Source organism: Paenibacillus sp. 102 (assembly GCF_039549175.1).
In the GTDB taxonomy this organism is placed as follows: domain Bacteria; phylum Bacillota; class Bacilli; order Bacillales; family Bacillaceae_G; genus Bacillus_A.
Genome location: NZ_JBCGHT010000011.1, coordinates 57,672 through 114,699, shown reverse-complemented (window position 1 = coordinate 114,699; position 57,028 = coordinate 57,672). Strand labels below are relative to the sequence as shown.

At 32.9% G+C, this 57,028-nt stretch carries 61 protein-coding genes and 12 pseudogenes (2 of these 73 only partly in view); 48 read left to right on the top strand and 25 right to left on the bottom strand.

Annotation, left to right across the window (positions count from 1 at the left end; translation table 11 throughout):
• Together AAIE21_RS20580 and AAIE21_RS20575 are read left to right on the top strand one after the other, a co-directional pair.
• A protein-coding gene (locus AAIE21_RS20580) for an LrgB family protein (protein WP_343268490.1) crosses the window boundary here: on the top strand, positions 1–487 show its 3' portion. Its footprint begins 185 nt before the window's first position; the window shows 487 of its 672 coding nt (coding positions 186–672); the start codon falls outside the window, past its left edge; its stop codon occupies positions 485–487.
• Between the two features lie 160 nt (positions 488–647).
• Positions 648–740 (top strand): putative holin-like toxin, encoded by a 93-nt coding sequence (locus AAIE21_RS20575; protein WP_001289320.1) that lies wholly within the window; start codon positions 648–650, stop codon positions 738–740.
• A gap of 238 nt (positions 741–978) precedes the next feature.
• Here the strand turns inward: AAIE21_RS20575 and AAIE21_RS20570 are convergent, their stop codons facing one another.
• Both AAIE21_RS20570 and AAIE21_RS20565 read right to left on the bottom strand, forming a co-directional pair.
• A complete protein-coding gene (locus tag AAIE21_RS20570) occupies positions 979–1,335 on the bottom strand; it encodes a glyoxalase superfamily protein (RefSeq protein ID WP_343268489.1) in 357 nt (118 codons plus the stop codon).
• 22 nt (positions 1,336–1,357) lie between these two features.
• Positions 1,358–2,188 carry an HNH endonuclease gene (locus tag AAIE21_RS20565; protein ID WP_343268488.1) on the bottom strand — a complete coding sequence of 277 codons (831 nt, stop codon included), beginning with the start codon at positions 2,186–2,188 and terminating at the stop codon, positions 1,358–1,360.
• A 151-nt stretch (positions 2,189–2,339) separates the two neighbouring features.
• Here AAIE21_RS20565 and AAIE21_RS20560 point away from each other — a divergent pair, with 151 nt between their 5' ends.
• Positions 2,340–3,425 carry an AI-2E family transporter gene (locus AAIE21_RS20560; RefSeq protein WP_343268487.1) on the top strand — a complete coding sequence of 362 codons (1,086 nt, stop codon included), beginning with the start codon at positions 2,340–2,342 and terminating at the stop codon, positions 3,423–3,425.
• 270 nt (positions 3,426–3,695) lie between these two features.
• Here the strand turns inward: AAIE21_RS20560 and AAIE21_RS20555 are convergent, their stop codons facing one another.
• Genes AAIE21_RS20555 through AAIE21_RS20530 form a run of 6 tightly spaced genes read right to left on the bottom strand, consistent with a single transcriptional unit; the run spans position 3,696 to position 4,693 of the window.
• Positions 3,696–3,836 carry a YrzI family small protein gene (locus AAIE21_RS20555; protein ID WP_343268486.1) on the bottom strand — a complete coding sequence of 47 codons (141 nt, stop codon included), beginning with the start codon at positions 3,834–3,836 and terminating at the stop codon, positions 3,696–3,698.
• Positions 3,837–3,863: 27 nt separating this feature from the next.
• Complete coding sequence (locus tag AAIE21_RS20550; RefSeq protein ID WP_343268485.1) at positions 3,864–4,004, bottom strand: YrzI family small protein; 141 nt, start codon at positions 4,002–4,004, stop codon at positions 3,864–3,866.
• Positions 4,005–4,033: 29 nt separating this feature from the next.
• Positions 4,034–4,177 carry a YrzI family small protein gene (locus AAIE21_RS20545; RefSeq protein ID WP_343268484.1) on the bottom strand — a complete coding sequence of 48 codons (144 nt, stop codon included), beginning with the start codon at positions 4,175–4,177 and terminating at the stop codon, positions 4,034–4,036.
• A gap of 30 nt (positions 4,178–4,207) precedes the next feature.
• The gene (locus AAIE21_RS20540) at positions 4,208–4,351 is read right to left on the bottom strand and encodes a YrzI family small protein (protein ID WP_343268483.1); all 144 of its coding nucleotides are present in this window, start codon (positions 4,349–4,351) and stop codon (positions 4,208–4,210) included.
• Positions 4,352–4,381: 30 nt separating this feature from the next.
• Entirely contained in the window at positions 4,382–4,525 is a 144-nt protein-coding gene (locus tag AAIE21_RS20535; RefSeq protein ID WP_343268482.1) for a YrzI family small protein, read from the bottom strand.
• A 27-nt stretch (positions 4,526–4,552) separates the two neighbouring features.
• Entirely contained in the window at positions 4,553–4,693 is a 141-nt protein-coding gene (locus AAIE21_RS20530) for a YrzI family small protein (RefSeq protein WP_343268481.1), read from the bottom strand.
• Positions 4,694–5,201: 508 nt separating this feature from the next.
• On the opposite strand from AAIE21_RS20530, the gene AAIE21_RS29640 reads away from it, so the two are divergent.
• The 5 genes and pseudogenes from AAIE21_RS29640 to AAIE21_RS20505 all read left to right on the top strand — a co-directional run bounded on the left by AAIE21_RS29640 (position 5,202) and on the right by AAIE21_RS20505 (position 9,491).
• Complete coding sequence (locus AAIE21_RS29640; protein WP_481858701.1) at positions 5,202–5,399, top strand: hypothetical protein; 198 nt, start codon at positions 5,202–5,204, stop codon at positions 5,397–5,399.
• A 90-nt stretch (positions 5,400–5,489) separates the two neighbouring features.
• Positions 5,490–5,885: pseudogene (locus AAIE21_RS20520) on the top strand (RtcB family protein); the annotation flags it as partial.
• A gap of 168 nt (positions 5,886–6,053) precedes the next feature.
• A pseudogene (locus AAIE21_RS20515) lies at positions 6,054–6,559 on the top strand (2'-5' RNA ligase family protein).
• Positions 6,560–6,771: 212 nt separating this feature from the next.
• A complete protein-coding gene (helD, locus tag AAIE21_RS20510) occupies positions 6,772–9,123 on the top strand; it encodes an RNA polymerase recycling motor HelD (RefSeq protein ID WP_343268480.1) in 2,352 nt (783 codons plus the stop codon).
• Between the two features lie 62 nt (positions 9,124–9,185).
• Entirely contained in the window at positions 9,186–9,491 is a 306-nt protein-coding gene (locus AAIE21_RS20505; protein WP_343268537.1) for a hypothetical protein, read from the top strand.
• A gap of 189 nt (positions 9,492–9,680) precedes the next feature.
• Here AAIE21_RS20505 and AAIE21_RS20500 read toward each other — a convergent pair.
• The 5 genes and pseudogenes from AAIE21_RS20500 to AAIE21_RS20480 all read right to left on the bottom strand — a co-directional run.
• A pseudogene (locus AAIE21_RS20500) lies at positions 9,681–9,827 on the bottom strand (class I SAM-dependent methyltransferase); the annotation flags it as partial.
• 247 nt (positions 9,828–10,074) lie between these two features.
• Entirely contained in the window at positions 10,075–10,560 is a 486-nt protein-coding gene (locus tag AAIE21_RS20495; protein ID WP_343268479.1) for a DUF6584 family protein, read from the bottom strand.
• 25 nt (positions 10,561–10,585) lie between these two features.
• Positions 10,586–11,407, bottom strand: coding sequence for a type II pantothenate kinase (gene coaW / locus AAIE21_RS20490; protein WP_343268478.1), 822 nt, complete (start codon positions 11,405–11,407; stop codon positions 10,586–10,588).
• Positions 11,408–11,652: 245 nt separating this feature from the next.
• Positions 11,653–12,060, bottom strand: a complete 408-nt coding sequence (locus tag AAIE21_RS20485) for a 3-hydroxyacyl-ACP dehydratase FabZ family protein (RefSeq protein ID WP_343268477.1) — start codon at positions 12,058–12,060, stop codon at positions 11,653–11,655.
• A gap of 76 nt (positions 12,061–12,136) precedes the next feature.
• Positions 12,137–13,336, bottom strand: a complete 1,200-nt coding sequence (locus tag AAIE21_RS20480; protein ID WP_343268476.1) for an LL-diaminopimelate aminotransferase — start codon at positions 13,334–13,336, stop codon at positions 12,137–12,139.
• A gap of 182 nt (positions 13,337–13,518) precedes the next feature.
• On the opposite strand from AAIE21_RS20480, the gene pduL reads away from it, so the two are divergent.
• Entirely contained in the window at positions 13,519–14,088 is a 570-nt protein-coding gene (gene pduL, locus AAIE21_RS20475; protein ID WP_343268475.1) for a phosphate propanoyltransferase, read from the top strand.
• 32 nt (positions 14,089–14,120) lie between these two features.
• Here pduL and AAIE21_RS20470 read toward each other — a convergent pair whose 3' ends face one another.
• The gene (locus AAIE21_RS20470; RefSeq protein WP_343268474.1) at positions 14,121–15,323 is read right to left on the bottom strand and encodes an MFS transporter; all 1,203 of its coding nucleotides are present in this window, start codon (positions 15,321–15,323) and stop codon (positions 14,121–14,123) included.
• Between the two features lie 279 nt (positions 15,324–15,602).
• On the opposite strand from AAIE21_RS20470, the gene AAIE21_RS20465 reads away from it, so the two are divergent.
• From AAIE21_RS20465 to AAIE21_RS20435, 7 genes and pseudogenes are all read left to right on the top strand, one after another.
• The gene (locus tag AAIE21_RS20465) at positions 15,603–16,514 is read left to right on the top strand and encodes a tetratricopeptide repeat protein (RefSeq protein ID WP_343268536.1); all 912 of its coding nucleotides are present in this window, start codon (positions 15,603–15,605) and stop codon (positions 16,512–16,514) included.
• A gap of 1 nt (position 16,515) precedes the next feature.
• A complete protein-coding gene (locus AAIE21_RS20460) occupies positions 16,516–17,301 on the top strand; it encodes a class I SAM-dependent methyltransferase (RefSeq protein ID WP_343268473.1) in 786 nt (261 codons plus the stop codon).
• A gap of 69 nt (positions 17,302–17,370) precedes the next feature.
• The gene (locus AAIE21_RS20455) at positions 17,371–17,559 is read left to right on the top strand and encodes a YvzF family protein (RefSeq protein ID WP_343268472.1); all 189 of its coding nucleotides are present in this window, start codon (positions 17,371–17,373) and stop codon (positions 17,557–17,559) included.
• A gap of 421 nt (positions 17,560–17,980) precedes the next feature.
• A complete protein-coding gene (locus AAIE21_RS20450; RefSeq protein WP_343268471.1) occupies positions 17,981–18,151 on the top strand; it encodes a hypothetical protein in 171 nt (56 codons plus the stop codon).
• A gap of 119 nt (positions 18,152–18,270) precedes the next feature.
• A pseudogene (locus tag AAIE21_RS20445) lies at positions 18,271–18,564 on the top strand (nucleoside hydrolase); the annotation flags it as partial.
• A 205-nt stretch (positions 18,565–18,769) separates the two neighbouring features.
• Positions 18,770–19,018 carry a GlsB/YeaQ/YmgE family stress response membrane protein gene (locus tag AAIE21_RS20440; RefSeq protein ID WP_017151968.1) on the top strand — a complete coding sequence of 83 codons (249 nt, stop codon included), beginning with the start codon at positions 18,770–18,772 and terminating at the stop codon, positions 19,016–19,018.
• Between the two features lie 95 nt (positions 19,019–19,113).
• Positions 19,114–19,509, top strand: coding sequence for a cytosolic protein (locus tag AAIE21_RS20435; protein ID WP_343268470.1), 396 nt, complete (start codon positions 19,114–19,116; stop codon positions 19,507–19,509).
• Between the two features lie 111 nt (positions 19,510–19,620).
• On the opposite strand, the pseudogene AAIE21_RS20430 reads toward AAIE21_RS20435, so the two are convergent.
• A pseudogene (locus tag AAIE21_RS20430) lies at positions 19,621–20,409 on the bottom strand (helix-turn-helix domain-containing protein); the annotation flags it as partial.
• A 72-nt stretch (positions 20,410–20,481) separates the two neighbouring features.
• Between AAIE21_RS20430 and AAIE21_RS20425 the strand changes: the two are divergent.
• A pseudogene (locus AAIE21_RS20425) lies at positions 20,482–20,751 on the top strand (YjgB family protein); the annotation flags it as partial.
• Between the two features lie 25 nt (positions 20,752–20,776).
• On the opposite strand, the gene AAIE21_RS20420 reads toward AAIE21_RS20425, so the two are convergent.
• A complete protein-coding gene (locus AAIE21_RS20420) occupies positions 20,777–21,982 on the bottom strand; it encodes an MDR family MFS transporter (RefSeq protein WP_343268469.1) in 1,206 nt (401 codons plus the stop codon).
• A 63-nt stretch (positions 21,983–22,045) separates the two neighbouring features.
• On the opposite strand from AAIE21_RS20420, the gene AAIE21_RS20415 reads away from it, so the two are divergent.
• The 7 genes and pseudogenes from AAIE21_RS20415 to AAIE21_RS20385 form a co-directional block, all read left to right on the top strand.
• On the top strand, positions 22,046–23,821 hold the full coding sequence (locus AAIE21_RS20415; RefSeq protein ID WP_481858700.1) for an ABC transporter substrate-binding protein: 1,776 nt from the start codon (positions 22,046–22,048) through the stop codon (positions 23,819–23,821).
• 158 nt (positions 23,822–23,979) lie between these two features.
• Positions 23,980–24,603, top strand: a complete 624-nt coding sequence (locus AAIE21_RS20410) for a YhbD family protein (RefSeq protein ID WP_343268467.1) — start codon at positions 23,980–23,982, stop codon at positions 24,601–24,603.
• Between the two features lie 12 nt (positions 24,604–24,615).
• The gene (locus tag AAIE21_RS20405; RefSeq protein ID WP_343268466.1) at positions 24,616–25,326 is read left to right on the top strand and encodes a polymer-forming cytoskeletal protein; all 711 of its coding nucleotides are present in this window, start codon (positions 24,616–24,618) and stop codon (positions 25,324–25,326) included.
• Positions 25,327–25,350: 24 nt separating this feature from the next.
• Positions 25,351–26,058, top strand: coding sequence for a cytoplasmic protein (locus AAIE21_RS20400; RefSeq protein ID WP_343268465.1), 708 nt, complete (start codon positions 25,351–25,353; stop codon positions 26,056–26,058).
• 23 nt (positions 26,059–26,081) lie between these two features.
• A pseudogene (locus tag AAIE21_RS20395) lies at positions 26,082–26,567 on the top strand (MFS transporter); the annotation flags it as partial.
• Positions 26,560–27,228: pseudogene (locus tag AAIE21_RS20390) on the top strand (IS200/IS605 family accessory protein TnpB-related protein); the annotation flags it as partial. The pseudogenes AAIE21_RS20395 and AAIE21_RS20390, both read left to right, overlap by 8 nt.
• A gap of 290 nt (positions 27,229–27,518) precedes the next feature.
• Positions 27,519–28,193, top strand: a pseudogene (locus tag AAIE21_RS20385) (MFS transporter); the annotation flags it as partial.
• A 57-nt stretch (positions 28,194–28,250) separates the two neighbouring features.
• Here AAIE21_RS20385 and AAIE21_RS20380 read toward each other — a convergent pair.
• On the bottom strand, positions 28,251–28,571 hold the full coding sequence (locus AAIE21_RS20380; RefSeq protein ID WP_343268464.1) for a hypothetical protein: 321 nt from the start codon (positions 28,569–28,571) through the stop codon (positions 28,251–28,253).
• A gap of 174 nt (positions 28,572–28,745) precedes the next feature.
• On the opposite strand from AAIE21_RS20380, the gene AAIE21_RS20375 reads away from it, so the two are divergent.
• A complete protein-coding gene (locus AAIE21_RS20375) occupies positions 28,746–29,579 on the top strand; it encodes an alpha/beta fold hydrolase (RefSeq protein ID WP_343268463.1) in 834 nt (277 codons plus the stop codon).
• 116 nt (positions 29,580–29,695) lie between these two features.
• Here the strand turns inward: AAIE21_RS20375 and AAIE21_RS20370 are convergent, their stop codons facing one another.
• Positions 29,696–30,127, bottom strand: coding sequence for a GNAT family N-acetyltransferase (locus AAIE21_RS20370; RefSeq protein ID WP_343268462.1), 432 nt, complete (start codon positions 30,125–30,127; stop codon positions 29,696–29,698).
• A 261-nt stretch (positions 30,128–30,388) separates the two neighbouring features.
• On the opposite strand from AAIE21_RS20370, the gene AAIE21_RS20365 reads away from it, so the two are divergent.
• Positions 30,389–31,249, top strand: a complete 861-nt coding sequence (locus AAIE21_RS20365) for a DegV family protein (protein ID WP_343268461.1) — start codon at positions 30,389–30,391, stop codon at positions 31,247–31,249.
• Between the two features lie 167 nt (positions 31,250–31,416).
• Complete coding sequence (locus AAIE21_RS20360) at positions 31,417–32,334, top strand: aminoglycoside phosphotransferase family protein (RefSeq protein WP_343268460.1); 918 nt, start codon at positions 31,417–31,419, stop codon at positions 32,332–32,334.
• Positions 32,335–32,509: 175 nt separating this feature from the next.
• Here AAIE21_RS20360 and AAIE21_RS20355 read toward each other — a convergent pair whose 3' ends face one another.
• Positions 32,510–32,713: a hypothetical protein gene (locus AAIE21_RS20355; protein ID WP_343268459.1), complete on the bottom strand. Its 204-nt coding sequence runs from the start codon at positions 32,711–32,713 to the stop codon at positions 32,510–32,512.
• 484 nt (positions 32,714–33,197) lie between these two features.
• Here AAIE21_RS20355 and AAIE21_RS20350 point away from each other — a divergent pair, with 484 nt between their 5' ends.
• From AAIE21_RS20350 to AAIE21_RS20335, 4 genes are all read left to right on the top strand, one after another.
• Entirely contained in the window at positions 33,198–34,466 is a 1,269-nt protein-coding gene (locus AAIE21_RS20350; RefSeq protein ID WP_343268458.1) for a helix-turn-helix domain-containing protein, read from the top strand.
• A gap of 39 nt (positions 34,467–34,505) precedes the next feature.
• Positions 34,506–34,634, top strand: a complete 129-nt coding sequence (locus AAIE21_RS20345) for a hypothetical protein (RefSeq protein ID WP_343268457.1) — start codon at positions 34,506–34,508, stop codon at positions 34,632–34,634.
• Positions 34,635–34,860: 226 nt separating this feature from the next.
• On the top strand, positions 34,861–36,282 hold the full coding sequence (locus AAIE21_RS20340; RefSeq protein WP_343268456.1) for a zinc dependent phospholipase C family protein: 1,422 nt from the start codon (positions 34,861–34,863) through the stop codon (positions 36,280–36,282).
• Between the two features lie 113 nt (positions 36,283–36,395).
• Entirely contained in the window at positions 36,396–37,232 is an 837-nt protein-coding gene (locus AAIE21_RS20335; protein WP_343268455.1) for an endonuclease I family protein, read from the top strand.
• A gap of 73 nt (positions 37,233–37,305) precedes the next feature.
• Here AAIE21_RS20335 and AAIE21_RS20330 read toward each other — a convergent pair whose 3' ends face one another.
• Positions 37,306–37,740: an Lrp/AsnC family transcriptional regulator gene (locus tag AAIE21_RS20330; protein WP_343268454.1), complete on the bottom strand. Its 435-nt coding sequence runs from the start codon at positions 37,738–37,740 to the stop codon at positions 37,306–37,308.
• 142 nt (positions 37,741–37,882) lie between these two features.
• Between AAIE21_RS20330 and AAIE21_RS20325 the strand changes: the two genes are divergently transcribed.
• From AAIE21_RS20325 to AAIE21_RS20300, 6 genes and pseudogenes are all read left to right on the top strand, one after another.
• Positions 37,883–39,163 carry an APC family permease gene (locus tag AAIE21_RS20325; protein ID WP_343268453.1) on the top strand — a complete coding sequence of 427 codons (1,281 nt, stop codon included), beginning with the start codon at positions 37,883–37,885 and terminating at the stop codon, positions 39,161–39,163.
• Between the two features lie 132 nt (positions 39,164–39,295).
• Positions 39,296–40,936, top strand: coding sequence for a M3 family metallopeptidase (locus tag AAIE21_RS20320; RefSeq protein ID WP_343268452.1), 1,641 nt, complete (start codon positions 39,296–39,298; stop codon positions 40,934–40,936).
• Between the two features lie 44 nt (positions 40,937–40,980).
• On the top strand, positions 40,981–41,733 hold the full coding sequence (locus AAIE21_RS20315) for a WecB/TagA/CpsF family glycosyltransferase (protein ID WP_343268451.1): 753 nt from the start codon (positions 40,981–40,983) through the stop codon (positions 41,731–41,733).
• Between the two features lie 39 nt (positions 41,734–41,772).
• A complete protein-coding gene (locus tag AAIE21_RS20310) occupies positions 41,773–42,474 on the top strand; it encodes a 5'-methylthioadenosine/adenosylhomocysteine nucleosidase (protein ID WP_343268450.1) in 702 nt (233 codons plus the stop codon).
• A 3-nt stretch (positions 42,475–42,477) separates the two neighbouring features.
• Positions 42,478–42,978, top strand: a complete 501-nt coding sequence (locus AAIE21_RS20305; protein ID WP_343268449.1) for a GNAT family N-acetyltransferase — start codon at positions 42,478–42,480, stop codon at positions 42,976–42,978.
• Between the two features lie 303 nt (positions 42,979–43,281).
• A pseudogene (locus AAIE21_RS20300) lies at positions 43,282–43,608 on the top strand (GNAT family N-acetyltransferase); the annotation flags it as partial.
• Between the two features lie 423 nt (positions 43,609–44,031).
• Here the strand turns inward: AAIE21_RS20300 and AAIE21_RS20295 are convergent.
• Complete coding sequence (locus AAIE21_RS20295; RefSeq protein WP_343268447.1) at positions 44,032–45,339, bottom strand: cation:proton antiporter; 1,308 nt, start codon at positions 45,337–45,339, stop codon at positions 44,032–44,034.
• A gap of 352 nt (positions 45,340–45,691) precedes the next feature.
• Between AAIE21_RS20295 and AAIE21_RS20290 the strand changes: the two genes are divergently transcribed.
• The gene (locus tag AAIE21_RS20290; RefSeq protein ID WP_481858699.1) at positions 45,692–46,138 is read left to right on the top strand and encodes a GNAT family N-acetyltransferase; all 447 of its coding nucleotides are present in this window, start codon (positions 45,692–45,694) and stop codon (positions 46,136–46,138) included.
• Between the two features lie 49 nt (positions 46,139–46,187).
• On the opposite strand, the gene AAIE21_RS20285 is transcribed toward AAIE21_RS20290, so the two are convergent.
• Positions 46,188–46,604 carry a hypothetical protein gene (locus AAIE21_RS20285; RefSeq protein ID WP_343268445.1) on the bottom strand — a complete coding sequence of 139 codons (417 nt, stop codon included), beginning with the start codon at positions 46,602–46,604 and terminating at the stop codon, positions 46,188–46,190.
• 170 nt (positions 46,605–46,774) lie between these two features.
• Between AAIE21_RS20285 and AAIE21_RS20280 the strand changes: the two genes are divergently transcribed.
• The 5 genes and pseudogenes from AAIE21_RS20280 to AAIE21_RS20260 all read left to right on the top strand — a co-directional run bounded on the left by AAIE21_RS20280 (position 46,775) and on the right by AAIE21_RS20260 (position 50,513).
• Positions 46,775–47,422, top strand: coding sequence for a response regulator transcription factor (locus AAIE21_RS20280; RefSeq protein WP_343268444.1), 648 nt, complete (start codon positions 46,775–46,777; stop codon positions 47,420–47,422).
• Positions 47,415–48,797 (top strand): sensor histidine kinase, encoded by a 1,383-nt coding sequence (locus tag AAIE21_RS20275; RefSeq protein WP_343268443.1) that lies wholly within the window; start codon positions 47,415–47,417, stop codon positions 48,795–48,797. The genes AAIE21_RS20280 and AAIE21_RS20275 overlap by 8 nt, the downstream gene beginning before the upstream one ends.
• 338 nt (positions 48,798–49,135) lie before the next feature.
• The gene (locus AAIE21_RS20270; protein WP_343268442.1) at positions 49,136–49,549 is read left to right on the top strand and encodes an Rrf2 family transcriptional regulator; all 414 of its coding nucleotides are present in this window, start codon (positions 49,136–49,138) and stop codon (positions 49,547–49,549) included.
• Positions 49,550–49,554: 5 nt separating this feature from the next.
• Positions 49,555–49,880: pseudogene (locus AAIE21_RS20265) on the top strand (IS1595 family transposase); the annotation flags it as partial.
• A gap of 3 nt (positions 49,881–49,883) precedes the next feature.
• Positions 49,884–50,513: a class I SAM-dependent methyltransferase gene (locus AAIE21_RS20260; protein ID WP_343268441.1), complete on the top strand. Its 630-nt coding sequence runs from the start codon at positions 49,884–49,886 to the stop codon at positions 50,511–50,513.
• Between the two features lie 197 nt (positions 50,514–50,710).
• Here AAIE21_RS20260 and AAIE21_RS20255 read toward each other — a convergent pair whose 3' ends face one another.
• Positions 50,711–51,085 (bottom strand): hypothetical protein, encoded by a 375-nt coding sequence (locus tag AAIE21_RS20255; RefSeq protein WP_343268440.1) that lies wholly within the window; start codon positions 51,083–51,085, stop codon positions 50,711–50,713.
• A gap of 274 nt (positions 51,086–51,359) precedes the next feature.
• Positions 51,360–51,635, bottom strand: coding sequence for a DUF1292 domain-containing protein (locus tag AAIE21_RS20250; protein WP_343268439.1), 276 nt, complete (start codon positions 51,633–51,635; stop codon positions 51,360–51,362).
• A gap of 477 nt (positions 51,636–52,112) precedes the next feature.
• Between AAIE21_RS20250 and AAIE21_RS20245 the strand changes: the two genes are divergently transcribed.
• From AAIE21_RS20245 to AAIE21_RS20225, 5 genes and pseudogenes are all read left to right on the top strand, one after another.
• On the top strand, positions 52,113–52,607 hold the full coding sequence (locus tag AAIE21_RS20245; protein ID WP_343268438.1) for a transglycosylase SLT domain-containing protein: 495 nt from the start codon (positions 52,113–52,115) through the stop codon (positions 52,605–52,607).
• A gap of 104 nt (positions 52,608–52,711) precedes the next feature.
• Positions 52,712–54,511: a Xaa-Pro dipeptidyl-peptidase gene (locus AAIE21_RS20240; RefSeq protein WP_343268437.1), complete on the top strand. Its 1,800-nt coding sequence runs from the start codon at positions 52,712–52,714 to the stop codon at positions 54,509–54,511.
• A gap of 253 nt (positions 54,512–54,764) precedes the next feature.
• The gene (locus tag AAIE21_RS20235; protein WP_343268436.1) at positions 54,765–54,995 is read left to right on the top strand and encodes a hypothetical protein; all 231 of its coding nucleotides are present in this window, start codon (positions 54,765–54,767) and stop codon (positions 54,993–54,995) included.
• Positions 54,996–55,313: 318 nt separating this feature from the next.
• Positions 55,314–55,490 (top strand): annotated as a pseudogene (locus AAIE21_RS20230) (CPCC family cysteine-rich protein); the annotation flags it as partial.
• Between the two features lie 315 nt (positions 55,491–55,805).
• Positions 55,806–56,279, top strand: a complete 474-nt coding sequence (locus AAIE21_RS20225; RefSeq protein ID WP_343268435.1) for an ankyrin repeat domain-containing protein — start codon at positions 55,806–55,808, stop codon at positions 56,277–56,279.
• An 89-nt stretch (positions 56,280–56,368) separates the two neighbouring features.
• Here the strand turns inward: AAIE21_RS20225 and AAIE21_RS20220 are convergent, their stop codons facing one another.
• On the bottom strand, positions 56,369–57,028 hold the 3' portion of the coding sequence (locus AAIE21_RS20220) for an aldo/keto reductase (RefSeq protein ID WP_343268434.1). Its footprint extends 267 nt past the window's final position; only the last 660 of its 927 coding nucleotides appear in the window; its start codon lies beyond the right edge, outside the window — the gene reads right to left on this strand; its stop codon occupies positions 56,369–56,371.

The window sequence follows — 57,028 nt, the reverse complement described above, 5'->3', positions numbered from 1 at the left end:
TAATCCAGCAATCGTCGCTTTAGCTATCCCGTTGTTTAAAGAGCGGAGTATACTAGCTAAAAATTTTTTCTCAATACTTATAGGGGTAGTAGTCGGCATAATTGTTTTGATAAATTTAAATGTGTTTTTCGGAAAGGTATTCCAAATGGATAAGGAGCTTATATTAACTGCTATACCACAATTGACTACGATGCCAATCGCGATTTCATTATCTCACCAAATAGGCGGTATTCCCACTATGACAGCTAGTTTTGTAGTAGTTGCTGGCATAACTGGAGCTGTATTGGGCCCGACTGTGCTGAAGTTTTTCCGCATAACCAGTACGATTGGAAAGGGAGTTGGGATGGGGTGTGCATCCCATATTGTTGGTGTAAGCCGTATGTTGAAAGAAAGCGAGGAAGCGGCGACTATAAGTTCAGTCACAATGATTGTAACAGGGTTACTTGTAAGTATATTAGTACCATACGGAATAGAGTTATTTATGTAGTTTAGAAAAAATAGTGAGGAAACAAAATAAACCAGTAGGCTACTAGCTTGCTGGTTTTCATCGTAAACTATTAAGAATTATGGTAAAATTAAGAGGTAACTTATGGTATGGTTGGTTGTTCAATTATCACTTCTCCAGGGTAGAAGGGAGGTGATAATGAATGAGTGAAATTGCGTTATTATTGCAAGGCGGATTATTTCTCGTTGCATTGTTAACGTTTGTTGTCGTTTTAATCGATAAGCTCAAAAAATAACAACCCACCTACGCCAATAGAATGTGGGTTGTCTCGTTTGTAAGAAACAAATAGGATAATGAACAATCCAATCTGCTAAGTTACATGGACTGGTGTGTAGCCGCACACTAGTCTTTTTTATTTATATACAATTTATAATTGTTTTATGTGATTGTATTGTTCTTTTCATACTCATTATAACATAGTGTCTTTTCATCAAGAAAGGAGACCGTATGTTCTTATTTTGAATTATTGTGATTTAACTATGATTCAATTCGTAAAAAATAACTTTGTTACCAAAGGGGTCTAATAGTTCCATTTCTTTCGTGTCCCAAGGGGTAATTTCAAGACCAGGACAGGAATTGTTATATTTTTTGGATAATAATTTTCCGTGAAACTGTTCGATCTGTGAGATTTCAATTCTAATTGCAGCACCTGGACAACAGTCTCCATGGTGTTCAGACAGGTGAAGTATGTTATCTAGATAGGAAACTTGCATATATAAAGGAGCATTTTCACTAAAACGATGCTCCCAGTCTAAGTTGAATTCCAAGAAATATATATAAAATTCTTTCGCCTTTTCTTCATTAAAACTTCGTAAAATAGGAATAATCATTGTTCTTTTCCTTTACTTATTTTTAAACACGAGTAGTTTGTTTACTCTTTTGTTTAAATAACTCATCCATGTATTGTTTTAAATTCTCTATATAGAATTCTTGCTTTTCTACATCATTCACTCCAACAATTGGAGATGGAAGTTGATATTTTTTTCTAGAAAGATGGACAACAACATCGAAAATATCGAATAGACGAATGAAACAGAATAAGCCGTCTTTATCACTTAATAAAATAAAGTAGTGATTATCGCTAGTTGTATTGAGAGTATTCCACAATGAACTTTTACTTAAATCACGAACGATGCTTCGCTCTTTTAATTCGATAAAGTCAACAGTAGATATAATAGTAGAAATATCAATCGCATCTGGATCATTAAAATAACCTTCAATTGTATGTACTGCGAATGTATAAGCCATTTTTAAGATACTCATTTTATATTTACGGTTATCTAAAAGTAATTCACGTTGAATTGAGCTTGCTACTTTCGTTACGCGTTCTTCTTTCCAAATTTCATTATGTAATGAAATATCATGTTTTTTACATAGTTTCATAATTAACTCATTAGAATAGTATATTTCGTCATTCGTTTCCATTTCTTCAGTTTCCGCTGCAGCTAATTCTTGACCATATTCATTCGTATAAAGAGGAGAATCAATTTGTTTCTTCATTTGTTCGATTTTGTATTGAATCAGCTTATGCCGAATTAGTGGTCGATCAACGTTTGTTGTGAGATGTTCATAACAAGTATCACAAATGGAATTTGTAAAATAATATCCACATAAAATCTCTGGGATAACATGTTGTTCACTAAGTTCTTTCGTTTCTTTTCTGCAAATGATACATTGCGTCATATTTATCACCTTTTACCCTGCAAATTTGTATGTAATCTCATTGTAGTGTATTTATTCGTATTTTGGAACATTGAAGATGAAAATAGCGTGTAAAATTCATAGATGTTTTGATACAATATAGGGAAGTGCTAGTTTAAAGGAGGCCGTTTTTTTGAAATCGAAAGTGCACTTTTGGACATTGGAAGTGCTAATGGTTGTAGGGATTATATTTATTTGCACAAAAATATCATTTTTATTTCAACCGATTGGCATATTCATTTCAACTTTATTTTTCCCAATTTTAATCGCCTTGTTTTTATACTTCATCTTTAATCCAGTGTTAGTGTTTTTAGAGGCGAAAAAAGTTCCTAGAAGTTTAGCGATATTGTTGTTATATGTTTTTATCATTACATTGACAGCAATTGCAATTGGTGTAGTCGTTCCGACGATTTCACAGCAGTTGATGGATTTAGTGAAAAATATGCCAACATATATTAAAGAGGGGAAAGTATACATACAAGAATTATCTCATCATAGACTATTTGAATGGTTAGCTACACAAAATTATGTATCGATTGAAACGATTGAAAAAAATGTAATGGAATATTTGAAAGGTATACCAAACACGATAACGTCGAGTGCAACGGCTTTATTTGGTATTATTACGAACGTTGCATTAGTTGTATTTACAGTACCATTCATCTTGTTTTACATGTTTAAAGATGGGCATGCATTTCCAGGGAAGGCTGTTAGTTTCTTACCAGAATCGTATCGTGAAGAAGGACTTCATATTATAAAAGAAACAGGAGAAACGTTGTCTGCCTATATTCAGGGACAAGCGCTCGTTTGTATATTCGTCGGTGCATTTACATTTATCGGATATGTTATTATTGATTTGCCCTATGCTTTTGTTTTAGGTATTATAGCGGCATTTACAAATATTATCCCGAATTTAGGACCTTTTATTGGGGCAGCACCAGCTGTTATTGTTGCTTTGTTTGTTTCCCCAGTGCAAGCAGCTTGGGTAATCGTTATCGTAACCGTTGTGCAACAATTTGAAAGTAACATTATTTCACCGCGTATTATGAGTTCAAAATTAAATATCCACCCTTTAACAATTATTGTGTTAATCCTTGGTGTAGGTAATTTCGCTGGTATTATCGGAATGATTTTAGCAGTACCGGCTTACGCTGTGACAAAAACAGTTGTTTCAAACTTGGTGAGACTATTCAAAATGAAAAGAAATAATCGGAAATAAAAAGTATTCATAGGAATCATAAAAGATACATCGCTTTTAAGTGATGTATCTTTTATGATGATTTTAAAAGTACGGTTATAAAAATGCCTAGTTTAAAATGGGAATTAGGCATTTTTATTGTGTAATTTTTACTCGTTTTTTTGAAAGAATTATCCAGTTAAAACATTGCATATTAGACTATGTGGAATCCCTCTCAATAATCCAAATCATTTCCCTGCAGCGTACCATTAACATCTTAATCTTCTCCTTTCATTATTTTAAGTTAGATCATTATAGATGCGTATAGTATTTGCTTCTACGATCTCGTATGTCATCCATACTCTTTTTATATTGCTGTTCTTGCGCAATTTCAGCTTCAGATAATCGCTTCTTTTGAATCGTAATCGTTAAAAAGAAAACATGAAATTTCATAAATAAATTCCTCCTTTCGTAAAGGAATTATAGGTGACTACAATAAGGAAGTTGACGTTCTTTTACTTCATCCATAGCATTTTGAATTTGTTGTTCGTGTAACATTTCAAACTCGGAAAATTTGTTTTTTTGAATCGTAATGGTTAAAAAGAATACTTGTAATTTCATTAGGTGAATCCTCCTTTTAATGTGAGTTTTTAGTACATATGGTTGTAATAAGAAACTTGACGCTCTTTTGTTTCAGTCATAATTTTTTGGACTTGCTGTTCATGTAAAATCTCAGTCTCAGAAAAATTACTTTTGTGAATTGTAATCGTTAAAAAGAATACTCGGAATTTCATTAGATGATTGCTCCTTTTGAAAATTATTTTTTAATACATTTGATTATAATAAGAACTTTGACGCTCTTTTGTTTCAGTCATAATTTTTTGGATTTGCTGTTCATGTAAAATCTCAGTCTCAGAAAAATTACTTTTGTGAATCGTAATGGTTAAAAAGAATACTCGAAATTTCATTAGATGATTGCTCCTTTTGAAAATTATTTTTTAATACATTTGATTATAATAAGAACTTTTACGATCTCTTACTTCGTCTATAATCTCTTTTAATTGTTGTTTACGTAAAATTTCAGTTTCAGATAAAGATTCTTTCTGGAGAGTAATCGTAAAAAAGAAAATATGAAAAGTCATAAATGAATTCCTCCTTTCGTAAAGGAATTACAGGTGACTACTGTAGGGACTTTGACGCTCCTTTATATCACTCATAGTGTTTTGAATGTGTTGATCGTGCACAATTTCGATTTCAGATAATTGCTTTCGTTGAATTGTAATGCTGAAAAACAGTACGTGAAAAGTCATTGCATATTTGCTCCTTTCGAAAAGAAATAGTGTTAGAGATTAAAAAATCGCACAAAAAAGCCACAGAAGGATACAGTTCTCCTGTGACAGCGCATGAAAAAGCCACAGGGAAGTATACGACCTCCTGTGGCGAATTTGTTAATTAAAGAAAATACCGAACGACTTTCAATTCTCCATTAGGGTGGTCGAATTCATATTTAATTGTAAAACAGGTGCAACATGTAATTTTAATTTCATCATTTCATTCGACCTCCTTTTAGAATTTTTTGCTTACGTTAGTAAGTATATACAATTAATGGATAATTGTAAACATAAAAAATGAAAATTTTTAATTTTGATTAAAATGTGTATATTTTGAAAGGGGGTTTTGATAAAGTGACGTATTAATTATGGAGAGAGTGGAGCGTGATTTTGTAAGTAGTTAGAGAAATTGAGTTTTTACTTAACTTCATTTGGGAAGGAAGCTAAGTGAGGAGATGGAGGATGAAAGTGGAGTTATTTTACAAGATTGCCTATCATACGGATGTATGATTATTATTTACCTAAACTAATGCAAACAATTGAGCACTTAAACGCAGAAGAGTTGTGGAAACAGGGAGAGTCAGCGAATTCTATCGGTGGTATTGTACTTCATATTTGTGAGCATGTAAAAAGGAATGCCATCCGTTATTCGAATCCGAATATATATTTTGAAAAAGGGATTTAGGAGTATTTTCTAATTGTGTATTTTAGTCCAGAAATGTTATCTAAAGCTGTACAAGAGACATTTGATGAATGGAAAAAAGAGTACGTTAAAACTTGTAATTTCACTACAATTCATAACTATATAGATATGGACAATATGATTCTAAGAAAAGGTGCCATCTCAGCTCAAAAAGGAGAGCGTGTAATTATTCCAATCAATATGAGAGATGGATCGATCATTGCCTATGGGAAAGGAAACCCCGACTGGAATTTCTCTGGACCACATGGAGCGGGACGTATCATGAGTCGTAAGAAAACCAAAGAAGTGCTAAATTTAGAAGATTTTCAGAATACAAAGACCGGCGTTTGGACGACATCTGTTGTTCAAAGCACTTTAGATGAAGCTGCAATGGTATATAAATCTATGAATGAAATTGTTAGAAATACTAGAGATGCAATTGATATTAAACATATTATTAAGCCAATTTATAATTATAAAGCTAATTAGTTATTTTTATATAGGAAATATAAAGTCAGCATCTAGATTGTTTCAAAAGGGCATGTAAATGTGGATGAGAAATAAAAATTAAAATAGAGAGCTAAACAATTTAGAAAAATATTTCGTGAATTTCCATAGAATTGAAGGTTCTTGTCTTAACTGGAGGGAGAAGAGGAAATGCGCACTGTATTACTTTTTCTAGAGGGGATACAAATAGGGGGAATTGAAGCGATTAGAAAAAACATGATCCTTTATTTGGATTGATTAATCCCCACATTACACTTGTATTTCCCTTTGAAAGTACGATTTCCAATGAGGAATTAAAAACACATATAGTTGAAAAGGTAGAAGTAATTTATCCGATAGCGATTGAGCTTATCAATCACATTCATAATGAAGGGGAGTATTTATTTTTAAATGTGGAAAAAGGAAAAGAACAGGTAAGGGAATTACATGATAAGCTATACAAAGGTCCTTTAACAAAATTTTTGCGAAGTGATATCCCATATATACCACATGTTACAGTCGGGAGAAAAGAAAATGAAACAGTAGCAAAAGAAATAGCGAAGGGGATGTCTAATTTAAGTATAAATTTAAAATGTATAATTGAAAAAGTAAGTGTTGAACATATTGGAGAAGGCGGAGAATCAATAATAGAATTTGAAGTGGAAATTCCAAAATAAAAAGGAGATACAAATTTGTATCTCCTTTTTATTGATTTTTCATATATATGTGTTAAAATGGAAAAACGCTCATTGTTTATTTTTTATAAAAACTCAATATTTATCCAATTTAATTATAACAAATCAGATGCTTGTTTGTCAAACTTTTAATTGATATTTTAATTGCATCAAACAATGGGCATCAGAACGATCAGTTGATAAGGAGTGGCGATATGGAAAAAACAAGTCAAGAATGGAAACAGGAACAACATCGTGTGAAAGAAGTAGTTGGAAAGATTGAAAAACAGATTGATACATTAGAACATTATACAAGTGCAACAACAAAAGATGTTGTCCAGATTCGCAAACATTTTTGGGACGATGTAACTGTGAATGTTGATAATACAGAAGAGGCTATAGAAACGGCAGCGAGTATTAAACAACAAGCAGAGTTATTATCCGAACGAGAACAAAGTCACCGCCATGCTTACAATCAACTAAAAGGATTACAAAGATTACAGCAATCACCATACTTCGGAAGGGTAGACTTTTTAGAAGATGATGAAAAAAGTGAGGATGCTATTTATCTTGGTATTCACTCATTTTATGATGAACAGACAGAACAATTTCTTGTATATGACTGGCGAGCCCCTATATCAAGTTTATATTATGACTATTCTGTAGGAAGAGCAAAGTACGTGGCACCTAATGATACGATTTCGGGTGAAATGACATTAAAAAGGCAATATGTGATTCGGAATGGTCAAATTATAAGTATGTTTGATACAGGTGTTACGATTGGTGATAAATTATTGCAAGAAGTACTAGGAAATAACGCGAATACACAAATGAAAAGTATTGTTTCAACAATTCAAAAGGAACAAAACCAAATTATTAGGAATGAAAAAAGTCGTTTGCTCGTTGTGCAAGGAGCTGCAGGAAGTGGTAAAACATCGGCAGCACTTCAGCGCGTCGCATATTTATTGTATCGTTATCGCGAGACATTACATGCCGATCAAATCGTTCTTTTTTCTCCAAACTCGATGTTTAATAGTTATGTTTCCACAGTACTACCAGAACTTGGTGAAGACAATATGAAGCAAACGACATTCCAAGAATACTTAGCGCGTCATATTGATAAGAAATTTGAATTAGAAGATCCATTTACACAGATGGAATATGTACTGACAAGAATGGAAGAGAAAGGCTATGAAACACGATTAGAAGGAATTAAATATAAAGCAAGCACTGATTTTATTGAAGTAGTAGATCAGTATGTAGCTTATTTACAACGAGAAGGTATGTTATTTAAAGATATAAAATTTAGAGGGGAAGTATTAATCTCTAAAGAACAAATGAAAGAAAAATTTTACGGATTTGATTCTTCGGTGCGGATTCCGAATCGAATAAAATTAATTTCTGAGTGGTTATTAAAAGAGTTAAGAAAACAAGAAAAAATAGAGAGAAAAGAGTTATGGGTGGAAGAAGAAATACAGTTATTAGATAAAGAAACATATGCGAAAGTGTATCATCAATTGCAACGAGAAGAAGAACATTCAAATGGTGCATTTGATGATTTTGAACGGGAACAGAAGATGCTAGCAGCGATTGTTGTAAAAGAGCATTTTAAACCTCTGAAAAGACGTGTGAAAAAATTACAATTTATTCATACACCAGCACTCTATATACAGTTATTTAAAGATCCTGAATTTGCTAAGCAACTTATAGAAGAACATAAATTACCACACAGATGGAATGAAATATGCAAAGAAACAATAGAAAAAATACAAGATTTTTATATGTCATATGAAGATGCAACGCCTTATTTATATTTGAAAGATCAACTGGAAGAATTGCAAAGAAATACATCTGTGCAGCACATATTTATTGACGAAGCACAGGATTATTCTGCATTTCAATACGCATTTTTGAAACGAGTATTTCCGCATACAAAAATGACGATACTTGGTGATTTTAATCAGACTATTTATGAACATGCGTCAGAGAATGAATTTTCACAGTTAAATACGTTGTATGGGGAAGAACTGAGTGAAAGAATCGTTCTTACGCGCAGTTATCGCTCAACAAAACAAATCATTGAATTTACGAAGCAGTTAATTACAGATGGGCATGAAATTGAACCGTTTCAGCGTGAAGGCAAACAACCGATTGTAACGGAAGTGAAAGAAGGGGAAGTGCATCATCAAAAGATTGTAGATCAAATCGAACAGTTGAAGCAAAGTGGTCACAAGACAATTGCGGTTATTTGTAAAACAGCGGAAGAAAGTGAAGAAGCTTACTTGGCCCTGCAAACATCATTATCAGTCCGTCTCATTAAGAAAGAAACGAGTTCGTTTGATGAAGGTATTTTGGTTATCCCATCGTATTTATCGAAAGGGGTAGAGTTTGATGCGGTTATTATTTATGATGTATCAAAGAAAAAATATAGTAAAGAAAGTGAACGGAAATTATTTTATACCGCTTGTACACGTGCGATGCATGAGTTATATATGTATTCTGTAGGGGAAATGAATGCATTCTTACAGTCAGTTTCTCCGAATACGTATTGTCTCAAGGAAATGTAGTGAAGGGATAGAAGTAGTTGTTACATGTGGATTTAAATGATTTTTTTCGAAAGGGGCATTACGTGGGATCAATAAATATTAATGGGCATGCTTATAAAATTGAATGTATTCCTTTTGAAGACAAGAGTGAACAAGATGAAGAGGGATATTACGAATATTATTATAAAGGAATATATATATTGTTTCACTCGGACAAAGATATAATAAAAGCCAAAATTTATGATGGAGAAAAAGTAATCTCGTTTTTAAAGAACCCTATTTTTTATTTTGGCGAAGGGTTTGAGATGATGAAAATATATGTAACTCAAGAATTTGGTGTAAATCGTTTTCAATATCTTGGTGGAGAAAAAGGATATGTAGAGTTGTAGTGTAATAAAAAACTGGTATAAAGCCAGTTTTTTTATTGTGTGAAAATTGATAAATACAAATAAAGTTGTTTACTCACAGGAGCGAGCTTTTTTCATAAAAAAAGGCCGAATAACCTCTAGTAACAAGAGGTTATTCGGTCATTTTGTAGGAGTTACCCTTTTTAAGTGAAAATATATCTATAATGTGTTTTATTTTTTTATAGCATGAAGATAATGAATGGTTTCAAAAGCTGATAGGTAATCATTTCGATTTTCAAAATAAATCTCATTAATGTTAGCTGGTGATAAATGTTCATAAATCAGTAAACCGGATTTTTCTAACATTTTCTCAATTTCAAATTTTGTCAAGTTTTATGGTCGTGACTGCTTTCGTACAAATATTGATACCTGGCAAGACTTAAATGAACAGTACGTATTTACTACGCAACAAAATTAACGGAATAATACTATCGCTTTTTAAGGAGCTGTTAGATATAGAAAAGGCTGTAATTACGATTGATTCATAATTACAGCCTCTCAGTAAAAGAGCTTTTTTGCCACCAAACAGCTGGTATAAAGCCAGCTGTTTTATTATGTGAAAATTTCACGAAAACACCCAATTGAATATTGTATATAATCCAATACAGGTACACGCAATAATGATTAGTAAAGTAGAAATACAACCAATAGGAACCAATTTATCTTTCCAAGTTTCTTCGGGAGCTGTTACAATTTGTTCTACTACATGACTTTGTATAGTTAAGCAGCTATATTTTAATGATAGATTATTAATTATCGCGGAATCACCCTTGAACTTCAAAGCTCTTACAATCTCATCAGGGCTGTTGCCCATTGCTTTTTCAAATTGTTGGCATGCTTGAATCATTTCGGGCGTTTTGTTTTCTTCAAGATACCAATATCGTCCAGCCATTGTTGGGTATTGTAGGCGGAAATAAATATCACCTAATTTTTTGCGGAGTGATAGGTCATCAGGATAAGACTGAATTAAGCCATGAAGCCGCTCTCTTGCTTTTCCTAAGTTATGATTTTCGATGTCTTTTTCAATTTTGATTAATGTTTTCGCTTTCACAGAAGCCACCTGTTTTGTAATAAGTTTATTTTTCTATACTCAATAAAGCGCCAATAGCGCCGCTAAAACCATAATCTTGTAAGAAAATAGGTTTTTTATTTTGATACACAGTATAATTACCAATAATATCTTGTAGTTGTTTATTGTTTGAAAGTGTAGATCCAATATAAACGATATGATCTATATCTTTTGCTTCTGCAAATTGAAGGCTTAATGCAGTAACGACTTCACCAACAAGACCTTGAAGGGTGGCGATTAAGTCGGATTTGTTATAATCCGCTTCACTGATAGTAGCTTTTCCGAAATTACTAGCTGTTAAGTTATTATCAATAGGAGATAGAATGCCGTTATAAATATCTCCAACTATAATATCAAGATTTCGCCTAGATCCTAGTTTTGTATGCCTGATGACTTCTTCAAAACGATCTATGTTTGTTAATAGTTTTGATAATCCCATGATAGTGCCTCCGCCAACCCCTGTTCCGCCAGCACGAATATACTTGTTATTACGGACATAATGAATGGAAGTACCTGTACCGATATTGGTTAAAACAAAGTTATTAATAGAGTGCTTTTCTTCCTCGATGAGGTAATGAACACCTGAAAGGGTGGCGTCGAATTCAGCAAGGTGCTCTATTTTGTATTTTCCTAAAAATAATGTTTGTAATTGCTCAGCTTTACCACCAGTTATAGATAGTCTATTTATATAATGATTGTTATGTAACCAATCTTTAATTTTGTTTTGTTCATGGGAGTAAAATTTTTCGAAATGCAATTCATTGTCTTCATTAAAATAAGCAATTTTTGTTAGTGTTCCTCCAGCATCAATACCAACGGCGCTCTTCATTTTTATACCCCTTATCATTGTGTAATTATAATATTGAACATCTATATAAATCTATTTTAATTCTTCGGCATATAAGCTGCTATGCATACAAAAATGAATCTACACTCTTTTTCTCCTTTTGTTCTAAACTTGGCATGGGACAGAAAAGGGATCTGACCGCCGCTATATATGGCTGGATGCTCTCTCCCTCCTAAAAAGCAGTCGTTTATGTTGGTTCTTTAACTTGAATTTATATAATTAACTCTTTATTTAGTCATGTAAACTAATAACTTCTCAACTATAACAATTGGTTCACCATTTACAGAAGCGATCCCTTTTCCGAGAATAAACCCTCGTTTATTCCGCAGAACTTCATATTGTAAATCTAGCTTGTCACCAGGTATAGCAGTGCCATTAAATGTTACACCGTCTAATGAGGAGAGAAATCCTAATCCATTAGACTCACTTGTTCCTACGAATGCTCCAAGCTGTGCAAGTGCCTCTACAATTAGCATGTGAGGCATATTGTTTTGATGCTCATTTATAAACCATTCGTTACTTGTAATTAGTTTGTATCCTTTTACGGATTTTTCATTTTCAATTTCTGTGATTCTATCAATCATTAAAAATGGATGACGATGGGGGAGAGTGTCTTTAATGTTTTTGATATTCATATGTACCTCCTAATTTCCAAATGAAAAGTGAATGTAAAATAATAACCCCTGCTAAAAGTAAGCAGGGGATTTGTAATCAATTTTTGACTAATGCATCTGCTTTTTCGAGAGAGAAAATGCCGCTATTTTTAATGTTTTCAACAGCTTGTTGTAATACTTCTTTATCTTGGACAAGTGCGATGCGAACAAAACCTTCACCATGAGGTCCAAAAGCATGACCAGGGGTTACAACAACATTTGCACGATCCATTAATGCATAAGCGAATTCTAATGAAGTCCAGCCTTTTGGTAATTCTGCCCATATGAACATACTACCAGCTGGTTTATCAACATGCCATCCGAAAGAGGCAAATCCATCAACTAACGTATCTCTACGTTCTTGATAGATGATGCGGTTTTTTGCGCAGAAATTAGCACCTTGGCGCAAAGCAACTGATGCTGCCTTTTGAATTGGTAAGAATACGCCGTAATCTGTATTTGATTTAAATTGCGTTAGTGCACCTACAATTTCTTTATTTCCAATCATATAACCAATGCGGCTGCCAGCTAAGCTGTAGCTTTTGGATAGGGAGTTAATTTCAATGCCAACTTCTTTGGCACCAGGAATAGATAAGAAACTGATTGGCTTCTTTCCATCATAATAAAATTCAGCATAAGCGAAATCATGCACAACAATGATATTATGTTCTTTTGCGAAGGCAATAACTTCTTTGAAGAAATCTTCATGAGCCATTGCTGGAACTGGATTTCCAGGGAAGTTTAATAGCATCATTTTTGCTTGTTTAGCAATTTCCTCAGGGATGTCTTGTAAATTAGGTAAAAAGTCATTTTCTTTCTTTAAAGGCATGAAGTAAGGTTTTGCACCTGCCATTTGAATGCCTGTTTCATATGCTGTATATCCAGGGTCAGGTACTAAAATGAGGTCACCTGGATTTGCAAAAACCATAGGTAAGTGAACAAGTCCATCTTGGGAACCCATCAATAATAAAACTTCCTTGTTTGGATCTAATGTAACATTGTGGGTGTTATCGTAATATTCAGTTACTGATTCGTGAAATTCTTGAATACCTGTTAACGTATAACCGTAATTTTCTTTTTTATTTGCTGTATGTACCATAGCCTCTCTTACAATATCAGCAGGAGGCATATCTGGATTGCCGATACTTAAATCAATCATTTTGTGACCTGCTGCAATTTTTTCTTTTTTATAAGCTGCTAGTTCACTAAATATAGAAGATTGAAATGCTTTCATTCTAGTTGCCAACGTATAAGTCATCAAAACCCCTCCTAAAAACTGTGCTTTCATTTTTCTAACTTTTATATTCTTTTATTATTCTGAAAACACATAATTCTATTTTATCACTTTTGGGTCAGAATTCAAAACAAAGTTGTGTAAAAAGAAAAAGAAGGGAAGGCTAAAGAGTATGAATACTACCACATAATGAAGAGGTGTTTAAGGTGAAACAAATTCCAATTGGCGTATCAAATCGGCATATCCACCTGACAAACGAAGATTTAGAACAACTTTTTGGAGAAGGATATGAGCTAGTGGTTGCAAAGGAACTTTCACAACCAGGAGAGTTTGCAGCAAAAGAAACAGTAACGATTAAGACTGAAAAGGCGGAAATCTCAAAGGTTCGTATTCTTGGTCCTATCCGGAAGTTTACACAGGTTGAAATTTCAAAAACAGATGCACGTAAGTTAGGAGTGGATGCTCCGATTCGAGCATCAGGCAATATTGATGGGACACCAGGGATTACTCTTATTGGGCCAAAGGGAAATTTAAAAATCGAAAAAGGTGTAATTATTGCTGAGCGTCATATCCATATGACATCTCAAGATGCTGAGAAATTTCAAGTGAAAGATGGACAATATGTAAGTGTTAAAGTAGAAGGAGATAGAGGATTGGTTTTTGACCAAGTATTAATTCGTGTAAAAGATACGTACGCATTAGATATGCATATTGATACGGATGAAGCCAATAGCGGGAATGTAACAACCGGAGACTTAGGTCAACTCTTACAATAAAGGAAAAATCCATCTCAATGTTGAGATGGATTTTACATGTTTGATACTTGGGAAGTATTTTTACTTGTTTGCTTTTGTTTTGATAACAACATAAGAATAATGAATAATGAAATAACACCGAAAATAAGCACCATATATTGTAATCCAATTGTATCTAAGAAGAAGCCTGTTCCAAGTAAGACAATTTGGAACATAACCCTTTCAAACATATTACGGAAGGAGAAAAGTCGTCCATGATAACTTTTTTCAACTTTTGTTTGGAAAACTGTCGACATGATAGGGAAGAAGCAGCCAACACTAAATCCAAACAGACCAAATGATGCCAGTGCCATCCATTTCACATCACTAAAGAATAGTGAGAGGTGCGCAACAGCAGTACAGAATGCGAAGAAATAAAGTAATTTTTCAGGTGAAAAGTAATCAGATAAACGCTTGATTACGAAAGCACCTAACATAAAAGCTATACCTTCAATTGTATAAATAAACCCTTTAATTGTTGGGTCATGTTGCATTTCGCTAATATTAATTACCATTAAATTGAAACCTGCGATAAATAAAAGGGGGATAATACTTAAAATAAGTGCACGGAATGCTACTGGGATCCCTTTTAATATCCTGAATACTTCCATAAAACTATTATCTTTCGCTGCTTTTTTACTTGATATATTTGATTTTCGATCCTCAAATTGTAGGAAAAAAGTCGAAAGGAATAATAAAGCGTAGGCAGCCATTGAAAATGCGTACATATACTGTAAGCTCATCACTACAAGAAGAACACCGCCTAGGGAGGTTCCAGCAATACGAGCAATTGTTCCGATATTCATATGTACACCGTTCATCTGTAATAATTCATGCTCACGAACGATAAGCGGGATAACAGATTGTAATGCAGGAAAATAAAAAGCCGCCGAAATTTGAATGGCGATCATAAAAGCAATCATAAAGGTAATACTTTCATATTGAATAGCGAAGAACATAAAAATCACACTAATAACGCGGCCAAAGCCTGCGTAAAGGAGAACTTTCTTTTTTTCATATTGATCAATTACGCGTCCCGCCATAGGACCAACTAAAACACCGGCTAATAACCCAATAAATAAAATGACTGATTTCATAAAATCAGAAGGAACATATTTCTGCATAAATTCTAGATTGCCAAGAATCCCTAGCCACAAACCTAGTCCGGCGATAAATTCACCGATTAGAACAATCCAGACATTTCTATTACGCCACATAACAAAACCTCTCAGTCTTATAAAATAGGAAAAATCGTATATAAAGCCTCCTTTTAATTCGGGTATTTTAATCATTGTATTTTTTTAAGTCAGAGTCTATATTACGTGCTAGGAAAGAGAAGTGCAATTTTTTTGTATCTAATGAAAAATATGGTTTGAATTTTATTGGAATTGGTAAAAAAAGAAGGGGATTTAGTTTGTTTTGTTTAAATTATATAAGTAAAGTAGTATTTGTTTTTTTATATTGAATAGTTGTAAAGGGAGAGAGTCCAGTTGGTAGTGCAGGATAAAGAAAAACATGAGGTAACACCTAAGCAAGTTTCATACGAAGAGATGAAAGAAGATTTAAGAATATTAGCTGAAAATAATCCGGATTCAGGTGATATTCAAATGCAATATGCAAAAGTGTTATTTCAATTAAGTGAACTGAATGAAGCATATATTTATTGTAAAAAGGCGATGGAAAATGGATATTGTGGGGCAGACTCAAATTTAATACTTGGAGGAATCTATTTAAACCTAGGGAGATTTGAAAAAGCAAAAGATTATTTAACTGCATATCATGAATTGGAACCAGATGATCCAGTAGGGTTAACTTATTATGGTTCAATGCTGCGTCTTGTTGAAAATAATGAAGATGGTTTTCATTACATATGTCAAGCATACAAGTTGGAACCGGAAAATATATTAGTTGAATGTAATTATTTTTTCACAAAAGCATCATTGATAAACAAAAAAAATGAAAAAGAAGTAATAAATGAATTGATGAGTGGTGCAACAAGTGAATGGAAGAGGCAGTTATATTTAAGTATAGCTGCAATGAAGCGTGCGAAATTTAGTAAGTCATCTACGCATGCAAAAAAAGCTTTTGAATTAAATCCTACTGATCCAAGAACTAGAAATATATATAATTTAAGAAAGTTTGAATCGAACTTTCTTTTGCTTCCACATCTTACTATGATGAAAATGAAAGGGAAAGGAAACCTTTACTTTAGTCTGATGATAATACTTTGTACGATAAGTTTATTTGCACTAGGATTTTCAAAAATTCCATGGGGCATCATTATAGCGTATATCGCTTTTTTGTATATGGGATCTTTCTATGCTGTTAGGAGTTATAAAAAATATAATGAAAGTGTAATGAAAAAATACTATCCCGCAATATGTGATGATGACAAAGGGGAGAAGTGAAATGGATAACAAGAGGCTTATTACTGAACAGTTTGGCAATAATGCTGAAAAGTATGTAAAAAGTCAAATTCACGCAAAAGGACTAGATTTACAGTATGTAGTTCAACAAGTGGAAAATCGTAAAAATATTCATCTTCTTGATATCGCTACAGGTGGCGGGCATGTTGCAAATTTATTAGCCACTATATTTAAGGATGTAGTGGCGCTCGATATAACTGAAAAAATGTTAGAAAAAGCGAAAGAGTTTATCCAGACAAACGGGCATGAAAATGTGTCGTTTGTAGTAGGAAATGCAGAGGATTTACCATTCTCTAATGCATCATTTGATACAGCAGTGTGTCGTATTGCAGCGCATCATTTCCAAAATCCAGCCCAGTTCATTCACGAAGTGCATCGGATATTAGAAGAAAAGGGGCTTTTTATTTTAATTGATAACGTTTCACCAGAAAATCAAGAGTATGATACATTCTATAATTTTATTGAAAAGAAACGTGATCCGAGCCATAGGAGAGCTTTGAAAAAAACAGAATGGATTTCATTATTAGAGAAAAATGGGTTACAAATGCAATCATGTCTTACATTTGAAAAACAATTTAATTTTGATTGGTGGTGCAATATGATGGATGTACCACAGCAAACACGCTCAAAGTTAACAGATTGTATGATGAAAACCTCCAATGAAATGAAGGAGTTTTTCAAAATACATGTTGAAAGTAATAAAGTTGAATCGTTTTATACTGAGATGGCACTCTTTGTTTGCCAGAAAAGTTCAACGTTAAAAAGATAATTATCTTGCAGTCTTTCCCGGGTACGTTATACTTATTACAGAGAAAATGAGAATTAAGGAGTAGTCATCATGATTCGTGTACGTATTGAGGGAACTGAAAAAGAGATTGTTGAATTTTTGGAGAAAATGCCTGAAATTCCTGGGTTTGAAAAGACACATGTTAGGGAGCCAAGAAAAGGAAACAATCCAAAATATGATACGAGTAAGAATGTATTAGCATATTTGTCGTATAAAAAGGTGGAAGCTGCTGTTAGGTAATAAATTCCTTTAACAATAAAATTGTTTTATTATAGAGAGCCGAAACGACACAAAACACAGTGTCGTTTTTTCTATTCATGTATAATAGAAATGTAAAAAGTTTTTTAATTAACAGAAGAGAGTCTTTTAGTAAGGGTAGTATTTTGAATATTTAGACCTCGTTGATATAAGTTTTATATTTATATGGAAAAATAAATTGATAAATTGATTTTCGTTTAAAAATGCATAAGTTTAATCAGCGCACAAAGGGTCTGTTTTTGTGTGCCTGTTTATTGTAAAGAGAGAAGGTGTTCTTGAAGTATCTAATTGTTACATTCATCTTTTGACCAGTTATCGTATGAAAACGACCACTTATCGAAAATCCATTTACAGTATGTTAGATAGTTTTTATATTTAGAGGGAGCGAAAGGGATGTGATGAAGTGAAATTTGAAGTGTCGATTGATCCATCTTATAAAGAGCCGAAAATTATCATTCTAACGGATAAAATGACAGATGAGATATCTGATATTATGAAGCGACTGTCGGAAACTCATATTAGGTGGATTTTTTATTTTTTACTATTTCACCGTCTTGTCTTTTTCGCATATTAATAATAGTACCATATGATGAGGAGAGTGAGGGGCGTTAATAAAAAATCATCTTTTTGAGGGATTTTGGTATTGGTGATGTAGTTACTTTAATTTATGCTGATAAAACATGCAATTACTCCAAAATGATAAACATTATTAATGAAAAGGAAACAATTCAAGCAAAACTAATTAATCCAATGATTGATTATTATGAGAACTTTTATAAAAAAGAACATCCTGGGATTGGTGGAAGTCTTATTCATGATTTATTACCGCCGAAGAAATACGAGGGGAAAAGTATAGCTGATTTTAGAAAGATTGGGAAATCCATAAGATTTGATAATAGAACTGTACAAAGAGTTGTTGTAGATTTTAGCAATCAAGCGTTTAAAAGAGAATTTATGAGAACAATGTTGAAACCAGATTGTTCTTAGGGAATAAGACTATGAGATTATCGTGGAATAATATGGTGTGGAAAAATAATTTGTTTTGAATGGAGACAAAACTGTATTCATTCAATTGTATAAAAAGCAATACGTGGCTAAGGTATAACTTATCAAAGAAAGTAGCATAACTAACGGTAAGCAATAATTTATATTCATGATTTTTTGTTTTATAAAATTAAGGAGGTATAATGATATGGCATTTATATGGTCTTTAATTGTTGGTGGTATTTTAGGATGGCTAGCAAGTTTAATCGTTGGTAAAGATATACCTGGTGGTGTGATTGGAAATATTATTGCTGGGATTATCGGTTCTTGGCTTGGAACATCGTTATTGGGTACGTTTGGACCGGTTATTGGAGGGTATGCAATTATTCCAGCATTAATTGGTGCCATTGTTTTAATTTTTATTGTCAGCTTATTACTGCGTGCGATACGAAAGTGAAATTAGGTGGATTGCTGACAATTGTCAGCAATCCATTTTTGTATTATTTGTCCTAATCTGTTATGCTACTGTTATACAATCAGGAGGTGTCAGCATTGAAATCATTTACAGTAAACTTTCATCAAGAAGACAATGCAAAAGCAACAACAGTACATAAGTTAAGTGAAGAAGACTTCAATAAAGCAACAGAAAACGGTACTCGTCATCTATTTGATTTAGATACAAATGTTGGTTTCTTTGTATTCTTTGATGCAGAAGATGCAGAAGGAAATGAACAATACTTAATGTTGCAATATGAAGGAGATCACGAAGAACCAAGTGCTTGTTACGGATTTGATTTGAAATTATTCTATCAATTTTTAGCACTTTACCTAAATGATCTTGAATTTCAAGGTGAAACAAATGAGGAAGAGGAAGAATATGGTCCGATTCATCATTTAGCGCACTTACTTTATCATATTGTTGAAGATGGAAAAAGTATTGAAGTATAACTACATATTTGGGGCTGTCCTTTAATAGGGCAGCTTTTTCTATTTGAATAAATTTCATAAATTCGTGTCCTATTTTTATACTTCTTTCAATACGGTACCATTTTATGATTATCACAATACAGCGTATTTTTGACGGTATTGTTTAGGTGTGGTATCAGTGAATTTTTTGAAAATTCTTGCGAAATAACTTTGATCATTAAAGTTAAGCCAAGTGCAGATCTCGGCTAAAGGATATGTAGTCAAAGTCAATAATTTTTTAGCTTCTTCTACCCGTTCTCTTTGAACGTATTCACTTAAAGGGATACCTACTTCTTTTTTAAATAAATTTGATAAGTAACTAGGATTTACTTCTATACTATTAGCGAGATCTTTGAGAGTGATTTCGTTATAAATATTTTTAGAAATATAATCTAAGCTAACGATTATAATTTTTGAATGTTTATGAATACTATAATCTTTTACACGGTCTGCAAAAGTACATAAAGCATCTTCTATTAATCTATTAACAGAGTTCATGTTATCTAATTGTTCAAGCGTTTGTATATATAAAGTGCTAAGTGAAAATGCAATTTCTGATGGAAGATGACCATCTATCGCATATCGAGTAGCTAGAGTAATCGCGATTATTCCGTTGTTTTTTTGGTTTCTTAGTTGATTCGTTTTTGATAAAGTTGCGGCATCTTCTTGTGGGAATGCATATGCATATTCTATTAATTTTTCTTTATTTCCTTCTTTAACAGCCGTAAAAAATCGTTTTTCTAATGATATATCGTAATGTACCGAATTATTTTGACGCCGTGATGAAATATATAAATCAGGATTTACATTTGGGTAAGAAGTCTCTTCTAATAATTTATTTTTTTTCCAAACAGTACTTACATCTAATTTTTCATTATAAAGATGAATAAAATTATGATGGGGATGAGCTAATAATCAGTAGGGCATAGAGCCATCGCCCCTCGGTTAAATATAAGTAAAAAGGTTGTTATTGGATTTAACAAAGAATCTCAAATTTTTGATGTTCGTTCCAATCATCCAGACCTCCATATAATTACTTTACAGGATATTGAAAAAGTTTTAGGTAAACCAATGTCGATTAAAGTAAATGGCAATGACAAAATATATATTTATAAAGTGAATGATCAATTTGAACTGAAATTTGTTATCCCAAGTTCTACAGGAAAAGTGGATCATATTTCTGTGTTCTCTCCAGAAGATAGTATCAATAATATGGCGGGGTAATAGATATGAAAAAAGAGCTGTTCCGTTATAAGGAAAGCTCTTTTGATTTGTTACGCTCTACCGAATAAATAAAGTAAGTTTGAACGATTCCGCCGATTATTAACAAGCAGGCACAAATATAGAATAAGGTGCTGCCGTTTACATGACCTAATATCATTGCTCCGATAACTGGACCGCATGTTCGAGAAATGTCCCAGTGTATTCCGTAAATAGAAAAATACAATCCACGCATATGACTTGGTGCGATTCCTGAAACAAAACGGAGTAAATGATTTAAAGCAATGCTTTCACCAATTGTAAGGAAAAGCAATGTAAAGAAGAGTGACCATAATGTTGTGGAATAACCATAACCGATGGCTGCCAATGTATAAAAAATATATGAAATACCCATTATCTTTGGCATGGAAAATCGTTCAGACCATTTGACAAGACCGACTTGTAGTAGAATTTCCATAATTGCTCTGCAAGTTGAAATGAATGCGAGCACGAATAAGAAATTTGGAAAGATATCCTCTACAAATACACGATAATTCGTTTCAGTTTGCGCATAGAAAAAGCTAATCGGAAGAGTAGATACCATAAGTCCAAATACAGCATAATGCTTAAAAATAAATTCCTTTCTTGTTGTGACTTGTGTTGATTTTTGAGCTGTTTGAATGCTTGGTGCTGTTTCGGGAAGCTGCGTCCATACGAGAATGGCATATAGCAGGAGAGTCATAGCTTGAATCATAAATAAGTATTCAGGATGACTATCATAAATAAAGGCACTAATGAACGGACCAATTACAGCTCCGACTGCTCCCACTGATTGAAGAACAGCAAATATTTCGGCTTGTTGTTCCTGCTTTGTTAAATCAGCAATTTGAGCACGCTGAGCAGGAATATATAAGGAGCGGCCAATACCATTCAGCACATATAGCAAAGCAAAGAAGGGGACTGATGTAGCAAAAATAAACCCGCCTATTGCAATTGCCTGCACGAATAATCCAAGTAACATAATTTTCTTTCTGCCGTATTTATCGGTTACCCCTCCAGCTACGATTGTGAACACAATATCAGAGAGTGGCTGTAATCCAAACAGAAACATAGTAAGAATCACATTACCTTCTAGCGCTTTATTGACATGGATAATAAAAATAATTGCCAACATGGCCTCAGTTGTTCTAGTCAATAACTCGCCTAATAATCGAATCCAAATTGGTTTGCTATAACGTTTTATGAAATGATTCATTCTTTATTTCCTCCTTTCTATATGGAAATCTTAAGATAGAAGCAAGAAACGAAAAAGGGTAGAATGAAAGAGTGGAATTTTTCACCTTTTAGGGGGATAGATATGGTTATTTTGGATCAATATGTTCAGTTGTGGCTCCAATATGGAAAAGGGAGAACAGGGGAAGAAAAAATAGAAATATCACTACAAAACATATCGGAAACGTTATTTTGTACCGATCGTAATAGTAAATTTATTATTAAAAAATTAGAAGAGCTAGGTTGGGTTTGTTGGTTTCCAGGACGCGGGAGAGGGAATCGGTCAAAAGTATCATTTCAAAAAAATCCAGCTTCCTTAATTTTAGAACATGGGAAAGAAATAACGAAACAAGGGGATGTAAGGGGTGGAAAGGCATTTGTTGAACAATATATTGTGTATTTTCCATCGTTGCAAAAACAATTTCAAACTTGGATAGACTCAATATTTGGTTATCAGATTGAAGTGACTACTCAAGGTAGACAAGATGTACTTCGTTTACAAGTTGAAATGAGACCGAAGATTTTTTTGGATCCTGTATATGCTACAATGCGTTCGGAATGTCATATGGTGAAACATATATATGACACGCTTGTATATGTTAATGAGAGTACAAATGTAATAGAACCGAGACTTGCGTTTCACTGGGAATATAATGACGACCAAAAAGTGTGGACTTTTTATTTGCGTAAAGGTGTGCAATTTCATAATGGCAAACGATTCACAGCCCATGATGTTGCCTACACATTCGATAGATTTATGAATATGAAGGATAATCCGTATTTGTGGATGTTGCAAAATGTTAACAGAATCTATATTGTAAATGAACATGTTGTGGAGGTTTACTTACATACAGAAAATAAGTTGTTATTACATATTTTAGGTACAGAACAGTGTTCTATTGTAAAGGAAGATGGAGAAGGAAATTTAAGTGGAACAGGACCATTTAAACTACGGGAAAATAACGATTCTATCTTTGTATTAGAAGCACATAATTCATACTTTCGTGAACGCCCCTTTCTTGATCGAATTGAACTTTGGAATGTACCGAAAAGTATGGATGAATATGACGTTTCGATGAAAGCCGAGCATAAAGAGATAGAGAACCCTCATAAAGAACTTTCTAAAATGGAATCTAACGTAACATATGTTACGTTAAATACTAAAAAACAAGGTCCGTTACAAGATATTCCATTCAGGCAAGCGTTATATAAAATAATTCATAGTAATAAAATGATAGATGAGTTAGAGGGAGAACGTGGTGAGGTAGCAGATGAATTATTACTAGGAAATCGTGCAGCTTGGAGAATAAACGAGGATATAAATAACCTTCTACAAAAGAGCAAATATAGTGGCGAAGTATTATACTTGTATACGTTTAAAGAACGAGATCATGTGGAAGATTCTAAATGGATTCAAACAGAATGTACAAAGTACGGAATAACGATTGAAATACATTTTCTCGATGCGCAGGAATTATTACGCTTGGAAACAATGGAACAAGCAGATATGATTCATGATAGTGCTACAATCAGTGAGCAAATAGAACTAAGTTTTTTACAAATGTTTCTTGCGAAAAATAGTTTTATTAATCAACATAGCTCTCTTGAGTTTAATGAACAATTCCATTCATATTTTATTGAACCTAATTTAGAAAAACGAATTACACTGTTACGCGATGTAGAGGACACATTGTTACGTAACATTCATATTATTCCTTTGTATCGTAATAAACAGCACATAAGCACACATGAAAAAGTACAAAATATAATGATTAATTCTCAGGGCTGGATTGATTTTTATAATATATGGTTTAAACCTTGATATATAAAGGCTCTTTCGGTATTTAATGGAGTACGAAAGGGCCTTTTTGTATGGAATAAAAATTTGATTTTGAACATTGTTACGCATGTTTTTATAAACACTCATTTACTACGTAACAGTGTTATGTTACATTGTTATCAGGAAGGAGTGTTATACAGTTGAGTACAGATTTAATTTCAAAAAAGGATTTATTGGAACTGACTGGTATTTCATACGGGCAACTATATAGGTGGAAACGAAAGAATTTAATACCAGAAGATTGGTTTGTCAGGAAATCGACTTTTACAGGGCAAGAAACATTTTTTCCGAAAGAAAAGATATTAGAGCGTATTGATAAAATTCAAACGATGAAAGAGGATTTGTCTCTAGATGAGTTAGCGAATATGTTTTCTCCAAGTGTAACAGAGGTTTCTTTAACGAAAGAAGATATAGTCCGAAAAGGAATTGCCTCAGAACCGGTTATGCAATTTTTTATAGAACAAACGAATAAACCGGCGGAATTTCAATTTGTTGAAATTCTCTATGTATACATTTTAGAAGAATTATTGCAATCTGGAGAGATTAGTTTAGAAGAAGGCAAGATGGTCCTGCAAGTGCTGCGCGAGCACTATGAAATCATGAAACAAAAGAATAGCGAATTAGTTGTGGTTCGGAAGCTGGGTGTTTCTACATGTTTCTTAATTTCAAATGTAGATGATTTACTGTTTGAAAAAGGAACGAAGATAGTCGTACGTTTAGCAATCATGCAATATACAGAAGCGTTAAAATCAAAACTATTGTAGTGGGGGAAAATGATGCGATCAGAAAAATTAATTATAAATGGTTACGGTTCTTCTAATGGTGGGGAGTTTTATAAAGTACAGTTAAATGGAAAAGGGACTGTTAATGGAAATATAGATTGCGATGATTTTGAATGCAACGGGTCAGGTAATGTGAATGGTGATTTGAAAAGTGAACGTACAAGAATTAGCGGTTCTGGCAAAGTTGATGGGAAAGTAGATACTGAAAACATGCGAATCGATGGAAAAGCAACGATTACAAAAGATGTAAAGGCTAACAATTTAAAAATTGCTGGTAAAGGAACAATTGGTGGTACTTTGAAAGGTGAAGAGCTTAAAATCTGTGGGCAAGCGACGATTGACGGTAATTGCGAAGTAGATATTTTTTCGTCAGAAGGACAGTTCACAGTCGGGGGCTTACTAAGTGCAGATGAAATTGATATCGATATTCACGGTACATGCAGAGCAAAAGAAATAGGCGGTCAAACAATTAAAGTAAGGCATAGAGCAACAGTATTTAGCAGGCTTTTTAAAACGGTGTTTGGATCGCATTTAGAAGCTGAATTGTTAGAAGGTGACAATATTGATATTGATCACGTGCAAATTAAAACAGTAAGAGGTAACAATGTTACAGTAGGTCCGAATTGTGAGATTGGCCTTATTGAGTATACAGGGGTTCTCAATGTTGATAAAAGCGCGAAAGTAAAAGAGATTCAGCAAGTTTAATTCTTTAGGAAGCGAGGAATAGATATGAAAAAACAGGATAGTCTCACTTTTAATGGTTCTGGTAGTTCATCAGGTGGAGCCTATAATAAGGTGAAAATTCGAGGCGAAGGAACAATTTCAAATGATGTGAAATGTAATGAATTTAAAGCATATGGAACGAGTGATGTTCGTGGTGATATGACGACAAATTCATATATTGTGTATGGAGATAGTGAAGTGCAAGGTAATTTGCATGCTGAGTATGTGAAAGTATACGGCAATACACAAGTTCAGCGTGATTGTCATATAAACAAAACAAAAATTAGAGGGATGTTTGAGATTACTGGAAAGTTAACTGGAAATTTAGTGGACATTAAAGGTGGTCTTACAGTAAAACAAGATATTGAAGTAGAAGAATTGTTATTAGCTGGCGGTCTTGAAAGTGAGGGGCTTTTAAATGCTGAAAATATTAATATTATCTTGCGTTATGAAGGAAGTAAAGTGAGAGAAATTGGTGGGAAAAAGATTACGGTACGAAAAAAAGCTAGATTTATTCCTTTTACAAGCCATACTGGTAATCTTCAAACATCAATTATTGAAGGGGATGACATTTATTTAGAACATACAATAGCTGAAGTAGTAAGAGGAAACAATGTTACAATTGGCGCCGGGTGTGAAATCGGCTTTGTAGAATATCATACGAGTTTTAATCAAAAAGGAAGATCAGTTGTAAAAGAACATAAACAAATATAGAGGTAAGAGGGAGAGCAAGATTTATGATTGAGAAGAATAGTAAACTTGGCTTTGTTGTTGCCGGTTTATTACTAGGAATTTTAATGGCATCAATGGATAATACCATTGTTGTGACAGCGATGGGAACAATTGTTGGTGATTTAGGTGGATTGGAAAATTTTGTTTGGGTTGTATCGGCATATATGGTTGCAGAAATGGCCGGTATGCCAATCTTCGGTAAGCTATCAGATATGTATGGTCGAAAGAGATTCTTTATTTTCGGTTTAATCGTCTTTATGGTTGGATCGGCACTTTGTGGTACTGCTGAAAATATTACGTAGTTAGGTATTTATCGTGCAATTCAAGGTATTGGCGGCGGGGCATTAGTGCCGATCGCGTTTACAATTGTTTTTGACATTTTTCCTCCTGAAAAACGTGGGAAAATGGGGGGATTGTTTGGTGCAGTGTTTGGTTTATCTAGTATTTTCGGTCCGTTACTTGGTGCATATATTACGGACTACATCAGATGGTGTGATCGGTGTAGATTGTAATCTTGAGCATTTTGCTTGGGCAAATGTAACGAAGGATGGAAATTATAAAGGAAGTGGTTCCCTTCGTTTTTCTATTATGGGGAAATCTACAGGACAAATCACAAAAATCATCGAAGTGGAAGCGATTCGCTTAGTGGAATTAGCGGAGCGGTATAACAAACCAATTGTACTAGAGAAACTAAATACGACCCAATCGAAAACAGGGGATCGCTATGGGAATAAGCGAGCGAATCGGATGAAGAGTATGTTTGCGTATGAGAAGATGACAAGTGCCATTCTGAATCGTGCAGATAAAAGGGGCGTGGCTGTCTTTCAAGTGAATCCTGCTTATACTTCAATCTCTGGAAAGATGAAATACATGCGGAAATTCGGTATCTCTATTCATCAATCCGCGGCTTTTACGATTGGTCGCCGGGGATTAGGATATAAAGAAAAAGTACCTCGGGTGCTTCAGCCGTATATTCCAAAGAAAGACGCACATCACTGGAGTCATTGGCATCAATTAAACAATCAATTGGATATTCGCACGCATCATTTCTATCAGCTATACGATGTAGATCAACCGAAAGAAGTCTTACAAATCGAACGGTTACACTTGTTTGAAAATGAAAAGAAAAAACTAGCAAAACGATTTGCATGATAAAAAAGAACACTTTGTCCCAGATTTTTACGCTTATTACCAGAGCAGATAATAAGTCTAGGAACTGGATGCATGACAAAGTGTTCTAGCCTCGATATAAGAACAAAGTAGTTGTACCTATTTTGTTTGCCTTTCATCGGAAGATAGAATGGGTCGTCTTACATTACATATAGACACTACCGAACTCTATATCGTTGTATCCTCTTTGTTGAACGAGAGGAACTGTTTTTGTGAGGACAGAGACAGGAGAATCCCCCACCTCAAGCTCTTGTAGAGATAGGTGGGGGTAGTTCAATCAAGGTGTATACGGCGGATCCGCAACGAATTCCGGTTTATTACTATTACCAATGATGTTAGGCTCAGTCGTTACAGCGCAGTTAGGTGGATTTTTAACATCAAAGTTAAGCTACCGTAATATCATGATTATTTCAGCTGTGATTATGATAGGTGGATTGTTCCTATTAAGCACATTAACACCAGAAACAAGTCGTGTATTGTTAACAATTTATATGATTATTATCGGTTTGGGAGTAGGTTTCTCATTCTCAGTATTAAGTATGGCTGCAACCCATGGTTTTGGTATGAACCAAAGAGGATCAGCAACTTCAACGAGTAACTTTATTCGCTCATTAGGAATGACACTTGGAATTACAAGCTTTGGTATGATTCAAAGAACAGGCTTTCAAGATCAATTAGAAGAAGCATTTAAAGGAATGGGAAGCGGAATGGATAGTAACGCGCTAGGGGATTCAAGAGCGATCCTTTCAGAAGGTGCAAGATCTCAAATTCCACCGCAAATATTAGATAAAATTATTGAAGCTCTTTCAAGTTCTATCATTCATACGTTTATGTGGGCGTTAGTACCAGCCGGTCTAGCATTCGTATTTATCTTCTTTATGGGGAATGAAAGAATGGTATACCAGAAACAACAAGAAAAGATAAAAACAGAAACACCAAAAGCATAGAAAATAAAAAACTCCTTTCTAGGTTAGAAAGGAGTTTTTCGTATGTAACGCTGCAAATTAGCCTTCGATTACTTCGTATTCTTCGTCTGCTAATAATAAAATTTGTGTTTTTTTACCTTTGTTTTGTACTTCAATTACATCGTATGGACCTAGATCTCTTAATTTATTTTGAGAAACATTTACCATTACTTCAATAGAATCGATTAAAATATCTTCTTCGATATATGATTCAGGCAATGCCATATCCTCTGTATCTAATACACATGTGTATAGAATTTGTAAATGTTCAGCAGTTGGGTTTTCTTCTTGAACATCAATAATGTCTTTTACTGTTTCCATGTGTTCTTCTTTTACTTGATACACTTTAATTTTAGCCATTGTTTCATTCTCCTTTATAACGTAATCGTAGAGGCTACAGTTTATTATAACGTTTTTTAGTGAAAACATGAAATTGTTTCCTTATTTTTCATTCTTAATTTATAACTCCTTTGAAAAGGGAATTTTTACAAAAGAGAAGAAATGGAATATAAAGTGAAAATATAGGAGGTCACTATGGATACTAAAAGTATTAGTTTTATTAAAATAAATGATTATCAATTGTATGTTAATCTTGTAGGTGAAGGGGAACCAATCGTATGTCTTCACGGAGGACCAGGGAGTGAACATCGCTTTTTTCTCCCCCATATGATTCCATTATCAAAAGAATTTAAGCTGGTCTTTTATGATCAACGAGGTTGTGGGAAATCGGATCTATCGGAAAATAACCAATACTCTATGAAAAATGAAGTGGAAAATCTAGAGACGCTGCGCATACAATTCGGCTTTGAGAAAATGAACTTATTCGGTGAATCATGGGGATCTATGCTTGCTTTACTTTACGCAACTACATATCCAGAAAGAGTTAATAAAATACTGTTAACAGCTGCAATAGGTGTTACTGCTAAAGGATTAGAAAGATTTAGTAAAGAACTAGAGAAGAGATTAACTGAGGAGGATAAAATCAAACTTTCCGAATTGGAGGAGCAACTTAAAATTGGAGAATCTTCAATATATGATATTCTTCATATACTAGACCCCTATTATGTTTTCTCTCAAGAAACTTTAAAACGTAAAGAAAAAATCACATTTAGTAGCGAAGTAAATAAAACAATAGGAAAGGATATGGGCAACAACTATGATGTGACTGAAAATTTACATCGTATTTCGCACATCCCCATCCTTGTTGCGCAAGGCAGTCACGATATTTTAACACCTTCTATCATAAAAGAATTATTTTTAGAGTATATCCCGCACATACAATTTGTAGAAATAGAAGAATGTGGTCATTGGACAGTTGTAGAGCAATCAGAAAAGATGTGCAATGTGGCATTAAGCTTTTTTAGATAGAAGAAAGAAAAAATCATTTTTTACAACTCCAACATGCATCCTCTTCCTCAAGTACGTGCAGGACATAGTCCATGTGGTAGAGAGGGGATGAATATTGGTCGTGGTTGATTAAAACTTTATAATGCAAACAATAAAACATTCTTATCATATTCTTGTAAACACCATTTATATTTAGCCATGACAGTAGGATGAACAGCTTCTTGATCTGTATCAACTTCTTTATAACCATATTTTTTATAAAAAGTGGCAAGTTCCTCAAAAGGGATACAATAGACATGAGATGCATTTGATTGTTTGGCCTCTTGCACTAAAAAAGAGACGAGATATCCGGCTAATTTATTGCCTCTGTATTGGGGGAGTATATAAATACCGCCCATCTCCATAGTATTTTGATCAATATGAACTAAACGTCCTAATCCTGCATTCTCACCGTTGTATGTGATAATTGCAACTTTATCTTGTTTTAAATCGCTTGGAACAAATCCCACTGACGCATATTGATTATTAATCCATTCTAAATCTTCTGATGTAGCGAATTTAATTCCCATAACTTAGCCCCCTGTAACATTCTGATATGTCTATTATATATAGAAGAAAATGAATTGTAATGAAAATACGGTGTTTCATTTGAATCAATATTCCTGTTATAAAAAATCATTTTAATAATGAGGTTAATTTCTGAACATTTCGAGCATAGAATATAGAATACTTTAATAATACTTTCTCTTTCTTCATTCCTGTTTTACGTATATAATTTAAAGGTAATTGTTCTTATATTAGTATACTTATAATAGAATAGAGGTTTAAAAATGAGCGTTAAAATCATTACGGATAGTGCGGCCGATTTACCAAAAGAATTGCTGCGAGCTTATGATATAGATTTAATTCCACTTCGTGTATATGATGAAGCAGAAACAGAGTATTTAGACGGAGTAACGTTAGAATCGACTCAATTGTTACAAAAGATGAGAGAAGGCGAAGTGTATAAAACATCGCTACCGTCATTAGAAACTTTCCAAGAAAAATTTGTTACATATGCAAAACTAGGTACACCTTGTATATATTTAGCTTTTTCCTCTGAACTTTCAGGTACATATCAATCTTCAGTAGTTATTAAAGAAGAAGTGAAAGAAACATATGCAGATTTAGATTTAGAAATTATTGATACAAAATGCGCTTCACTTGGGCAAGGGCTTGTAGTAATAGAAGCTGCGAAAATGGCTAAAGAGGGCGCATCAAAAGAAGAAATTTTGAACCGAATTGCTTTTCTAACAAAACATATGGAGCATATCTTTACTGTAGCTGACCTGCAGTATCTTGTTAGAGGTGGTCGTTTAAGTAAGGTAGCTGGTTTCATCGGTGGCCTATTAAACATTAAGCCAATCTTAAACGTAGAAGAGGGAAAACTTGTACCACTTGAAAAGGTAAGAGGTAGAAAGAAAGTTTTAAACCGAATTGTCGATATCATGGAAGAACGCGGTAAAGAACTAAAGGGGCAAACAATCGGAATCACACATGGTGACGATTTAGAAACAGCGAATGCACTAAAAGCATTAATTACTGAAAAATTTGGTTGTGAAGTATTTATTGTCAATACAATTGGAGCAGCAATTGGTGCTCATACAGGACCAGGCGCTTTAACATTGTTCTTCTTAAATGAGGTAGAGTAAAGGATTGATCTTTTGATCAATCCTTTTTGTTATACCATTTTTATGAAATAGAGAAGGATAAGATGATAGGATTCATTGCTAGATGAAAAGAATACACATGTTTTTTGACAGATATTGTATAAGATGTTATTCTATTTTTCTGAAATTTTCATAGAGAGAGTGAGAATATGTCATACTTGATTAACGATATAATTGATGAATTACCGTGTCTAAATGGATATTCATCCATCCGAAAAATTGAAAAGGGGTATTCATTAGATAGTAAATACATTGTCAACGTGGGGAATAACAATTATTTTCTGCGTGTTTCAGATACAAAACAAACTGATAAGAAAGAATTAGAATTTACATTACTTAAAGAATTAGATACATTACATGTACAAACTCACAAGCCAATAGAATATAGAGTATTAAAGGATAAAGGGCTATCTTTGATGGTAATGAGCTATATTGAAGGAACCCCTGCAAATGAAGTAATTGCTTATATCTCTGATGAAACGCAATATAAAATCGGACTAGCTGCAGGAAAAGAATTAAGAAAAATTCATCAATTTAAAGCTCCAAAATATATGAACTGGGAAGAAGTTCAAAAAAAGAAATTTAACTTTTATTTAAATGAGTATAAAAGAGACAACTTCCAACTTCAAAAGGAAGATAAATTAATCACGTTCATTGAGGATAACATATCTTTGTTAAAGAATAGATCAGTAACATTACTTCATGATGATTTTCATTTAGGACATATCATAGTACTTCATGATAATTATAATGGAGTAATTGATTTTAATGGATATGACTTTGGTGACCCATATCATGATTTCTATAACCTTTCATTATTTAGTAGAAGGCAAAGTATCCCTTTTTGTATTGGACAGATACAAGGTTATTTTCGATACGAACCTGACGAAACATTCTGGCGGTTGTACGCACTATATGCCGCAATGAATATATTTTCTACCATTGTATGGACTAGAAAATATGACCCTGCATCATTTAATGATGCTTTAGAAAGGATTGATTTAATAGTAAGAGACCATGATTTTTTTAATTCGAATAAGCCTATATGGTATAACTCCTTTAAATAATTTACTATTATTAAATAGGGCTTTAATTTAGTGCTGTCTTTAAAAAGAAAAGCTCAGATACATAAACTCTGAGCTTTCACGTGCTATTTACTATGTGATTTAATATTGAGGCTGTGATTAGGAATTTTCCCTATAATAACTGAACTACTTAGGTCAAACCGCAAGTGCTTTTTTATTACTCATTAATTTGCTTTTTAACAGGTAAGAAGCTTGAAAGGAAAGTAGTAAGAACTAGCCCGAAAGAAACTCTTTCAGTTGTATCAATTTCTAAACCGTTATTCCATTGATATATAAAGGATACTAGTATTAAAACTATAACAAAACCTGCAAAATATCTTACTATTTTTCGTGCCTTTTTGTCATTCGTTCTCCAAACCATATTCATCCCTCTTTCTTATTTAATAAATATTTTTGATTGTAATAATCGATAAACTATAACTACTTGTTGCTCATATAACAATCGTTATTTTGTCTATTAAGATATTTTAATTTTTTGAATACGTAATAGACAAATTCATATGTAATAAGTTGGTGTACTGAATCGGATATCACATGTATAATATGAAATCCATTCATCTTATTTGTGTAAAAAAATAAGTGCAAGCTACTAAAGATAGGATAAAAATAACAATTGTTTCAAATTTTTTCTAGCAAGTTTATCGTATTTAAAATATACAATGCTGCTTATGTTAATAACAAGTAGTTAAATTTTATAAAAAAATGACGAAAAAATTGGCTTTTTTACCAATTTTTTTAACAAGTGGATGGAAATTATAGAATTACAACAGTACAATTAAAATATAGTACATCAGTATTTAAATAGTTATTTCATTATTGGGAATGTTTAAATGAGAGGTGGAAATATGCAAATCGGGGAAAGAATCCGTCAAATTCGTATACATAAAGGAATGACACAAGGAGAACTTGTATCAGAAATATGTTCTATAGCTTATTTAAGTAGAATAGAGAATGGACAAGTTAAACCGTCTTCTTCATTTTTAAAAAAGGTTTCTCAAAAGTTGAATGTTGATGGGGATTTTCTAATAGACGGGAAGAATGAGAAGATAGAATCTAACATTCTTAAAATATGTGAAAAGTATAAAAAAGATGAAAGGATAACGGAAACAGAATTATCTTCATTAGAACTGTATGTTCGTGATACGGACTCAATACCTTTATTACTAAAGATTTACGGTGTTCTCATATATTATCATGTGCGAAACAATAACTTATCATATGTAGCACCACTTGTCGATCAAGCTTCACAAGTGATTCCGAATCAAGTAGGAACACAAGATCAGGAAGATCATATATATTATCTAATGGCTAGAGGGCTTTATTTTTCTAATAAAGAAGATTATGTTACTGCACTTGAAATTTACAAGAAGATAGAAAATATGCTTGGTCCTGAAGAAACGGAGCAACATGCTCATATATACTATAACTTAAGTTTAGTGACTCAAAGTTTATATAAAGATCAAAGTATAAGCCGATTGTATGCTAAAAAAGCCTATAAATTGTATGAGAAATTTAATATAGAACAACAAAAAATATATGTGTTAATTAATCTGGCGATGCAATATAACAAGGATAAACTACCAGAACAAGCCATTGAATCTTTGAAACAAGCAGAAAATGAAGCAAAGACAAATAACAATCCTTTGAATGTATGTTTGATTGCGTATAATTACGGGAAAATTTATCAAGGCTTGCAAGACTATGCGAATGCGATTCCATACTATGAAAAAAGTTTAGAACTGAGTGACTATCTCTCACGAACAGCTGATAAGGTGTATATACTACGGAATCTAATAGAAATTCATATAGAACGAAAGGACTGGCAAACTGTTAATAAACTGATAGATGATGCATTTGATATTCTATCTATTTGTGATATACCTTATGCACATGTTCAACTCTATGGATTTAAAGCCCAAATATCTAAACTACGGGGAAATGATGATAGTTTTGAGAAAAATATGGAAAAAGCAATTGAAATAGGGCTAGAAAAAAAGCAATATTCTTTAGTTCGAGAGTTGGCTCTTGAACTAGGAAATTATCTTTATGATAGTCGTGCATATAAACAATCTGCAAAATATTTTAAAATTGCAGCCGAAAATGTATTAAATTAAGAATAGCATTTGATTCACTGAAGGTAGAGGGGAACAGACATGCAAATTGAATTTCGTATACATAAAGGAATGTCACAAGGTGAACTCGTGTCGAGAGTATGCTCTATCGCTGATTTAAGTAGAATACTGAAATCAAATGGTTTCTTAGCTAAGGTGTCAGAAGATTGAAAATGAGAGTAACTCTTGTTTTTAATCTTCTGTTTTATATTTTGTTACATAGAGATTTTTATTGTGAACCGTTTCCTTTTTAGCTAGTAATCAAATATGTATAATTGCATAAATAAATCGAAATATATAAGTTATTATTAAACTACATTTTTAATGTAGAAGGATATTTTTACTTCGAAGTGAAACCGTTTACGTTATCAATAAAATTAAGACTTAGGAGAATGGTATGAAAAAGAAATTATGTACATTGGCTCTCATAACAGCAATTACTTCTAGTGCTACGGTAATTCCAACAGTAGCAGAAGCTTGTGGAATAGGAGAAGTAATGAAACAGGAGAACCAAGAGCACAAACGTGTGAAAAGATGGTCTGCGGAGCATCCGCACCATCCTAATGAAAGCACACACTTATGGATTGCACGAAATGCGATTCAAATTATGAGTCATAATCAAGATAAGACGGTTCAAGAAAATGAATTGCAATTTTTAAATACTCCTGAATATAAGGAGTTATTTGAAAGAGGTCTTTATGATGCTGATTACCTTGATGAGTTTAACGATGGAGGTACAGGTACAATTGGTATTGATGGGCTAATTAGGGGAGGATGGAAATCTCATTTCTACGATCCTGATACGAAAAAGAACTATAAAGGGGAAGAAGAGCCAACAGCCCTCTCGCAAGGAGATAAATATTTTAAATTAGCAGGTGAATACTTTAAGAAGGGTGACCAAAAACAAGCTTTTTATTATTTAGGTGTTGCAACGCATTATTTTACAGATGCGACCCAGCCAATGCATGCCGCTAATTTTACAGCTGTCGATATGAGTGCCTTAAAGTTTCATAGCGCCTTTGAAAATTATGTGACGACAATTCATACACAATTTGAAGTGAAGGATGGTAAGGGTACATATAATTTAGTCGATTCTAATGACCCGAAACAGTGGATACATGAAACCGCTAAACTTGCAAAGGCAGAAATTATGAATATTACCAATGATAATATTAAAACTCAATACAATAAAGGAAACAATGCTCTTTGGCAAAGAGAAGTTATGCCAGCTGTTCAGAGGAGTTTAGAAAAAGCGCAAAGAAATACGGCGGGATTTATCCATTTATGGTTTAAAACATACGTTGGCAAAACTGCTGCTGAAGATATTGAAAATACTGTAGTAAAAGATTCTAAAGGAGAAGCAATACAAGAAAATAAAAAATACTTCATTGTGCCGAGTGAGTTTTCAAATAGAGGTTTGACCTTTGAAGTGTATGCGAGGAATGACTATGCACTATTATCTAATTACGTAGATGATAATAAAGTTCATAGTACGCCAGTTCAGTTTGTGTTTGATAAAGAGAATAACGGTATCCTTCATAGGGGAGAAAGTGTACTGCTGAAAATGACGCAATCTAACTATGATAATTACGTATTTCTAAACTACTCTAACTTGACAAACTGGGTACATCTTGCAAAACAAAAAACAAATACTGCACAGTTTAAAGTGTATCCAAGTCCGAATAATCCATCTGAATATTACCTATATACAGATGGATACCCAGTAAATTATCAAGAAAATGGAAAAGAGAAAAGCTGGATAGTGTTAGGAAAGAAAACAGAAAAACCAAAAGCATGGAAATTTATACAGGCTGAATAGGATCTTCTATCGTATAGAAAAAATGTGTATGTAGTTTTAAAATATTTCATGTGTTTAGAAAGAATTGTTTTCGTTCATTAGTTAACATTAAATTTTAAAGGGGATATGTGTATATGGTGTTCCGAAATCCAAAACTTGCTATTTTTACTATTTCTTCATTTTTTATTTTAGGTTCTTCATCCCTAGCATTTACAGATACCGTCTATGGTGAAGGAACTTCCTCGGCCTCAAAAGTAAATCAAGGGGTAATCGCAACTAATTATGATGATACGTATTATAATAGTGCGAAGGGGAAAACGGGTTCAGAATTAAAAAAGGAGCTTCATACTATTATTGATAATCATACAAAGATATCATACAGCGCGGTTTGGGAAGCACTAAGAGATACTGATGAAGATCCAAATAATAAAAATAATGTACTCCTTTTATATACAGGGCGTTCGCAAGGGAAAATTACAAATGGTTCAGGAGTAGATAATTGGAATCGAGAGCATGTTTGGGCAAAATCTCACGGTGATTTTGGGACAGCAGCAGGACCAGGAACGGACCTTCACCATTTAAGAGCGACGGATGTATCTGTAAATAGTTCACGTGGAAATTTGGATTTTGATAATGGCGGTGTGAATCATTCGGAAGCGACAGAATGTAAATATGATAGTGATTCTTGGGAACCTCGTGATAGTGTAAAAGGAGATATCGCTAGAATGTTATTTTACATGGCCGTTCGTTATGAAGGAGATAATGGCGAAATAGATTTAGAACTTAACGAAAAAGTGAATAACAATAAAGATCCATATATGGGGAAACTATCAGTCTTACTAAAATGGAATGAACAAGACCCTGTTGATAACTTTGAAAGAAAGCGTAATGAAATTATATATACAAAGTATCAACATAACCGTAATCCATTTATTGATCATCCTGAATGGGTAAATGAGATTTGGAAATAAACAAGTAAAGTCATGGTTTTATAAAAGTTTAAAGTAGAAAGGAGTGGTTCTTATGACCACTCCTTTCTTATATTTATTCTACAATAATTGGTCTGTAAGGGATTGGTGAGGAGAGTATCATAGAGGTTTTTACGGTACCAAATGGGATTACAATATCGATTAATGATTCTAATTCTTTCATTGATTGCACAGCTACTTTTAAGTAATAGCTACTTTCTCCTGTTACTCGATGACATTCAAGTATTCTATGTTCGTTGTATATTTTCTCTTCGAATTTTTTACAGGGGATTTTTAAGTTCTCTATTCTTAAAAATGCTTGAATTCCTTTGCCAACTGCATCAGGAGAAATACGTGCTGTATATTTTTCGATTATCCCTGCATCATGTAATCGTTTGAGTCTTTCCGTAACACTAGGACGACTAAGGTGTAAATGTTCTGTCATTTCTTTAATCGTCATTCTGGCGTCTTCTTGTAAAAGTAAAATTATCTTTTTATCGATTTCATCCATAAAATGTACTCCTTTACGAAAATGAAAATAAATAACTAAAATACCTTCATAATATAAAGTTAAGAAAAAAACTATGTTCATTTTTGAATATAAAATAGATACATAACTTTCTATAATTTAAATATAAATGGAGGTGTATAAAATGTCTAATGATTTTAAAGAAACGATTTCTATTGGAAAGGGGACAGCTTTATATGTTGGGGCAGTTTTAGGATCGGGAATTTTAATTTTGCCGGGTATGACAGCGAGCATAGCGGGGGGAAATGCTATTATTTCTTGGCTTGTAATGATCTTGCTTAGTATCCCGCTTGCGTTTACTTTTGCATTCTTATCTATTGAGTATCCTAGTGCAGGTGGAATTGCAACGTTTTCTGAAAAAGCTTTTGGGAAAAATGTTGGAGCTATAATAGGTTGGTGTTTTTTTATTGCTGGAAGTGTTGGGCAAATTATCGTGTCTCTAACGGGCGGGATGTATATTACTAAAGTCTTCGATTTCCCTGCTTACTTTGCATATGTAATTGCTTTGTTTATATTAACTACAGCTATTTGTTCAAATTTCTTCGGGTTACAAATGAGTGGAGTATTTCAAGTATGTATAGGTGTATTAACTTTTTTAATCTTACTTCTAACAATTGTTTGCTCATTACCTACTATTGAAATGAAGAATATAAGTTTGAACGTATCGGGAAATGAAATACAACCAATTTTACAGGCTTCATTATTCATATTTTGGTCTTTCTTTGGATGGGAAGCTATTTCAAGTTTAGCACCTGAATTCAAGTCTCCCAAAAAAAGGAACATCGTTTTTTCAACAAGTGCTGCAGTTATTATTATCGGATTTTTATATATAGGAGTTGCTATTTCAGTAATCGGGACAGGTGCATATTTTAAGGGGGCTGATAATAGTACTGCACTTATAATGGTAATAAAAAATACATTAGGTAGCCAATTCACATGGCTCGTTGGATTAGTAGCTTTCATGATTTGCTTAGGTACAACAAATGCATTTATAGCAAGTATGAGCCGGCTGGGTTATTCTTTAGGAAAAGAAGGGTTTGCTCCTAAGTATCTTGGATATTTAGATAATAAAAGGAATGCACCGACGTATGCTTTAATGACAGTTGGATTCATCGCAGTAACAGGGGTTTTCATAAGTTTTATTTTTCATATTAGTCTAGATAAATTAGTATTAATCCCTAATTCGTTAGGAATTGTTACATATATAGTAGGTACTGCAGCAGGAATAAAGCTAATAAAGAATAGATTGGGAAAGACTTTTTCTGTAACAGCATTTGCATGTTGCGTAATGGTATATCCGTTTATTGGTGATGTAATTGCCATTCCAATTGTAGTTACGTTGATGTGTTTAATGTATCTATATATATCCAAAAGAAGAGGCAGTAAATGCACGCTATATAAATAAGAAGAAATAGAATAGGAAAAAATACTTGCATAAAAGTCAAAATATTTCAAGATATTAAAATTGAAATGATTCGTATATAATTAGCTAATGAATACATGATTGTAACTATCTGTAAAAACAGGAGGCTATAGAATGAATCAAATCATCAATCATCCAACGCGGTGGGATTTGGAAAGATTATATCCTGAAACAAAAGACCCTATGTTTTCTACAGAAATAGAGAAAATTGAGCAATTAATAGAAATATATAAAGAAGAGGGAGATTCAGAAACTCTTTCAAAAATTATACAAAGAATCGAAAAGGCAGAGTATTACTTTTACTGTTTATCTACTGAACAAGTAGATGAATCTATAGTAGTTTTACCACATTCAAAAATAAATAATTTGAAGACAGAAGTTCAATTATTACTACAAAGAGGAAATCGTGAAAAAAATAACATTCACGAAAATCGAAATATTCATTTTATAGAAAATGAATTAAAAGCTTGGGAAGATATGTACATACAATTACGAAATAGATTAGAAATACATAATAATAATGAAGTCTTTTCATTTGGAAAAGCAAACTATCTTGCGATGAATGCTGAAACTCATCATGAAAGATTAGCGGTATTTTCTTCTTTTACAGAGGCATTGGAAAAGGAGAAAGCGGTATTTGCTAGCGTGCTTAATCAAATGGGGAGGTTGCGTAATATAAAAAGTAATCTGTTACAAGAAAAGGGAGTCTTGTCACAATCCCTTCAAACGAATGGAATTTCTGAAAATGCATTGTTTGCAATGTGGAATATAATTGAACAGAATCTTGAAAAGTTGTCAGGTGTTCTAAAATTTTATAAAGGCAGTAAAGAAATATTTACATGGCATAAACTTATGACGCCAAATCAAAATGAACAGATTGATATTCCTTTTCCAGTAGCAATAGAGAATATATATGATGCTTTAAAAGAAATCGATGAAGAACTAGCTCAATTTGTACAGCGCGCCATTACGAACGGGTGGATTGATGCTGAACCAAGAGATAATAAGCCTCCTAGTGGATTTTGCGCTCCTTTTTTAAGCGAAGGAGAATCTCGAATTTCATTAAGGTATGATGGAACTTTAGACAGTGTACGGATATTAGCACATGAATTAGGACATGCATGGCATTTTTATGTAATGAGCCATGAACAGTCTACCGCATTTTTGGATGATTATCTTCCAATGAGTATGGCTGAATCAGCATCTATTTTCTTTGAAATGGTACTTGTAGATTATTTAGTTAAAACAGCAGAGTGTAGAGAGCTGAGAAAATCGTTGCTCAGCTGGAAAATCAGAAATAGCTTTAATTATGTAATGGCCATTCGAGCATCCTTTCAATTTGAGCAAACATTTTATGAAGAAATCTCAAAGGGGCCGTTAAGTGCAGATGAAATAGAAAAAATATCTATACGTTCACAAGAAGTAGCTTATGGAAATTCTCTAACAGAATACCAACCTTTTGTTTGGATGAAATATGGTCAATTTTATACAGCGAATGTTCCTTTTTACAACTATCCATATACATTTGGTTATCTACTAAGTTTAGGATTATTAGAAATTGCAAAACAAGATGGTGGTAAGTTTCATTCCAAATACAAAAAATTCTTATGTGAGACTGGAAAACGTCCGGTTGAAAAGTTGGTGAAACAATATTTTCATATTGATCTTGCTGATCATGAGTTTTGGGAGAAATCGTTGCTTCAAATAAATAAGGATATTGATGAGTATTTACAGCTTGTAAAAGAGGAAGTTTAAATTATTTATTATAAGAGAACACATAGGGGAAGTGTATGTAAGAAATGGAACAACAATACATAAAAGGCATACCATTTTGTAGCTTAGAGTATAAGAGAGTAATAGATTTATTAAAACATTGGTTATCTGAAAAGGGAAACAAGCCAAAGTTTATTGTTACAGCGAATCCTGAAATTGTGATGTCTGCTAAAGAAACTTCAGATAAATCTGTACGTTTTAAAAATATTTTGCTATCCGCTGACTTAATAACAGCTGATGGAATAGGTGTTATACTTGGTTCTAAAATTTTAAAGGGAACATTGAAAGAACGTGTTACCGGTGCGGATTTGACTCATGATTTAATAGAGTATTGTAATCAAGAGGGATACCGTGTATTTCTTTTTGGTGCTGCACCAGAAAGTAATGAGAAAGCATTAAGGAATTTAAAAATGCGTTTTCCACATGCTACTTTCGAAGGACAACATGGCTTTGTCAAAAATGAGCAGATAGAAGAAGTCAAACTTCGAATTCAAACATTTGAACCACACTTACTATTGGTAGGATTAGGATCTCCTAAGCAAGAAGTATTCATCTATGAAAATCTGCAAAAATTAAACGTACCATTATCCATTGGTATTGGAGGTATGATTGATATTTTATCCGGCACGGTAAAACGAGCTCCAAAATTAATGAGGGATACTGGAACAGAATGGTTATATAGGCTAGTAACACAACCCAAAAGAATAAAACGACAATTGATACTTCCAAAATTTTTAGTATCAGTTATGGCTGAGAGAGTCAGAAAAAGTATTCATTAACTTAAACTTTATATGTAATCGAGAAGAGGTAAATGACAAATGAAAAAAATTGGTATTATCGGAGCTATGCAAATTGAAATAGACTTACTTTTAGAAAAGCTAGAGATTCAAGAAGAATTTACGATCGCCAAAATGCCTTTTTATCGAGGGGTTTTCATGGATAAAGAGATTATTCTTACAAGGTGTGGAGTTGGAAAAGTGAATGCAGCTTCATGTGCCCAAACTTTAATAAACAAATTCGAAGTAGATTGTATGATTAATACAGGTGTTGCAGGTGGATTATATACAGGTATGAAAGTTGGAGATCTCGTAATTTCCACGAATGTTACACATCATGATGTAGATAAAGGACAAATGAAGAATTTATTTCCATTTCAAGAAACATTCATTGCAGATAAGGAATTGAGAGAACTTGCATTAAATTCATGTAATACAATCGGACTGGAAGGAAACGTTTATGAAGGAAGGATTGTTAGTGGGGAATGCTTTGTTGAAGATGCGCAGCTGAAAGAGAAATTAATTGCTGAATACTTGCCGCATTGTGTAGAGATGGAAGGTTCGGCGATTGGTCATGTTGCGTATATAAATGATGTACCATTTCTTGTCATTCGGTGTATTTCTGATACTGCGGATGATGAGGCAACTATATCATATGAAAACTTTGCAAAAGTTGCAGCGAATCAATCTTCGAGGGTTATTGTTGAAATGATTAAAAATATGAAAAGTTGTATTGGGATATAAAAAATGAAATTATATTTAAAGGCATTGTCTAAAGATGACGGGAAAAAGATATATGACATGTTGCAAGAAATTACTCCCAATGACAATGGATTTCACAACGAAATTCATGGGGTATCATATCAAGAGTTTAACTTATGGTTAGAAAGAAACGAAGGCTTTTCAAGAGGTATTGGGCTGGAAGGTTGGATGGTTCCTCAAACCACATACTGGTTGTTTTATAATCAAACACCAGTTGGATATGGAAGAATTCGACATCGACTAAATGAAAACCTCAAAAATAACAGTGGTCATATAGGTTATGCTATACCCATTTCGCAACGTGGAAAAGGATATGGAAATGAGTTGTTACGGTTGTTGCTAAAAGAGTGTTCAAAGATGGGGATTAAGACTGTTCAAATCGGTGTCAATATTTCTAATATACGTTCAAATAGAGTTGTTCAGTACAATGGAGGCATACTATCAAAGGTTACAGAGAACAAGAATATTTACCATATTAATATTTAAAAGAAAGTATCTCTTTGTAAAAAAATCTGTTTCTTGTTTGTACAACAGGAAATAGGAACGAAGGTGCTCTAGTTGAATAAAGCTTTAAACATAGCATATAAAAACGCTTGGATAACCCCAAGCGTTTTTATATGCTAAATATACTGTTATTTAATATGCAAATTCTGTTGCGAAATCATACGCTATTTATACTGTGATTAGGTTTTTTCTCCACGTTATTCGAATTACTTATTTATATAGGAAATTCCTTTTTTCATAGAATTAGAAATTTAAAACCCAAAATATTATTGGAAGGTGATTTAAGTGGGAGATTTACAAATGAAACAAATCAAAAATTTATCACAAGTTGATATCACTCATCTTGTGGAAGAAAGTAAAAAAGAAGGATTTAATTTTCTTATAAAGTTAGTGAATGAATACAGAAATAAAACAAATATATTTAATAAGAAGGGGGAGTGCTTGTATGGCGTTTTTCAAGGTGAAGTTCTTATCGGAATCGGTGGCATAAATCAAGATCCGTATACGAAAGCTAAAGCAGTTGGACGGTTAAGAAGGTTTTATATTTCAAAAGCATATCGAAGGAAAGGAATAGAGAATTTATTATTAAAGAAAATCTTATCTGATGCAAAAGTTTGCGTAACTTTCCCCACTTCGAAGATGGAGTGGTATCTAACAATGTAGGATCTTCTTTGGTTAATGCTTGTCCAAATTCCGTAATTTCACAATTACTTACGAATAATTGACTAAAACTAAATGATTTTTGTCCCCACTCATAATAAATAACCTTAGTTACATTTGACAATCCAACAACTGAGTCATCTGTCACATCTTTGACAATAGCAGAAATGAAACCATTTTTTCAAAAATGACAACAGATTTGTTTATATATATTTTTAATTGGTCTGCCATCTCTTCAACGCAATCACAATATTGTGAATCCTCGTATAACATTTTTTCACTCCTTTTAAGTTAATTCATTCATATATAAATTATCGGTGAAAGTAACGAATGTCCGTACAGATTTGCAATTTTATCGATTATTCTTTTATGAACTTATTTATTATCGATAAGTTCTTTATCTTTATCTAAAACTAAATTTTCATCTCCTGGCATTAGTCTCCATTTCTTTTTTAGAACTAAACGGAACCATACACCAGGCAAAAATGAGGTTACCAATGCTAACATAACTATTACGGCAAAAAACTCTTGATTGATAATTCCTGTTGTATATGCAACTGAAGCGAGAACAATTCCCGGACCTCCACGGTCATTGATGGCTATTGCAAGATTGAGACTGGTCAATCGGTCTTGTTTTATAAGCCTAGATGTTATATAAACGGATAGAGTTTGAATTAAACAAGCAAATAAGAGAAATCCAAGGAAATAAAATGGATTAAAATTTTTAACAAGATTTAATTGTAATCCGACAATTGCAAAATAAAGTGGAGTAAACCAAGAAAAAGAAATCTTTGATACAGTATGCTCAATTCTATCTACTTCGTCTGTTGGAATTGATAGTTTGATCATAATACCAGCGAGAAGAGCTCCAAAAATGGTCTCTACATGCAGGTACCCTGCTAAGGCTGCTAACATGAACATGATGAAAAGGAAATATCCAAGAGGTGATGCCTTAAAGAGGAAATTATTTTTAAGAAATGTGAAGCGATTAAATAAAAAGTGACCAATTAATAGAACTCCTGCAATAAATCCAATGTTTATTAAAATCGTTGTGAATCCTAAACTAAATGTAATAGTACCTCCATGGCTTGCTATTGCTGTTGCATATCCTAAAGCCACCCATAATAAAATATCGTGTACGCCAGCACAAGCCAGCACTATTTTGGCAAATCTAGTGCGCATGATTCCTAAGTCGTTAAATATTTTAGATATAACTGGTATAGAGGTAACCGCAATGGAAATAGCGATGATAATCTTGATTGCAAGAGGATTGTTTGCACTTCCTAAGTAGGAAGTAACATTTAATAAATCTGCAGCAAGCCAACCTGCAATAAATGCTGGGATGGTTGCCCCTACAACTAAAGCAGAAGTAATTTTTAAATCCTCTTTACTAAATTTTGTCTGAAATTTTAACCCTGAACTAAACATGAGCATAAGTAAGCCAAATTGATAAACAAGTCCAAATAACTTGCCTTCTCCTTCGAAGCCTAAAAACATCCATTGGAAAATATCAGGGAAAAAATGGCCTAACAAAGTTGGTCCAAGAACAAGCCCTGCCGATATTTCTCCGATAACCCGAGGAATGAATATACGTTCTGCTAAAAATCCCAATAGGTGGGCTAACGCTAATAAGCAGCCCATGGCAAACAGAAAATGGGCGATATCTATACTCTGTAAACTCAAAATAACTATCACACCTTTCTACTAAGATTAATTTATAATATGTAGTAAATGAAAAGGTGCGTAGGTTGGAGTATAGCTACTATATAAAAAAAGAGAAAGGCCCTTTTTGTTTATCTAAGATTCTACTCTTCTTGAACCTCATTATCCGTTTACGGGTTCCAAGACATGTGGATAACATAATATAGCTACTATTAATAAGTAGCGGTAAACCAGCCCAGTCATTGCATTATGAGTGGGTTGAGATTAAAAATATGAAAAGTAATATAGTAGTGTGATAGGAATGAAAAAAGGACTTCTTTTAAATGGGAAAGTCCTTTTTTGTAGTATTACATATTACAGGTAGGTGATGGAGATGTGGAAATTTCAATTGAAACAAATTGAAAGCCTATCACAAGTTGATATCACTCATCTTGTGGAAGAAAGTAAAAAAGAAGGATTTAATTTTCTTATAAAGCTAGTGAATGAATACAGAAATAAAACAAATTCATTTAATAAGAAGGGGGAATGCTTGTATGGCGTTTTTCAAGATGAAGTTCTTATCGGAATCGGTGGCATAAACCAAGATCCGTATACGAAAGCTAAAACAGTTGGACGGTTAAGAAGGTTTTATATTTTAAAAGTATATCGAAGGAAAGGAATAGGAAATTTATTACTAAAAAAAATCTTATCTGATGCAAAAGAGCATTTTCAAATTGTCGTTTTGTATACAGACACAAAACAAGGTAGTCAATTTTATATTTCAAATGGATTTAGGAAAAGTGAAGGGTATCAAGGATCGACTCATTATTTAAGATTATAAAGAAAAAGATTCCATACGGCACAATCTTATGGAATCTTTTTATAAGTAATTATAATTTAACTTTTAAATGCTGCAATAAATGTTCAGGATGACCTTGTACATAATAAAAATGCGGATTATTTTCATCATCATAAATCATGATATAGGGTTTTTCGTTAAGCGGAAGGAGTACAAGAACTTCATCTATCGTTGTATGTATCCATTGATTTGTAATGGTAACCGGTTTAGATAAAGGGATTTTTATCAAATGACCAGTTTTAGGGACAACGTTTAGATTTTTAAATGGTCCAGTAATGGATTTGGCATATTGTATTGCCTCTTTTTGAATTTCTGCATCTAGAGATTGTTTTTGCACGACCATCTCTTTTTGACAATCAAATACTTCAATTTGTTTATTTGTTTCTGCGAGAACATTTGTTGCTAATAAAAATGAAAAAAGAAAAAGAAATCCTATTTTTTTAAACATGGAACAACACCTCATATTTATTATTCCCTCAAATCCTATAAATATTTTTTGTCACATTCATGTAACAAAAATGTTGTACCATAACAAAGTAAAATAAGAAATCCATTTTACTTTGTTATGAAAATGATTACAATTTATAGGATATATATAGTTAATGGAGGAAGGTCCGAGTGAGAGTATTAATCGCAGATGATGAGCAAGATATGCTTAAAATTTTAAAAGCTTATTTCGAGAAAGAAGGATTCCAAGTTCTCCTAGCAAAGGATGGAGAAGAAGCACTTGAAATATTTTATGAAGAAAAAATTGATTTAGCTATTTTAGACTGGATGATGCCAAAAAGGAATGGAATCACTGTATGTCAGGAAATCAAAAAGAACTCAAGCGTGAAAGTGTTAATGCTTACTGCTAAAAGTGAAAATGAAGATGAACTTGCGGCTTTGCAAAGCGGGGCGGATGAATATGTAAAAAAGCCATTTCATCCAGGGATTTTACTTACACGTGCTAAAAAGCTTTTAAATCAAGATGAAGTCATACAAGTTCAAAATTTAAAAATTGATTTACTAAAAAATAAAGTATATAAAAATGATAAAGAATTAGAAATTACAAAAACAGAGTTAGAATTAATAAAATGTTTTTTAAATCATAAAGGAACAATTTTAACACGAAAAAAACTTTTAGATATTGTATGGGGATTTGATTATTTCGGGGATGAGCGAACAGTGGATACACATGTTAGACGGTTACGAAAAAAAATTGGTGAGGATGTTATTAAAACGCACCGTGGTTTAGGTTACAGTCTGGAGGATGAACGTGAATAAGCTTGGTAAAAAACTTTTTATTAGTATATCGTTAACAATGATTCTTATATTTACTATTTCATTATTGTTAATGAACTATTTTTTACCGAAATACAATATATACAAAACGAGAGAAAAGTTAAATGCCATTACAAATCAAATTCAGTCTTCGCCTGTTGAACAATTCACAGATACTATAAATCAAATCGAGAATGAGAATAATGTAACAATTGTGTATACTCCTATAAAAAATACAGAAGATGAAATTAATGAATCGTTACGTTCTGAGCTTATAAAAAAGAGAGTGACATTGAATAAGCTATGGATTACAAAAACAGAAATAATGAAAGTGGATGAATCTAGAAAAATAAACAAATTATATGATCAAGAAAAACTGAAGGCTAGCTTTTTTGCGAGTTATATTTCGAAAAATGAAATGTTAATTTTAGTGGGAGTATCTATTGCTCACTCGAATGAACTAATTGAGACACTTAATACATTTAATCTATATATATTTGGTTTTTCAATATTTCTCGTCATTGTGCTCGTATGGATATTATCAAAAACAATTACAACTCCGTTAAAAGAATTAAGTGATGTTGCAGAAGATATTTCTAATCTTGAATTTAAAAAAACGAAAGTAAAAACAAATGATGAAATTGGTGATTTAGCGAATAGTATCAATATTATGAGTGATAAATTATATGAAACGCATCAGGATTTAACGAATAGAAATGAACATTTAAAGCGATTTATGGGGGATATTACGCATGAATTAAAGACACCCATCGCTTTAGTCAAAGCATATTCTATGGGAATTAAAGACGGTCTCGATGATGGAACATATTTAGATACGATTATTAAACAAACCGATCAAATTTCAAATTTAATAGAAGAGTTGTTACGTTTTTCGAAATTAGAAAGAGATTTTTTACAAAAAGAAGAAACGCAGATAGGTCCCCTTATTAAAAGTATAATTGATAAACATGAAATTGAATTCCAAGCCAAAGGTATACATTTACAAATGGATTGTCACGCGAGAGAGGCTAGTATTTATGCAGATTTGGATAAAATGAAAATGGTATTTCATAATTTAATTTCAAATGCAATCAAATATACAGAAAATCAAAATATCAAAATTGTATTGGAAGAAAGAAATGATTGTGTATATTTTAGTATTCAAAATGGAATTAATCCTGAAGTAAGTACAGATATCGAAAAAATTTGGGAGCCATTTTATGTATTAGAAGCTTCACGTAGTAAAGAAGTATCAGGGACTGGATTAGGATTAGCCATTGTAAAGAGTATTTTAGAACGACATGGTTTTGAGTACGGTGTCTCCATTATAAAAAATGAAATACAATTTTATATGTATATAAAAAAGAGTTTACTTTGAGTTAGCAAGACCTAAATGTTAAAATAAAAAGCTCTCACAAGTTAGATATGCCTAATTTGTGAGAGCTTTTACTCTTTATATTATCGGTTTAAACAAAGATGCACTGTTTATAAGAAAGTCGTACCGTTTATAAAAAGATTAACGGAATCTCTTATCTGAAATGATAGTGATGCGGTTTTTCTTATTGTACGAAAGGAAAGGGCAGTTGAATAAGTGCGTAGTATGGTCAGACTCTGCATAAGAGAGAAGATGTAAACATCTTGCTATTTCTTTCACTTTAAATTAAAATGAATTCCAGATATAAAAGGTCTTTAATGTATTTGTAATGGGGGAAAGTAATGAAATATTCAAAAGCTACAAATTATGCTTTACACACAATGGTATATTTAACACTAGCACCAAAAGGAAAAGCGATTGGAGTAGAACAGTTAGCTAAAATTCAAAATCTCTCACCAACATATCTTTCTAAGATTTTAACAAAACTTGTTAAAGCAGGACTAATTGAATCCAATCCTGGTGTTAATGGTGGATATAGTATAGTAAGGAAGTCTGGTGATATTTCTTTTTTAGATGTAATTCAAGCTATTGAAGGTAAAACAACTTTATTCACATGTTCTTTAGAACATGAAGACTTTAAAAACGCAGATTGTTTAATTGAAAATGTGATGTTTGAAGCAGAAAAAAAGATGAAAGATGAACTAAACAATAGATATATTATTGATATTGCAAACCAAATCAATAAAGAATCATAAATGTTTCCAAAAAGAGTTATGTTCAGTTCGCCCATGATTTTTCGTTAGACCATAAGCGTGTAAAAAGAGGAAAACATAAAGAAGGAATATACCATATTCAACACATAAATGCTGTTCACAGCAAATTAAAGAAGTGGATGAATAGGTTTAATGGTGTTGTAACTAAATATATCAGTAACTATATGTACTGGTTCAAATGGATTGAACTATTTGAAAATGATAAAGAAGCAATAAAGGTAAAGAATTTTATGTTCAATGTAATGTAGCCTATGCTTATACAAAAACAGCAGATTTTTTAAAAAATAAATCCAATATTTGTAAAGGAGATTGAGGTATGACAGAATTCTGGGAATCAAGTTTTATAGAAAATCAAATGATGTGGGGATTTGAACCTTCAGACTCCGCAATCTTGACAAAGGACTTTTTCCTTGAAAAGAAAGTTAAGGATATATTGATTCCTGGTATTGGATATGGTAGAAATGCAAAGGTTTTTATTGACAACGGAATGAATGTAACAGGTATTGAGATTTCAAAAACAGCGATTGAATTGGCAATGCAAAATGGACTTAATGTTAGTATTTTTCATGGTCCAGTAACCGATATGCCTTTTGATAACAAACTTTATGATGGTATATTTTGTTATGCACTTGTTCACTTATTGAATAATCGTGAGAGAGAGAAGTTTATTAAAGATTGCTATAATCAGTTAAAGCCAAACGGATATATGATTTTTACTACTATTTCAAAAGAAGCCCCAATGTTTGGAAAGGGCAAACAACTGGGTAAAGACTATTTTGAGATAATGGAAGGGGTAAAAATGTTTTTTTATGATTCTGACTCGATCAAACAAGAATTTGGAAAATATGGACTGATAGAGTTTTCGGAAATTGTTGAGCCACATAAGAATATGGAAAATAAACCTCCATTTAAATTTATAATGGTAAAATGTCAAAAAGAACTATAATTACAATTTATATTATTTCTATATATTTGTTGTTTTCTGATGCAGAATCCTTATGATAAGGGTTCTTTTTTGTTCCATTTAGTTTGGATTTATTACAAAAAAAGACCTGATACCAAGTCTTTTTTATGCCAGGATTCCTTATTCAATCTTACTAATTTCTCCTATCCTTTTTTAGCTGATTTTAAAGAAGGAAACGTCTATTTAGAATTAGGATTATAATGAATAGTTCTATAAATACTATGATGGATATCAGGTAAGAGATCTTGATACATCTGAGGATCTATTTTCCCTTTATTTAGTGCAATATCTAATTGTTTTTTTTGTTCTATTGCAAAATAATGGATTAACTTTGCTTCATCTATGCCTTTTTTAGATGCAAACTCAGCTAGAGTTATTCCTTGCTTCATTGCATTATTATATTCATTTGAACTTGAATTTAAAAATTTTAATAATGCTTGTTGATTTACTGTATATGTAAATACCTGTCCTTCTTTAGCGTAACTTACAGGAATTTTAGCATTCCAAAATGTTATGAAGCAACAAAAACATAATATCCAACATATTTTTTTCATAAAAGCACCTCAGCTTTCTTTTATATAATTTGATAGTATAGTTTCTCCTATTTTATAAAAATTATTTTATATGAGGAATCGCCACATGCCCATCAACTTAAGGAATGGGGTTTTCCCCAAAACAAAAAAATGATTTGGGTTCTAATAAATAACTATAAAATAAAAAATTCGTTTTGAGGATATTTCAAGGTACTAGGTTGATGGCAATAGGGCGGTCCCCCTATATACAAAAACAGAGGGCAGATATGCATCCCCCTCTTGTGTCCAACCAATATTATTCTTGCTCGTCCATCATTTTCTCAAACGCAGCAGATACTTTTTCAAATTCCTCGTCATTCTCAATGTATGAGAATTCACTATCTTCTTCTACTTTTAAAAAGAAGATATCAATGTCTTCCTCTGTTTCCGTTTGAATGTCTTCTACAAAGCCAACAGCAATGTATTCTGCTCCTTCGACATTCATCGTTCCGAGTACTTCAACTTCCTGCTCCTCATTACTCTCATCGCTAAGGGTGAAAATTTCGCCTACTTCAATTTCTGACATATTCATTCTCCTCCTGTTATACTCTAAAAAATAGAATGTTCAAATCGTATACTTACTAGTATATCTTTCCATAAAAAATCAAATTAATGCGCAAAGAACAACAATTTCTTGCTGCTTCAGCGTAAGAATCCAACTAAAAGGACATCATCTGTGAATATGAATGAATACATTTTAGGTTCTCGTCACATAAGTAGCAGAAAATCGAGATCCACTTAATAGAAAAAATATATAAACTATTATCTTTTCTCAATTCATACACAGTTTGTGTCAACTGTGCATGGGTGCTGCCAGTATATTTACCATTTCATCGTCGTTTGGATTTATGCTCCTATATTGAATATAGTATCCTCTTCGCATTATAGTATGTTTAACAAAAGTCGGCTCTTGTTATTCTTTAATTACATTCTGTCAAATAGATGTCACATGAACATTTTATAGTAGGGGTATACAGGATTACAAATACATAATATAGAGGATGAATCTATGAAACAATTATTAAAATATATAGTAGTAATTTGCACGTTGACACTTTTATGTTATGCAGCTTATATGAAGTATGAAAAACAAAAGGAAATTGAAAATAATAAATTAGTAATTAGTGAAGTCTCAAAACAGTACGGTATACCAGAATGGATTCCACTTACAATTGCTGAGCATGAAACAAAATTTAATCGAACAGCTGTTGGAGATAAAGGAACATCTTTTGGATTATTTCAGTTACACCGAGGTGGGTTAGCACCGGCACAATTATCAGAAGAAAATTTAAAGGATGCAAAAACAAATGCAACAATAGCAATCTCGCATATGGTGAGTTCCTATAAACGTGGGGTGAACAAAGGATTAACAGAATTAGCGCTTTTAAAATATGTGGCTAATACATCAGGATGGCCTGGGAATTTAGGAGAAGATTGGACAGATAATAATACGAAATACAACGTAGGATTAGAGCAATCTTATGAATTATATAAGAAAGGTTAAAATCTTACAAATTTCTCAAGTTTTCACCTGCTTTTAAACTGAATTTTCTGTTATTTTATTGTATAGTGAAAGATGTAATAGAAAAATATAAAGGGGGAAGAAATTTGAAGAAAAAGAAGCTAGCAGTCGCACTCTCAGCAATGTTTTCTTTAACACTTACATCAAGTATTTCTAGTATTACAGTACATGCAGAAAAGAGCGAAGAGAATTCAATAAAATTTTCTGCGCTACCGTTAAATGGTAAAGTGCCAGAAACATTAGCTCAATCGACAAAAATTGAGTTAGAAAATGGAATGACGAAGCCTATTTATTCAATTGATGAGGCAATTGTAGAAAATTTATTTGTAGAAACTGAGATTGATAGTGATCGAGATGGGAAAAAGGATCGTGTATCGATAAAGGTAATGCGACCGAAAACAGAACCAGGTGTGAAAATTCCCGTTATTTATGAAATGAGTCCTTACCGTTCGGGAATAAAAGACGTACCAGTTTATAATGTAGATGAAGAATTACATCCTACTGGAGGCAAACCTTATGCAGGACCAGCTAATCTCGGTTCATATGGAAACTACTATGTTCCTCGTGGATATGCAGTTATTTTAGGAGAAAGCATCGGAACTGGAAAATCAGATGGATGCCCAACAACTGGTGATGAACAAGAAATTCTAGGTACAAAATCTGTTATTGATTGGGTAAATGGAAGAGCAAAAGCATTCACAGAATATGGTGAGGAAATACAGGCGGATTGGTCTACAGGAAATGTCGGGATGACAGGTGCTTCCTATAATGGTACATTACCGAATGCTGTTGCAACAACAGGAGTTGAAGGATTAAAAACAATTATTCCGATTGCGGCAATTAGTAGCTGGTATGATTATTACCGTGCAAATGGGGCAGTTGTTGCACCAGGTGGTTACCAAGGGGAAGATACAGATAATATGGCCGAAGCAGTGTTAACGAGAGAGAATCCTGAAGTTTGTCAAAAAATCACAAAAGAGCTAACTGAAGGACAAGACCGAAAAACAGGGGATTATAATGAATTTTGGGATAAGCGTAACTATGTGAAGGATGCTAAAAATGTAAAGGCAAGTGTATTTGTTGTACATGGTTTAAACGATTGGAATGTAAAGACAAAACAGTTTTCAGAGTGGTGGGAAGCTCTTGGAGAAAATAATATTCCTCGCAAAATGTGGTTACATCAAGGAGGACATGGTGGAACATCAAGTAATAACTGGCAGCAAACACAAAATAAATGGTTTGACTATTGGTTATACGGAATTGAAAATGGAATTATGAATGAACCGATGGTAGATGTACAACGAGAAAATAAAACGTGGCAAAAATTAAAAAATTGGCCAGACCCTGCAGCAGCTCCGTCTAAAATACGTACGCTTTTAAGTAATAAAGCTGTAGATTTACCGCTTCGAATGGGTACGGTACAACAAGTGTCTTCATTGTTAGATGATGCAAAAATTAAATCGAATCAATTGGTAGCAAATCCAGAATTAGAATCACCAAATCGATTAGTATATGTAATGCCTAAGCTCGAAAAGGAAATGAGAATAAGTGGTACACCAAAAATTTCATTTAAGGGAAGTATTGATCGTCCAGTCTCAAATTTAACTGCATTACTTGTTGATTATGGCGGTGCGAAACCAGAAATTGTGACGAGAGGATGGATGGATCCACAAAACTTGAATGGAAAAGAACAGTCAACGCCAATTATACCAGGGAAAGATTACACATTTACATGGGACATGCAGCCGGATGATTATGTATTCCAAGCCGGCCATCAAATAGGAGTCGTATTAATTGCAAGTGACTATGACTATACGATTCGTCCAAAAGCAGGGACGAAGCTTACAGTAAAATTAAGTGAATTAACATTGCCGATTGTAAAATAGAAGGAAGCCTCCGAATGTGGAGGCTTTTTTTGCATTAAAAAAGGTAGGGATTTTAACATAAAATAGGCAGAAATGATGTAATAAAGAGGGTGAAAGAAGTGAAGAAAGTATTTCTAACTAGAGAAATAGTATAGACACTTCTCTAGTATAAATCTTATATTATTTTGAAATAACATAAGATTTATTATATAATATTTTCGTATTAATAATGGATAATCATAATTTTTTAAATAAGGAGAAGGGTAATATCTCTATGAAAGATGTAGATTTTATACTAGAAAGTGATGAAACTTTAAAGCCATCTGAACGATTAGTATTATTACTATTAGAAAAGCATAGAATTTTATATACAAATGATCTGCTAGCATTATCAAATTTATCATATAAAACATTAACTGATTCACTAACTGAACTCGTAATAAAATCGTACGTATTAAAAGAGACGGGAAAGGGAAGGAGACAAAATTGCTATAGGTTAATGTAGGAGTTATTGTATCTATAAAAAAATATAAAAATCATTTTTCAAATAGCTATGTGTCAACGGTTATTTTTATATTTGAAAAAAAGATATCCGAAACAAAAAAATAAAATATAATATAAAAAAGTTACTACAGTACGGAGGTTTTTTTAATTATATAAACGTGGTGGTTTGTTTTATAGAAAAATACAAAAATATATTTTGGTTAAACCTCGAACATGTACAGTGACAATAAAGTTGTTTAATTTTAAATGTTTTTTAGAGAAGGATAGTTTAACAAGATGTAATAAGATTAAATAAAAGTAGGGTTTTTAGGGGGGGGATATGAAATATACATGTCCATGTTGTGGTTATAAAACATTAGAGGAAGAACCACCAGGTACATTTGATATTTGCAGTATCTGTTTCTGGGAAGATGATAACGTTCAATTTGATGATCCTGATTATGAAGGCGGAGTGAATGAAGAGTCTTTGAAACAACATCAAAAAGCCTTTTTAATTAGTGAAGGGTAAATAAAATTAAACAATTATTTTAAACGTTGTTTGATTGTTCAGACGGTGTTATGCGTGTTTATAGCATAGAAATTAAACAATTTTATTATCATTACACAGAACAGTTCATTATAAAAATGAATTGTTTTTTTATTATAAAAATATTTTTTTAATTTGATAACAAATTAAGTATTAATGAAAATGAAATTAATATTTATAATATTATTATGTAAACAAAAGTGGGTTAAAAAGGAATTTTTCATGTTTAATAGAATTATTTATAGCTAGAAAATAAAATAATTCTATGTAAAAGGGGGGATAACGATGAATTCAATTGTAGCAATTACAAATGCTGTAATGAATGGAGAAGAGGAGAAGGTAGTGGGATTAATAAATGAGGATCAAGATCTGGTGCATTCTTATAGTGAAGATGGCTGGACACCTCTTCATTTAGCAGCTTATTTTGGTTATAAAGAAATTGCAAATTTCCTTCTGAAAAAGGGTGCTAATTTACATGTGAAAGCGAAGAATCAAAATGAAAATACACCTCTTCAAGCAGCGATTGCAAATAAGAAAATTGAAATGACTGCATTTTTAATTGAGCAAGGGGCAGATGTTAACGCTATACAAAGTGGTGGTTGGACAGGACTTCATGAAGCAACTTTATTAGGCGATGAAAAAATTGTAGCGTTACTTATTGAAACTGGAGCGGATAAAAGTATTAAGAAAAATGATGGGAAAACAGCATATGATATCGCGTTAGAGAAGGGACATCAGCATCTACTACACCTTGTATAAAGAAAATCGAAATAAAAAATACATATATAATATGAGAATAATAGAGTAACAGAAAAGATTGGTAGCAATGCAATGCTACCAATCTTTTTTTAGAAGTCTTGTATATATGCCAATTCTTCTTCTAATAGAAGAGGGCGTACAGAAGCAGCAGCATTTTCGACTGATTGATTAGCTGTTTTTGCTCCAGGAATAGCAACAGATACAGCGGGGTGTGATAGTACATAACGAAGGGCCAGTTGTCCCATAGTTCGTTTAGGATTTGAAAGTGATCTCAATTTCTCAACCTTTCGTAAATCATCTTGAAACCATGTTTCTTTTGGCCAATTTTGTCGTAAATCACCATCAGGAAATGTTGTTTGGTCAGTAAATTTTCCAGTTAATATCCCCATTTTTAATGGTCCACGAATAACGGCTCCTAAGTTTTTTTCTTGTAAGTAAGGTAAGATAGCATTTTCAGGTTTCCGGTTCAGTATGCTGTAGTCAAGTTGTACAACATCAATGTCGCCATCTATATTAAAGTTTTTAATATATTGTAAGTCATGTGTAGAAACACCAACCGCTCTTACTTTTCCATCCCGTTTTAAAATTTCAAATGCACGAAGGAAGGCTTCCGTTTCTTTATTTTTGTCCCACCAAATATGACAAAAATAAACATCAATGTAATCTGTTTGAAGGCGAAGTAAGCTAGTTTCAAATACTGCAATTACCTTTTCAGCAGTATCGTAGACAGGTTCTCCATCAGGGGCATA

What these genes read in the sequence shown, in the direction of transcription:
- AAIE21_RS20250 (WP_343268439.1), bottom strand. Translation starts at nt 51,635, where the DNA reads ATGAATATGTCAGAAATTGAAGTAGGCGAAATTTTCACCCTTAGCGAT.
- AAIE21_RS20315 (WP_343268451.1), top strand. Translation starts at nt 40,981, where the DNA reads ATGGAACAACAATACATAAAAGGCATACCATTTTGTAGCTTAGAGTAT.
- AAIE21_RS20485 (WP_343268477.1), bottom strand. Translation starts at nt 12,060, where the DNA reads ATGAATATCAAAAACATTAAAGACACTCTCCCCCATCGTCATCCATTT.
- AAIE21_RS20400 (WP_343268465.1), top strand. Translation starts at nt 25,351, where the DNA reads ATGAAAAAACAGGATAGTCTCACTTTTAATGGTTCTGGTAGTTCATCA.
- AAIE21_RS20420 (WP_343268469.1), bottom strand. Translation starts at nt 21,982, where the DNA reads ATGAATCATTTCATAAAACGTTATAGCAAACCAATTTGGATTCGATTA.
- AAIE21_RS20470 (WP_343268474.1), bottom strand. Translation starts at nt 15,323, where the DNA reads ATGTGGCGTAATAGAAATGTCTGGATTGTTCTAATCGGTGAATTTATC.
- AAIE21_RS20480 (WP_343268476.1), bottom strand. Translation starts at nt 13,336, where the DNA reads ATGACTTATACGTTGGCAACTAGAATGAAAGCATTTCAATCTTCTATA.
- AAIE21_RS20330 (WP_343268454.1), bottom strand. Translation starts at nt 37,740, where the DNA reads ATGGATGAAATCGATAAAAAGATAATTTTACTTTTACAAGAAGACGCC.
- AAIE21_RS20325 (WP_343268453.1), top strand. Translation starts at nt 37,883, where the DNA reads ATGTCTAATGATTTTAAAGAAACGATTTCTATTGGAAAGGGGACAGCT.
- AAIE21_RS20365 (WP_343268461.1), top strand. Translation starts at nt 30,389, where the DNA reads ATGAGCGTTAAAATCATTACGGATAGTGCGGCCGATTTACCAAAAGAA.
- AAIE21_RS20545 (WP_343268484.1), bottom strand. Translation starts at nt 4,177, where the DNA reads ATGAAATTCCGAGTATTCTTTTTAACGATTACAATTCACAAAAGTAAT.
- AAIE21_RS20340 (WP_343268456.1), top strand. Translation starts at nt 34,861, where the DNA reads ATGAAAAAGAAATTATGTACATTGGCTCTCATAACAGCAATTACTTCT.
- AAIE21_RS20285 (WP_343268445.1), bottom strand. Translation starts at nt 46,604, where the DNA reads ATGTTTAAAAAAATAGGATTTCTTTTTCTTTTTTCATTTTTATTAGCA.
- AAIE21_RS20550 (WP_343268485.1), bottom strand. Translation starts at nt 4,004, where the DNA reads ATGAAATTACAAGTATTCTTTTTAACCATTACGATTCAAAAAAACAAA.
- AAIE21_RS20350 (WP_343268458.1), top strand. Translation starts at nt 33,198, where the DNA reads ATGCAAATCGGGGAAAGAATCCGTCAAATTCGTATACATAAAGGAATG.
- AAIE21_RS20345 (WP_343268457.1), top strand. Translation starts at nt 34,506, where the DNA reads ATGCAAATTGAATTTCGTATACATAAAGGAATGTCACAAGGTGAACTC.
- AAIE21_RS20540 (WP_343268483.1), bottom strand. Translation starts at nt 4,351, where the DNA reads ATGAAATTTCGAGTATTCTTTTTAACCATTACGATTCACAAAAGTAAT.
- AAIE21_RS20310 (WP_343268450.1), top strand. Translation starts at nt 41,773, where the DNA reads ATGAAAAAAATTGGTATTATCGGAGCTATGCAAATTGAAATAGACTTA.
- AAIE21_RS20335 (WP_343268455.1), top strand. Translation starts at nt 36,396, where the DNA reads ATGGTGTTCCGAAATCCAAAACTTGCTATTTTTACTATTTCTTCATTT.
- AAIE21_RS20235 (WP_343268436.1), top strand. Translation starts at nt 54,765, where the DNA reads ATGAAAGATGTAGATTTTATACTAGAAAGTGATGAAACTTTAAAGCCA.
- AAIE21_RS20305 (WP_343268449.1), top strand. Translation starts at nt 42,478, where the DNA reads ATGAAATTATATTTAAAGGCATTGTCTAAAGATGACGGGAAAAAGATA.
- AAIE21_RS20260 (WP_343268441.1), top strand. Translation starts at nt 49,884, where the DNA reads ATGACAGAATTCTGGGAATCAAGTTTTATAGAAAATCAAATGATGTGG.
- AAIE21_RS20375 (WP_343268463.1), top strand. Translation starts at nt 28,746, where the DNA reads ATGGATACTAAAAGTATTAGTTTTATTAAAATAAATGATTATCAATTG.
- AAIE21_RS20405 (WP_343268466.1), top strand. Translation starts at nt 24,616, where the DNA reads ATGCGATCAGAAAAATTAATTATAAATGGTTACGGTTCTTCTAATGGT.
- AAIE21_RS20575 (WP_001289320.1), top strand. Translation starts at nt 648, where the DNA reads ATGAGTGAAATTGCGTTATTATTGCAAGGCGGATTATTTCTCGTTGCA.
- AAIE21_RS20290 (WP_481858699.1), top strand. Translation starts at nt 45,692, where the DNA reads ATGTGGAAATTTCAATTGAAACAAATTGAAAGCCTATCACAAGTTGAT.
- AAIE21_RS20255 (WP_343268440.1), bottom strand. Translation starts at nt 51,085, where the DNA reads ATGAAAAAAATATGTTGGATATTATGTTTTTGTTGCTTCATAACATTT.
- AAIE21_RS20370 (WP_343268462.1), bottom strand. Translation starts at nt 30,127, where the DNA reads ATGGGAATTAAATTCGCTACATCAGAAGATTTAGAATGGATTAATAAT.
- AAIE21_RS20455 (WP_343268472.1), top strand. Translation starts at nt 17,371, where the DNA reads ATGATTCGTGTACGTATTGAGGGAACTGAAAAAGAGATTGTTGAATTT.
- AAIE21_RS20415 (WP_481858700.1), top strand. Translation starts at nt 22,046, where the DNA reads ATGAAAGAGTGGAATTTTTCACCTTTTAGGGGGATAGATATGGTTATT.
- AAIE21_RS20530 (WP_343268481.1), bottom strand. Translation starts at nt 4,693, where the DNA reads ATGACTTTTCACGTACTGTTTTTCAGCATTACAATTCAACGAAAGCAA.
- AAIE21_RS20535 (WP_343268482.1), bottom strand. Translation starts at nt 4,525, where the DNA reads ATGACTTTTCATATTTTCTTTTTTACGATTACTCTCCAGAAAGAATCT.
- AAIE21_RS20225 (WP_343268435.1), top strand. Translation starts at nt 55,806, where the DNA reads ATGAATTCAATTGTAGCAATTACAAATGCTGTAATGAATGGAGAAGAG.
- AAIE21_RS20565 (WP_343268488.1), bottom strand. Translation starts at nt 2,188, where the DNA reads ATGACGCAATGTATCATTTGCAGAAAAGAAACGAAAGAACTTAGTGAA.
- AAIE21_RS20355 (WP_343268459.1), bottom strand. Translation starts at nt 32,713, where the DNA reads ATGGTTTGGAGAACGAATGACAAAAAGGCACGAAAAATAGTAAGATAT.
- AAIE21_RS20380 (WP_343268464.1), bottom strand. Translation starts at nt 28,571, where the DNA reads ATGGCTAAAATTAAAGTGTATCAAGTAAAAGAAGAACACATGGAAACA.
- AAIE21_RS20360 (WP_343268460.1), top strand. Translation starts at nt 31,417, where the DNA reads ATGTCATACTTGATTAACGATATAATTGATGAATTACCGTGTCTAAAT.
- AAIE21_RS20270 (WP_343268442.1), top strand. Translation starts at nt 49,136, where the DNA reads ATGAAATATTCAAAAGCTACAAATTATGCTTTACACACAATGGTATAT.
- AAIE21_RS20245 (WP_343268438.1), top strand. Translation starts at nt 52,113, where the DNA reads ATGAAACAATTATTAAAATATATAGTAGTAATTTGCACGTTGACACTT.
- AAIE21_RS20570 (WP_343268489.1), bottom strand. Translation starts at nt 1,335, where the DNA reads ATGATTATTCCTATTTTACGAAGTTTTAATGAAGAAAAGGCGAAAGAA.
- helD (WP_343268480.1), top strand. Translation starts at nt 6,772, where the DNA reads ATGGAAAAAACAAGTCAAGAATGGAAACAGGAACAACATCGTGTGAAA.
- coaW (WP_343268478.1), bottom strand. Translation starts at nt 11,407, where the DNA reads ATGAAGAGCGCCGTTGGTATTGATGCTGGAGGAACACTAACAAAAATT.
- AAIE21_RS20440 (WP_017151968.1), top strand. Translation starts at nt 18,770, where the DNA reads ATGGCATTTATATGGTCTTTAATTGTTGGTGGTATTTTAGGATGGCTA.
- AAIE21_RS20460 (WP_343268473.1), top strand. Translation starts at nt 16,516, where the DNA reads ATGGATAACAAGAGGCTTATTACTGAACAGTTTGGCAATAATGCTGAA.
- AAIE21_RS20320 (WP_343268452.1), top strand. Translation starts at nt 39,296, where the DNA reads ATGAATCAAATCATCAATCATCCAACGCGGTGGGATTTGGAAAGATTA.
- AAIE21_RS20555 (WP_343268486.1), bottom strand. Translation starts at nt 3,836, where the DNA reads ATGAAATTTCATGTTTTCTTTTTAACGATTACGATTCAAAAGAAGCGA.